Annotated in this window: 47 protein-coding genes (1 of these 47 running past the window's edge); 24 read left to right on the top strand and 23 right to left on the bottom strand. The window is 71.3% G+C overall.

All coding sequences use genetic code 11. From position 1 onward, the window contains the following. Positions 1-623, bottom strand: the 5' portion of a protein-coding gene (locus tag QH270_RS09550) for an ATP-binding cassette domain-containing protein (protein WP_280340229.1). 349 nt of this gene lie to the left of the window's left edge; 623 of the gene's 972 nt are visible here — the first part of the coding sequence; the start codon lies at positions 621-623; its stop codon lies beyond the left edge, outside the window. Then, the gene (locus tag QH270_RS09545) at positions 620-1,339 is read right to left on the bottom strand and encodes a hypothetical protein (protein WP_280340228.1); all 720 of its coding nucleotides are present in this window, start codon (positions 1,337-1,339) and stop codon (positions 620-622) included. Before QH270_RS09545 ends, QH270_RS09550 begins: the two co-directional genes overlap by 4 nt. Positions 1,340-1,481: 142 nt before the next feature. On the opposite strand from QH270_RS09545, the gene QH270_RS09540 reads away from it, so the two are divergent. Both QH270_RS09540 and QH270_RS09535 read left to right on the top strand, forming a co-directional pair. After that, positions 1,482-2,276 (top strand): enoyl-CoA hydratase/isomerase family protein, encoded by a 795-nt coding sequence (locus QH270_RS09540; protein ID WP_280340227.1) that lies wholly within the window; start codon positions 1,482-1,484, stop codon positions 2,274-2,276. 83 nt (positions 2,277-2,359) lie between these two features. Continuing rightward, a complete protein-coding gene (locus tag QH270_RS09535; RefSeq protein ID WP_280340226.1) occupies positions 2,360-3,619 on the top strand; it encodes a class I adenylate-forming enzyme family protein in 1,260 nt (419 codons plus the stop codon). A gap of 1 nt (position 3,620) precedes the next feature. Here the strand turns inward: QH270_RS09535 and QH270_RS09530 are convergent, their stop codons facing one another. Continuing rightward, complete coding sequence (locus QH270_RS09530) at positions 3,621-4,367, bottom strand: tyrosine-protein phosphatase (protein ID WP_280340224.1); 747 nt, start codon at positions 4,365-4,367, stop codon at positions 3,621-3,623. A 396-nt stretch (positions 4,368-4,763) separates the two neighbouring features. On the opposite strand from QH270_RS09530, the gene QH270_RS09525 reads away from it, so the two are divergent. Next, on the top strand, positions 4,764-5,243 hold the full coding sequence (locus QH270_RS09525) for a TetR family transcriptional regulator (protein ID WP_280340222.1): 480 nt from the start codon (positions 4,764-4,766) through the stop codon (positions 5,241-5,243). Positions 5,244-5,291: 48 nt separating this feature from the next. Then, positions 5,292-6,470 (top strand): alanine racemase, encoded by a 1,179-nt coding sequence (locus tag QH270_RS09520; protein ID WP_280340220.1) that lies wholly within the window; start codon positions 5,292-5,294, stop codon positions 6,468-6,470. Here QH270_RS09520 and QH270_RS09515 read toward each other — a convergent pair. Next, positions 6,455-6,967, bottom strand: coding sequence for a MauE/DoxX family redox-associated membrane protein (locus tag QH270_RS09515; RefSeq protein ID WP_280340219.1), 513 nt, complete (start codon positions 6,965-6,967; stop codon positions 6,455-6,457). The genes QH270_RS09520 and QH270_RS09515 overlap by 16 nt on opposite strands. Positions 6,968-7,092: 125 nt before the next feature. Beyond that, complete coding sequence (locus QH270_RS09510; RefSeq protein ID WP_280340217.1) at positions 7,093-7,674, bottom strand: TetR/AcrR family transcriptional regulator; 582 nt, start codon at positions 7,672-7,674, stop codon at positions 7,093-7,095. A 144-nt stretch (positions 7,675-7,818) separates the two neighbouring features. Between QH270_RS09510 and QH270_RS09505 the strand changes: the two genes are divergently transcribed. Beyond that, the gene (locus QH270_RS09505) at positions 7,819-8,760 is read left to right on the top strand and encodes a cupin domain-containing protein (RefSeq protein WP_280340215.1); all 942 of its coding nucleotides are present in this window, start codon (positions 7,819-7,821) and stop codon (positions 8,758-8,760) included. 16 nt (positions 8,761-8,776) lie between these two features. On the opposite strand, the gene QH270_RS09500 is transcribed toward QH270_RS09505, so the two are convergent. Continuing rightward, entirely contained in the window at positions 8,777-9,397 is a 621-nt protein-coding gene (locus tag QH270_RS09500) for a phosphoribosyltransferase (protein ID WP_280340214.1), read from the bottom strand. An 11-nt stretch (positions 9,398-9,408) separates the two neighbouring features. Beyond that, a complete protein-coding gene (locus tag QH270_RS09495) occupies positions 9,409-10,278 on the bottom strand; it encodes a carbon-nitrogen hydrolase family protein (RefSeq protein ID WP_280340213.1) in 870 nt (289 codons plus the stop codon). 62 nt (positions 10,279-10,340) lie between these two features. On the opposite strand from QH270_RS09495, the gene QH270_RS09490 reads away from it, so the two are divergent. After that, positions 10,341-12,149, top strand: coding sequence for a DEAD/DEAH box helicase (locus tag QH270_RS09490; protein ID WP_280340212.1), 1,809 nt, complete (start codon positions 10,341-10,343; stop codon positions 12,147-12,149). 93 nt (positions 12,150-12,242) lie between these two features. After that, entirely contained in the window at positions 12,243-16,163 is a 3,921-nt protein-coding gene (locus QH270_RS09485; RefSeq protein WP_280340210.1) for a bifunctional RecB family nuclease/DEAD/DEAH box helicase, read from the top strand. 7 nt (positions 16,164-16,170) lie between these two features. On the opposite strand, the gene QH270_RS09480 is transcribed toward QH270_RS09485, so the two are convergent. Further along, positions 16,171-17,100, bottom strand: coding sequence for a zinc-binding dehydrogenase (locus tag QH270_RS09480; protein ID WP_280340209.1), 930 nt, complete (start codon positions 17,098-17,100; stop codon positions 16,171-16,173). A 111-nt stretch (positions 17,101-17,211) separates the two neighbouring features. Here QH270_RS09480 and QH270_RS09475 point away from each other — a divergent pair, with 111 nt between their 5' ends. Next, positions 17,212-17,856: a TetR/AcrR family transcriptional regulator gene (locus tag QH270_RS09475; protein WP_280340208.1), complete on the top strand. Its 645-nt coding sequence runs from the start codon at positions 17,212-17,214 to the stop codon at positions 17,854-17,856. A 153-nt stretch (positions 17,857-18,009) separates the two neighbouring features. Here QH270_RS09475 and QH270_RS09470 read toward each other — a convergent pair whose 3' ends face one another. From QH270_RS09470 to QH270_RS09455, 4 genes are read right to left on the bottom strand one after another with little or no spacing between them, the layout of a single operon-like run. After that, positions 18,010-18,714 (bottom strand): ESX secretion-associated protein EspG, encoded by a 705-nt coding sequence (locus tag QH270_RS09470; protein ID WP_280340206.1) that lies wholly within the window; start codon positions 18,712-18,714, stop codon positions 18,010-18,012. After that, positions 18,711-20,099: a WXG100 family type VII secretion target gene (locus QH270_RS09465; protein WP_280340205.1), complete on the bottom strand. Its 1,389-nt coding sequence runs from the start codon at positions 20,097-20,099 to the stop codon at positions 18,711-18,713. The genes QH270_RS09470 and QH270_RS09465 overlap by 4 nt, the downstream gene beginning before the upstream one ends. Beyond that, positions 20,086-20,484 (bottom strand): hypothetical protein, encoded by a 399-nt coding sequence (locus QH270_RS09460; protein ID WP_280340204.1) that lies wholly within the window; start codon positions 20,482-20,484, stop codon positions 20,086-20,088. The genes QH270_RS09465 and QH270_RS09460 overlap by 14 nt, the downstream gene beginning before the upstream one ends. Positions 20,485-20,502: 18 nt before the next feature. Next, on the bottom strand, positions 20,503-21,105 hold the full coding sequence (locus tag QH270_RS09455; protein WP_280340202.1) for an alpha/beta hydrolase: 603 nt from the start codon (positions 21,103-21,105) through the stop codon (positions 20,503-20,505). 172 nt (positions 21,106-21,277) lie between these two features. Here QH270_RS09455 and QH270_RS09450 point away from each other — a divergent pair, with 172 nt between their 5' ends. Next, a complete protein-coding gene (locus QH270_RS09450) occupies positions 21,278-22,192 on the top strand; it encodes a hypothetical protein (RefSeq protein WP_280340201.1) in 915 nt (304 codons plus the stop codon). Between the two features lie 174 nt (positions 22,193-22,366). Here QH270_RS09450 and QH270_RS09445 read toward each other — a convergent pair whose 3' ends face one another. After that, entirely contained in the window at positions 22,367-23,185 is an 819-nt protein-coding gene (locus QH270_RS09445; protein WP_280340200.1) for a hypothetical protein, read from the bottom strand. Between the two features lie 200 nt (positions 23,186-23,385). Here QH270_RS09445 and QH270_RS09440 point away from each other — a divergent pair, with 200 nt between their 5' ends. Both QH270_RS09440 and QH270_RS09435 read left to right on the top strand, forming a co-directional pair. After that, a complete protein-coding gene (locus tag QH270_RS09440) occupies positions 23,386-24,558 on the top strand; it encodes an acyl-CoA dehydrogenase family protein (RefSeq protein WP_233000464.1) in 1,173 nt (390 codons plus the stop codon). A gap of 9 nt (positions 24,559-24,567) precedes the next feature. Beyond that, on the top strand, positions 24,568-25,695 hold the full coding sequence (locus QH270_RS09435; RefSeq protein WP_280340197.1) for an acyl-CoA dehydrogenase family protein: 1,128 nt from the start codon (positions 24,568-24,570) through the stop codon (positions 25,693-25,695). 50 nt (positions 25,696-25,745) lie between these two features. On the opposite strand, the gene QH270_RS09430 is transcribed toward QH270_RS09435, so the two are convergent. Beyond that, positions 25,746-26,345 carry a hypothetical protein gene (locus QH270_RS09430; protein WP_280340196.1) on the bottom strand — a complete coding sequence of 200 codons (600 nt, stop codon included), beginning with the start codon at positions 26,343-26,345 and terminating at the stop codon, positions 25,746-25,748. 254 nt (positions 26,346-26,599) lie between these two features. On the opposite strand from QH270_RS09430, the gene QH270_RS09425 reads away from it, so the two are divergent. Both QH270_RS09425 and QH270_RS09420 read left to right on the top strand, forming a co-directional pair. Next, positions 26,600-26,887: a hypothetical protein gene (locus QH270_RS09425; RefSeq protein WP_280340195.1), complete on the top strand. Its 288-nt coding sequence runs from the start codon at positions 26,600-26,602 to the stop codon at positions 26,885-26,887. A gap of 53 nt (positions 26,888-26,940) precedes the next feature. Beyond that, positions 26,941-27,777: a GNAT family N-acetyltransferase gene (locus QH270_RS09420; protein WP_280340194.1), complete on the top strand. Its 837-nt coding sequence runs from the start codon at positions 26,941-26,943 to the stop codon at positions 27,775-27,777. Here QH270_RS09420 and QH270_RS09415 read toward each other — a convergent pair. The 3 genes from QH270_RS09415 to QH270_RS09405 all read right to left on the bottom strand — a co-directional run bounded on the left by QH270_RS09415 (position 27,774) and on the right by QH270_RS09405 (position 32,937). Further along, positions 27,774-29,819 carry a serine/threonine-protein kinase gene (locus QH270_RS09415; protein WP_280340193.1) on the bottom strand — a complete coding sequence of 682 codons (2,046 nt, stop codon included), beginning with the start codon at positions 29,817-29,819 and terminating at the stop codon, positions 27,774-27,776. The two genes, QH270_RS09420 and QH270_RS09415, sit on opposite strands and share 4 nt — an antisense overlap. 5 nt (positions 29,820-29,824) lie before the next feature. After that, positions 29,825-31,636: a serine/threonine-protein kinase gene (locus tag QH270_RS09410; protein WP_280340192.1), complete on the bottom strand. Its 1,812-nt coding sequence runs from the start codon at positions 31,634-31,636 to the stop codon at positions 29,825-29,827. 161 nt (positions 31,637-31,797) lie between these two features. Next, positions 31,798-32,937: a serine/threonine-protein kinase gene (locus QH270_RS09405; RefSeq protein WP_348537646.1), complete on the bottom strand. Its 1,140-nt coding sequence runs from the start codon at positions 32,935-32,937 to the stop codon at positions 31,798-31,800. Positions 32,938-33,057: 120 nt separating this feature from the next. Between QH270_RS09405 and QH270_RS09400 the strand changes: the two genes are divergently transcribed. The 6 genes from QH270_RS09400 to QH270_RS09375 all read left to right on the top strand — a co-directional run bounded on the left by QH270_RS09400 (position 33,058) and on the right by QH270_RS09375 (position 40,642). Continuing rightward, a complete protein-coding gene (locus QH270_RS09400; protein WP_110036525.1) occupies positions 33,058-33,828 on the top strand; it encodes a deoxyribonuclease IV in 771 nt (256 codons plus the stop codon). 99 nt (positions 33,829-33,927) lie between these two features. Then, positions 33,928-34,860, top strand: coding sequence for a TauD/TfdA dioxygenase family protein (locus QH270_RS09395; protein WP_280340191.1), 933 nt, complete (start codon positions 33,928-33,930; stop codon positions 34,858-34,860). A gap of 63 nt (positions 34,861-34,923) precedes the next feature. After that, positions 34,924-36,129, top strand: coding sequence for a CaiB/BaiF CoA transferase family protein (locus QH270_RS09390; RefSeq protein WP_280340235.1), 1,206 nt, complete (start codon positions 34,924-34,926; stop codon positions 36,127-36,129). Positions 36,130-36,289: 160 nt separating this feature from the next. Beyond that, the gene (locus QH270_RS09385) at positions 36,290-37,210 is read left to right on the top strand and encodes a hydroxymethylglutaryl-CoA lyase (protein WP_280340190.1); all 921 of its coding nucleotides are present in this window, start codon (positions 36,290-36,292) and stop codon (positions 37,208-37,210) included. Positions 37,211-37,337: 127 nt separating this feature from the next. Next, a complete protein-coding gene (locus QH270_RS09380; RefSeq protein ID WP_280340189.1) occupies positions 37,338-38,114 on the top strand; it encodes an ABC transporter ATP-binding protein in 777 nt (258 codons plus the stop codon). Positions 38,115-38,122: 8 nt separating this feature from the next. Next, positions 38,123-40,642, top strand: a complete 2,520-nt coding sequence (locus QH270_RS09375) for an ABC transporter permease (protein ID WP_432420330.1) — start codon at positions 38,123-38,125, stop codon at positions 40,640-40,642. A 107-nt stretch (positions 40,643-40,749) separates the two neighbouring features. On the opposite strand, the gene QH270_RS09370 is transcribed toward QH270_RS09375, so the two are convergent. From QH270_RS09370 to QH270_RS09350, 5 genes are all read right to left on the bottom strand, one after another. Then, on the bottom strand, positions 40,750-43,212 hold the full coding sequence (locus tag QH270_RS09370) for an ADP-ribosylglycohydrolase family protein (RefSeq protein WP_280340187.1): 2,463 nt from the start codon (positions 43,210-43,212) through the stop codon (positions 40,750-40,752). Between the two features lie 55 nt (positions 43,213-43,267). Then, the gene (locus tag QH270_RS09365) at positions 43,268-44,431 is read right to left on the bottom strand and encodes a VWA domain-containing protein (RefSeq protein ID WP_280340186.1); all 1,164 of its coding nucleotides are present in this window, start codon (positions 44,429-44,431) and stop codon (positions 43,268-43,270) included. Positions 44,432-44,618: 187 nt separating this feature from the next. Then, a complete protein-coding gene (locus QH270_RS09360) occupies positions 44,619-46,976 on the bottom strand; it encodes a DUF5682 family protein (protein ID WP_280340185.1) in 2,358 nt (785 codons plus the stop codon). A 260-nt stretch (positions 46,977-47,236) separates the two neighbouring features. After that, positions 47,237-48,337, bottom strand: a complete 1,101-nt coding sequence (locus QH270_RS09355) for an ATP-binding protein (RefSeq protein WP_280340184.1) — start codon at positions 48,335-48,337, stop codon at positions 47,237-47,239. Then, positions 48,334-51,222, bottom strand: coding sequence for an SWIM zinc finger family protein (locus tag QH270_RS09350; protein WP_280340182.1), 2,889 nt, complete (start codon positions 51,220-51,222; stop codon positions 48,334-48,336). Before QH270_RS09350 ends, QH270_RS09355 begins: the two co-directional genes overlap by 4 nt. 425 nt (positions 51,223-51,647) lie before the next feature. Between QH270_RS09350 and QH270_RS09345 the strand changes: the two genes are divergently transcribed. From QH270_RS09345 to QH270_RS09330, 4 genes are read left to right on the top strand one after another with little or no spacing between them, the layout of a single operon-like run. Next, positions 51,648-54,245 carry an AAA family ATPase gene (locus tag QH270_RS09345; protein ID WP_280340181.1) on the top strand — a complete coding sequence of 866 codons (2,598 nt, stop codon included), beginning with the start codon at positions 51,648-51,650 and terminating at the stop codon, positions 54,243-54,245. A gap of 19 nt (positions 54,246-54,264) precedes the next feature. After that, positions 54,265-54,690, top strand: coding sequence for a hypothetical protein (locus QH270_RS09340; protein WP_280340179.1), 426 nt, complete (start codon positions 54,265-54,267; stop codon positions 54,688-54,690). 34 nt (positions 54,691-54,724) lie between these two features. Next, positions 54,725-55,123: a YchJ family protein gene (locus QH270_RS09335; protein ID WP_280340178.1), complete on the top strand. Its 399-nt coding sequence runs from the start codon at positions 54,725-54,727 to the stop codon at positions 55,121-55,123. A gap of 12 nt (positions 55,124-55,135) precedes the next feature. Continuing rightward, complete coding sequence (locus tag QH270_RS09330; RefSeq protein WP_280340176.1) at positions 55,136-55,411, top strand: SelT/SelW/SelH family protein; 276 nt, start codon at positions 55,136-55,138, stop codon at positions 55,409-55,411. Positions 55,412-55,426: 15 nt separating this feature from the next. On the opposite strand, the gene QH270_RS09325 is transcribed toward QH270_RS09330, so the two are convergent. Continuing rightward, on the bottom strand, positions 55,427-55,648 hold the full coding sequence (locus QH270_RS09325; protein WP_280340175.1) for an FmdB family zinc ribbon protein: 222 nt from the start codon (positions 55,646-55,648) through the stop codon (positions 55,427-55,429). Between the two features lie 346 nt (positions 55,649-55,994). On the opposite strand from QH270_RS09325, the gene QH270_RS09320 reads away from it, so the two are divergent. Further along, complete coding sequence (locus QH270_RS09320; protein WP_280340174.1) at positions 55,995-57,572, top strand: carboxylesterase/lipase family protein; 1,578 nt, start codon at positions 55,995-55,997, stop codon at positions 57,570-57,572. Positions 57,573-57,671: the final 99 nt, after the last annotated feature.

Genomic DNA, 57,671 nt, shown 5'->3' with positions numbered 1-57,671 from the left:
ACGACGGTGCCCTCGCTCACTACCACCAGCTGATCCGCGGTCGCCACCACGTCGGCGAGCTTGTCCGAACTCACCAGCACGGTGCCGCCGCGGGCGGTGTGGCGGCGCAGCAGATCGTGCAGCCAGCCGCGTTCGAACGGCTCCGCGTCGACGAACGGGTCGTCGAGCACCAGCAGCGGAGGATCGGCGAGCAGTGCGGTCGCCAGGGCCAGCCGGGTCTGCTGACCGGGCTGCAACCCCGCGATGACGGTGTCGGCGACCGCGGCGAGGCCGGTCTCGCCGAGTACCGCGTCGACGCGCCGCCGCGACACCCCGGCCAGAGGCGCGTAGCAGCGCAGATGGTCGTACACGGTGCGCGCCGGGTGCAGGCCGCGCGGATTGAGCACCGCGCCGATCCGCCGCGGCCCCGAACCGGGCAGGTCGATCTCGACGGCGCCGGTGCTCGGCCGCTGGACGCCGAGGATCATCCGCAGCAGGGTCGACTTGCCCGCGCCGGTCGGGCCGACGAGCGCGGTCACCGTCCCGGCCCGCACCGCGAAATCGACCCCGCGCACGGCGTCGACCAGGTCGAACTGCTTGCCGACGCCACGCACCAGGACGGCGTCGCCGCGGCGCGCGCTCACGGCTTCTTCGCCGGGGCGGCGTCGATCGCGGGCAGCGGGTCGGCGTCGATCACCCGGTGCAGCGGCGTGGGCCAGATCGAGGGGGCGGGCCCGAAGGCCTTGTGCGCGTTGTCGATCGTCACCTTGCCCAGCGCCCGGTTGCCCGCGCCGCCGATGGCCGCGCCGATCCCGGCGGGCAGGATCTTGCCCGCCATCAGCGCGGCCCGCTTGGTGATGAAGCGCTTGATGAACTGTTGCAGCAGCCTGCTGTTGATCGCGGCCATGCCGGGGACCTTGTTGGCGAGCGTGCCCGCCCAGTTCTTGGACGAGGTGCCGAGGCCCTTCTGCACGATCGCCATGCCCGCGTCACCGAGGACGACGGCGAGCACCATCGCGCGCCTGGCCTCCTTGTCCTCCGGCTCGATGCCGTGCACGTAGGCCTGGGCGAGGGTGAACAGGGCCGAGGCCTCCATGAAGAACGCGGTCTCGGCGCCGACCGCGCCGAGCGCGGCCAGGGTGCCGACACCCGGCACGGCCGCGGTCGCGCCGACCGCGGCGCCACTGCCGGTGACGGCGAGCAGGTACTGCTTCTCCAGCCGTTCCACGATCTGGGCCGGGTTCTCACCGGGATGACGTTCACGCAGGAATTCGACATAGCGCCGCACGGCGGGCGCCTGCAGTTTCGAACCGGTGTCGAGTACATCGACCACGGCCTTTTCGATCGCTTTGTTGAACACGGCGTCGTCCTCCTCTTCGCCCCGACGAAACGAACTGTAGGGCACCGTGGTCCCCGACAGCTCATCTTGCCAACGAGTACCGACACCTCGTGGGTTCCGATGTGTGGGCGCGGTCTCCTCCGTCCGGTTCTAGGCTGACCGGATGAGTGAAACGAACCCCACCCGCCTCACCCGCGAGTTCACCGCCGCCGGCGCGGAGATCGCCACGATCACCCTCGCGCACCCGCCGCTGAACCTGTTCGACCGCGCGCTGATGGACTCGCTGATCGCCGATATCGCCGCGGTGAGCAAGCAGCCGCCGCGCGCGGTGCTGATCAAGGCCGAGGGCAAGGTCGTCTCCGGCGGTGTCGACGTCAACGTCTTCGACGGGCTCAGCGTCGAGCAGGGCGCGCAGCTGTGGCGGGACCTGTTCGGCCAGATCATCCACCCGCTCGAGGCGCTGCCGTGCCCGGTGGTGTTCGCCGCGCACGGGCTCACCCTCACCGCGGCCTTCGAGATCTCGCTGGCCTGCGACATCATCCTGGCCGCGCCGAAGGCCAAGTTCGGGCTGGTCGAGACGGTCGTCGGGCTGACGCCGTCGATGGGCGGCCCGCAGCGCCTGGCCGAACGGGCCGGTTCCGGCCGCGCCCGCGAGTTCGTGATGACCGGCGACCTCTACGACGCCGCGACCATGGCCGAGTGGGGCGTGGTCAACGCCGTGCACGAGGACCTCGAGTCCGCCACCACCGCGCTGCTCACCCGCCTGGCCGAGGGCCCGACCCGGGCGCACGCCGCGACCAAGCAGATCATCGAGGCGTGGCGTTCCGGTGGTGTGGCACACGCGGATTCGGTGACGCCCGAGGTCTCCGGCGAGCTGTTCGACACCGCCGACCTGCGCGGCGCCGTGCGCAGTTTCCTCGAGGTCGGGCCCGGTAAGGCGACCTATCGCGGCGAATGACCCGCCCGAGTGACTGACAGCGATGTGATCCACGTCATATAGTCGGTGGTGCGGTGCCGCATCGACGTACGTGGAGGTCGGGGATGGGTCAGAACGAGAACGAGCAGGGCGCGACCATCATCGAGTTCCCCGCCAAGGGTGCGGCCGGGCGGCTGACCAGGGGTTCTGACGGCATCCTGCGCTACGGTGACCTCAATCCGGCCCTCACCGAGCTGCTCGATCTGCGGGTCCACTCGTTCACCGGCCGCGAGGCGGTGGTCGAGGTCGGTGGCCCGCGACTGACCTACCGCGAACTGTGGCACAGCGCCTCGCGCATCGCCGGCGGGCTGCAGGACCACGGCATCGGCTACGGCGATCGGGTCGCGGTGCACATGCCGACGAGCGCGCGCTGGGTCCAGGCCTTCCTCGGCGCGCTGCTCTCCGGCGCCGTGCCGGTGCTGGTGCCCGACACGCTGCCCGCCGCGATCGCCGAGCGCGTGATCGCCGACAGCCGTGCCGATTTCGTGCTCGGCCCCGACGGACCGCTGCCCGACAGCGCCGCCTACATCGACGACGGCGCGGCCCTGGCCGACCCCGCGCTGCTCTGCTACACCGGCACCGCGGCGCGGCAGCCGGTGCCGACCGGGGTGGAGCTGACCAACGAGAACCTGCTCTCGGCGGTGTCGTCGGTGGTCGGCGCGCTCGACCTGCCCGCCGACGGTCTCCGCAATCTGATGCTGCTGCCCTTGGCGCACGCCAGTGGCTGTGTCGATCAGCTGCTGCCGACCTTCGCCGTCGGCGGCACGGTCGTCCTGGCGCCACGCCCACACCGCCTCGCCGATGTGCTCGCCGCCGAGCGGATCGACACCGTCTCGGCCACCCCGCGCATCCTCGCGGGTCTGCTGCCCGAACTCCTCGGCAGCGGCGCCGGGCGCGGTGTCCGGCGGATCAGCAAGGCCTGTCACCGCTCCGAACGCGCCGCCGCGGCGGCGCCCGCGTCGCTCACCGCGGCGCTGCGCGCGCAGTTCCCCGCCGCGCGGCAGTGGTCGGTCTGGGGTGCCACCGAGACCAGCGGCATCGGCCTGATGGTCGACGACACCGACCGCGCCGAATCTGGCTCGACCCTCGGATTCGCCTTCGGCGGTACCGAATTGGCGCTCGCGGGCCCGCAGGCGCCCGCCGGGCGCGGCGAATTGCTGTGTCGCGGGCCGAATGTGAGCAGGCGCTACTGGAACGATCCCGACGCGTCGGCGGTCCGGTTCAGCGGAACGTGGTTCCACACGGGCAATCTGGTGAGCATCGACTCCGACGGACTGGTCAGCGCGGTGCTGCCGGTCCGCCAGCGCCGGGTCAGCGGGCTCTGACTCAGACCAGCCGGGCGCGCAGGGCCGCGCGCAGCGCGCCGGTGAGCCCGATCGCGCGCAGGTAGCCTTCGGCGTCGCCGTAGCTCTCGCGCACCGTGGTGTCGGCGGTGCGCAGGTAGTCGACCCGCACGCCGAGCAGGTCGTCGGACAGCTGCGCGCCCGCCGCGATCTTGGGCTCGAGCATCGTGCGCAGCGGCTCGACGGCGGCGTTGCTGGCCAGGTAGTCGGTGTAGACGTGGTCCTCGGTGACGCCGACCGCGCGCAGCAGGGTGGCCACGGCCCAACCGGTGCGGTCCTTGCCCGCCGCGCAGTGCACCAGCGCGGCGCCGTCACCGTCGACGACGGAGTTCGCGAGCCGGATGATCGCCTCGCTGGCCTCCGGCATCACCGGGAACGCCCGGTACACCTCGATCATGTGGTCGCGCGCGGAGACGGCTTCCTCGGCCTCGTGCGGCGGGGCCTCGCCCATCCGGGAGTCGAACGGGGTGACGTGCAGGCGGACGCCCGCGGGGAGCGAGTCGTGGCCGATGTGGTCGATCTCGGGCAGGCCGCGCAGGTCGTGCACATCGGTGACGCGCAGCGCGCGCAGGGTGTCGTGCCCGTTCGCGTCGAGACCGCTCAGCTGGGCCGAGCGCAACAACACGCCGGATCGGGTAGTCGCGCCGTCGGCGGTACGAAGTCCGCCCACATCGCGGAAATTGAAGGTGCCGCTCAGGGCGAACTGATCGGCGGGAGGCGAGAGAGTCACTCGACCAGGTTATCGGCGCGATTGTCGCCGCCGCGCCCGAGTTCGCTGTTCCGACACGCACTGTGTTGTGTCTGTTTCGTCGGGTGCCACTGTGCCGTCGCCCACAGGAAGTGGCCGGACCTGCGCCGACTTGTAGTATTGACCGGTAGTCCGACTGCGGCCCGGGGCGCCGAAGTCGCTCGAATGACCGAATTCAACCGTATGGTCGGTTTTACACAAGGTCGCATTCGGGTAACAAAACAATCTTTCAGTCTGAAAAGGGCGGCTGAATCAGTTCGTGAATCCAGAAAACCTTCTAAGATCGAGCTTGTTGGATAGGTTGATCCGCATCCGGACGATCTCTCCGCGAAGCTCGCACCGCCGCGGGCAGCGAAATTTGTTGCCGAGGAGTTGTCGTTGAGCGCCAGTCGTGAACTTTCCGAAACCTCGCTGCGACCTGCCGTGTGCCAGGCCGTCGAGGCGGCGGCCGCGAGCTCGGACGCCACCGGCGTACGGGCGCTGCGGGTGCTGCTGCACGCCGGGCTCAGTGCGTATTGGCCGCTGGTGAAGGCCGCGCCCGATCGTCAGGTCGCCGCGTACGAGGCCGCGCTGCAGACCCTGCGTCAGCGGTGGTCGCCCGCGGGTGAGACCGTCGGCGATCCCACCGCGACGTCGATGTTCCAGCGGATGGACGACGAGGCCATCAGCTTCCTCGGTCTCTCGGCCCGGCTCTCCGGCACCGAATGGCTCGAGCCGCTGGATTCCGTTGCCACGTACATGGTTTCGGTGATCCACGGCGCCGTGCTGCGCTGGCTGGCCGACGGCAACGACGAGACCACCCTGGTGGTCATCGACGATCTGGTCGGCTGCCTGACCCTCAAGGCTGTCGAGGCCTGAGCATCGCCAGTGCTGGACGACTGACCAGATAGGTGGTTCAGTAGTCGGGTGACCCACACGACATCGCTGCACGATCTGCACGCGGCGACCGCCGAGCTCGACCCGCCGCTGGCCGCGGTCGACCTCGCCGCGCTCGACGCCAACGCCGCCGACCTGGTCCGCCGCGCGAACGGCGTCGCGGTCCGGGTCGCCAGCAAGTCGGTGCGCTGCCGCGCGGTGCTGGAGCGGGTGCTCGGCACGGGGCTCACGGCGCAGGGTGGCTTCGCCGGCATCATGGCGTACTCGCTGCGCGAGGCCATCTGGCTGGCCCGCCTCGGTGCCCGCGACATCCTGCTCGGCTACCCCGTCCTCGACCGGGCCGCGCTCGCCGAACTCGCGGCCGCGCCGACCCTGCTCAGCGCGATCACCCTGATGATCGACGACGTCGCCCAGCTCGAACTCACCCGCGCGGCCCTCGGGACCGACACCGTCCACCCGCGCGTCTGCCTCGATGTCGACGCCGCCCTGCGCATCGGCCCGCTGCACCTGGGCACCCGCCGTTCGCCCGTGCGCAGCCCCGATCAGGCCGCGGTGCTGGCCACCGAGGCGCGCAGGCGCGGCTTCGAGGTGGTCGGAGTGATGACCTACGAGGCCCAGATCGCGGGCCTGCCCGACAGCAATCCCGCCGTGCGGGTGGTCAAGCGGCTGTCGGCCATCGAGATCGGCCGCAGGCGCACGCAGGTGCTCGACGCGGTCCGCATGGTGACCGGGCCGCTCGAGATCGTCAACAGCGGCGGCACCGGTTCGATCGAGGTCTCGATCACCGATCCGGATGTCACCGAGGTGACCGCGGGCTCGGGCCTGTACGTGCCGACCCTGTTCGACCACTACCGGTCCTTCACCCCGCGCCCCGCGCTGTTCTTCGCCACGCCGGTCCTGCGCAAACCCACCCCGAGCATCGCCACCGTCTTCGCCGGCGGCTACATCGCCTCCGGCCCCGCCGGGCCGAGCCGGGTCCCGCTGCCGGTCTGGCCCGCGGGGCTGAAGCTGCTCGGCGCCGAAGGCGCGGGCGAGGTGCAGACTCCGCTCGCCGGCGGGGCCGAACTCGAGATCGGCGACCGCGTCTGGTTCCGGCACGCCAAGGCGGGCGAACTGTGCGAACGGTTCGCCGAGATCCACCTCGTCGACGAATCGGGTTCGCGCACAACCGTTCCCACCTATCGCGGCGAAGGTCAGTGCTTCGGCTGACCGCCTGCCGTCACCCCGCGCAGCCGGTCGACGGCGAGGACGTGACTGCTCGGCGGTGACAGCGCCAGCAGTGCCGCGGCCGCCGCGGCGCTGAACACCGATGCGTTCAACGGCGCCTCGAAGCCGCTGAAGAAGAACATGGAGCCGCCGAAGGCGACGAGTGTGACCGTGCCGGCGATCGCCGTCCAGCGCAGTACGATGCCCAGTATCAGCGCGATGCCGAGGACGATCTCCACGCCGGTGGCGGCCCAGGCGGTGACGTCGACCAGTGCATCCGGCAGGTAGGGCGCCAAGTCGCCGACGTAGCTGGTGAACGATGTGAAATCGCCCCAGGCGACATTGCCTGTTCCCGGGTCGCCCCACACTCCGAATCGGTCCGCGACGGCGGACAGGAATCCCGCGCCGAGCGCCGCACGGGTGAAAAGAGTTGCCGCGGCCCATGTTCCGCGCTGATCGCCGATCGTCCGCGGCTGTCCGGTGGTGTCGGTGAATGCCATGCGTCTGCCCTGTCTTCCTGGTGGTCGGGTCGTGTTCGACCGGGAAACGGAAGCGGAATCATCTTCCGATAAACAGATACGGCAGGGTCGAAGGGGCTGTCAAGACCCCGCCGCCGTTGGGGTGGTCAGGCGGGGTCGTGCGCGGGGGTTCGTGGCGTGAGGCCGGCGAGGGTGATGTCGACGAAGCGTCGCCAGTCGCCCAGGTTCGCGCGGGCGACGGTCGCCAGGGCGCCCACGACCATGTAGAGGTCGTCGAAGGTGGTGTCCTCGCGCAGGGTCCCGTCGGCTCTGCCCTGGTCGACGAGGGTGGTGCCGAGTTCGCGCAGTGCGAGCGCGACCTCGCCCCGGGGTGCGGTGTCGCCGAGAGCCGACTCGATCAGGCCCGACAGGGTGCGTCCCTCCTCGTGCACCCGGCCGACGCGCGACAGCAGGGCGCGCACGGCTTCCCGGCCGTTGGGTGCCTGCGCGGATTCCGCCCGCGCGAAGTCGAGGATTTCGACGAAGCGCTGTTCGGCGACGGCCGCGATGAGGGCCTGGCGGGTGGGGAAGTGGCGATAGACGGTGCCGACGCCGACGCCTGCGTCGCCCGCGACTTCCGCCATCTGCACCGCGTCGCCGCGCTCGGCGAACAGCCGGACGGCGGCGTCGAGCACGTTGGCGCGGTTGCGGCCGGCGTCGGCGCGGAGGCGGCGCGGTGGAGTCGTCATGGGTCCTCGGCTGATCGGAACGGGATTCCGATTGTGCACAGTACCGGAGTCCGGTCGGGTGATTTCCCGCCGTTGACAGCGCCGGCGGCGAGGTGTCATTCTTTCGGAACCGGAATCCTATTCCCCTTACGAACGAGGTGCGCAATGCCCGATGACCGCTTCTTCCTCCTGGACGCGGACGCTTCCCGCCCGACCCGAGTGCCACTTCCGCCCTGGGCGAGGGTCAAAGCGGGCGTCGACGACACGCAGGGGCGATTCACCCTGATGGAGAACCGCGGCGGTGGTGACATCCCGCCGCACGTGCACGACACCTTCGACGAGTTCGTCTACGTGATCGACGGCGCGCTCGGCCTCGACTACGGCGGGGTGACCCACGAGGTCACCTCGGGCATGTGCTTCCTGGTGCCCAGAGGAGTCACGCACGCCATGCGCAACCTCGGCGAGGCGCCGGTGCATGCGTTGCAACTGTCGGCGCCCGGTGGCTGGGAGCGCTACCTCGAAGACGTCGCCGAGGCGCGCCAGAGCGGTGACTGGACCGGGGAGCGCGACTGGGCCAGGGCCGACGAGCTCGGCAAGCCGCACGGCATGCGCTACCACCTCGGCGAGGGCGATCCCGGTGGATGGGGCGACCGGGACCGCTTCTATCTCCTGGCCAGGGGCCAGGCGCGGCCCGGCCGGATCCCCGTGCCGCCCGCGTTCAGCGTGAAAGCGCGCACCGATGACACCGACGGCCTGTTCTCGGCACTGGAAGTCACTGTCGCCCAGCCGATCCCGCGCCACACCCATCACGTGGCCGACGAGTGCGTCTACGTTCTCGACGGTGTGCTCGAGGTGGAGTTCGACGACCGCGTCCACACCGCGGGCCCGGGGCAGTTCGTGCTGCTGCCGCACGGCGTTCCGCATGCGCTCCGGCCTGGCTCGACACCGCCGCCGCGGGTCGTGCAGATCTCCTCGCCCGGCGGCTGGGAGTGTGTCGTCGAGGCGATCATCGAGCATCGCGCCGAGGTCAGCTCGGGCGGGCGCTTCGATCCCGCCGCCCTCAATCGCTACACACGGCGCTATCACGTGGTCTACGAGGAGAACTGAGCACGGGCGCGCGTGCCTAGGCCAGCAGCTCGGTGACCTCGTCGTCGGAGAGCTGGTGGAAGTCGTTGTAGGCCATGCCGACTCCGCCGAGTTCGGCCGGTGTCCACAGGCAGACGAGTTCGTCGCATTCGCGCCGGACGCGGCGGGCGGCCTCCGGTGACGACACCGGCATCGCCACCACCAGGCGCTCCGGCCGCTGGGCGCGCGCGACGCGGCACGCGGCGACGACGGTCGCGCCGGTCGCCATGCCGTCGTCGACGATCACCACGGTGCGACCGGTCAGCGGGATGGGCTCCGTGGTCCGCAGGACAGCCTGGCGGCGGGCCAATTCGGCGCGTTCGGCCCGCTCGACCGCGTCGAAGGCCTCCTCGGTGACGCCGCCGCGCTCGACGACGTCGCGGTTGAGCACCAGTACGCCGGTCTCGCCGAGTGCCGCCATCGCCAGCTCCGGTTGCCACGGCAGGCCCAATTTCCGCACCAGCAGCACGTCCAGCTCGCCGCCGATCTCGGCGGCCACAGCGGCAGCGACCGGCACACCGCCGCGCGGCAGCCCGAGCACCAGGGGGCGCGTGTCCCGCAGGTGTTCGAGGGCCGTGCCGAGGGCTCGGCCCGCCGCGGCGCGATCCGGATAGACCATCGCCTCGAACGCTACTCCGCCACGGGCTGCTGCGAAACGCGCTCGGTGACCTCGAACCGGCGCAAGGCCAGGCTCGGATTGGCGGTGCGGACCCGTGCCACGTGCGCCGGGTCCACCGTCGCGGTGAGCACGCCCGGCTCGTCGCCGAGTTCGGCGAGCACGCTGCCCGCCGGGTCGACGATCATCGACGCGCCCGCACCGCGCGGCGCGCACTGATCGGCGGCCGCCACATAGATCGTGTTCTCGATCGCGCGGGCACGCAGCAGCGTCGTCCACTGGTCGACCTTGGCCGGGCCGGGAATCCACTGGGCGGGCAGCAGCAACACCTGGGCGCCCGCGGCGGCGACACGCCGACATCCCTCCGGGAAACGAAGATCGAAACAGGTCTGCATGCCGAAGATCACACCGTCGACGGTGAAGGTGGCGGGCGCGACGAGCGGCCCGGCCTCGACCACGTCCGATTCCCGGTGACCGAACGCGTCGTACAGATGGACCTTGCGATAGACCGCCACCCGCGCGCCGTCGGGCCCGTGAGCCACGAGCGTATTGCTGATCCTGCTCGCGCCCGGCGTCGGCTGCTCGACGACGCCGGCCACCAGATACACCCCGAATTCCGCCGCGAGCGCGCTCAGTCCGCTGGTGAACGGGCCGTCGAGGGGTTCGGCGATCGCAACCACCCGCTCGTCGAGGCGGGTCACCGCGTACATCGAGTACTCGGGGGTGAGTACCACCCGCGCGCCCGCCTCGGCGGCCCGGCGGACGTGTTCGCGCAGCGTCGCCAGATTGGCCGCCGGATCGGTCTCCGGAGCGAACTGGACGACCGAGATGGGCACCTCGACGGGTGCCGGTTCCTGATGTGCTGACCCGTTCTGCAGTTGCATAGGTCTCACCGTATTCACCCGGTGGCCGGGACAGCTACCGCCAGGCAGTAAACTGCTGGTCAATGAGTACCAATGAGGTCGACAGCGTTCCTGCCGACGACGACAGGCACGAAGAAGGCCCGACTTTCGCCGATCTCGGGATCGATGACCGCGTCCTCGCGGCCATCGCCGATGTGGGCTATGAGTCGCCGTCCCCGATCCAGGCGGCGACCATCCCTCCGCTGCTGTCCGGCGCCGACGTCGTCGGCCTGGCGCAGACCGGTACCGGCAAGACCGCGGCCTTCGCGATCCCGATCCTGATGGGTCTGGACACCGCGCAGAAGAAGCCGAGCGCGCTGGTGCTCGCGCCGACTCGTGAGCTCGCCATCCAGGTCGCCGAGGCCTTCGGCAAGTACTCCGCGCACATCCCCGGCCTGCACGTGCTGCCGATCTACGGCGGGCAGAGCTACGGCGTGCAGCTGTCCGGCCTGCGGCGCGGCGCGCACGTCGTCGTCGGTACGCCCGGTCGCGTGATCGACCACCTGGAGAAGGGCACGCTCGACCTGTCGCAGCTGCGCTACCTGGTGCTCGACGAGGCCGACGAGATGCTCAAGATGGGCTTCCAGGAAGACGTCGAGCGCATCCTGCGTGACACGCCGAACGACAAGCAGGTCGCGCTGTTCTCCGCGACCATGCCCGGCGCGATCCGCAAGATCTCCAAGCAGTACCTGAACGAGCCGGTCGAGATCACGGTCAAGTCCAAGACCCAGACCAACACCAACATCACCCAGCGCTACGTGCAGGTCTCGCACCAGCGCAAGCTCGACGCCCTGACCCGCGTGCTCGAGGTCGAGGACTTCGAGGCGATGATCATCTTCGTCCGCACCAAGCAGGCCACCGAGGAGCTGGCCGAGAAGCTGCGCTCGCGTGGTTTCTCCGCCGCGGCGATCAACGGTGACATCGCGCAGAACCAGCGCGAGCGCACCATCGGCCAGTTGAAGTCGGGCGCGCTCGACATCCTGGTCGCCACCGACGTGGCCGCGCGCGGTCTCGACGTGGAGCGCATCTCGCATGTCGTGAACTACGACATCCCGCACGACACCGAGTCCTACGTGCACCGCATCGGCCGCACCGGTCGTGCCGGTCGATCGGGCCAGGCCCTGCTGTTCGTCGCGCCGCGTGAGCGGCACCTGCTCAAGTCGATCGAGCGCGCCACCCGGCACCCGCTGATCGAGATGCAGCTGCCCAGTGTGGACGACGTCAACGCCACGCGCGTCACCAAGTTCGGCGACATGATCACCGAGAACCTGTCCTCGGACAATGTGGCGCTGTTCCGCAAGCTGATCGAGGACTACGAGGCCGAGCACAACACCCCGCTGGTCGACATCGCGGCGGCGCTGGCCGTCGGTGGCTTCGACGGCGACAACTTCTTCATGGAGCCCGAGCCGGAGCCCGCGCCGCGGCGTGAGCGCGATCGGGACCGGGACCGGGACCGCGAGCGGGCCCCGCGCCGCTACGACGACGAGGACCGGGGCACTCGCGGCCCGTCGTTCTCCCGGGAGAGCGGCCAGGAGCTGGCGACCTACCGGATCAGCGTCGGCAAGCGGCACCGCGTGGTGCCGGGCGCGATCGTCGGCGCCATCGCCAACGAGGGCGGACTGCGCCGCAGCGACTTCGGCCACATCAGCATCCGGCCCGACTACAGCCTCGTCGAGCTGCCCGCGGACCTGCCGCACGAGACACTGGAAGCGTTGCGCCGCACCAGGATCAGCGGCGTGCTGATCCAGCTGCAGCCCGATCAGGGCCCGCCCGCGCAGCGGCTGAACTCGCGCGCGCCGCGGCGGGACCGTGACTTCCGGCCGCGCACGGAGCGGCGCAAGCCGCGCTCCTGAGCGCGGGTGGCTGCTCGGCGTTTGCTCGACATGTTCGGCGGGCGCGCCCTGGACGCGCGTCGTGCTGGTTAAGGTGTTTGCCGTCGGGTGTGCGTGAACACAGCAGGAGGGCCGCGGTTGTTCGTCTCCGGTGATCGGGTGATCGGTGCCGTCGGCGACCTCGTGCGCGCGGCGGACTGCGAGTTCGCGCTGCTGCGCGCCGTCGACGCCGCCCTCGGCAACCTGCCCGGCGCCGCCGACACCGCTGTGCCCGTCGTCCACGCCGCCGAGGTGTCCCCGGAGGTGGTCCGCCACTTCGGCGACGCCTTGGTCCGCGTCGACGCGGCCGACGCGCCCGGCGCCACCACCGCCGCGCGGATCACGGCCCTCACCGCCGCCGCCGAACAGACACTCGCCGCCGCCCGCGCCGGCGCCGCCGCCATCCACGGCGCGGTGTTCTTCGACGGCCGATTCGCCTGCGGGGTGGATCTTCTGATCCGCGACCGGCACACCGGCCACTACCGCCTGCACGCCGGTGTCGGCACTGGTGTCGCCCTGCCCTTGCCGGACCCGGCCTACGGCGCGCCGTACCCGGAGTGGGCCGGCCGAGCCGAGAATGCCACAGCCCCTACCGCTTCCGCTGACAACGCCTGGATCACGGCCGACGGTGTCGACGGCGGTCCGGCTCCGGTTGGCGATGCTGGATCGGAGTTGGTAGCGGCTGGTGGTGCTGCCGGTGCTGGGCTGGGTCGATCTGTGGCTGACGCTGACGGCTCGGGCCAGGTTGTGGCTGACGGCATAGGGCAGGAGTGGGCATCGGCTGGTGGTGCTGGGTCGGGTCGGGCTGTGGCGGACAGTGCCGGCTCGGGCCTGGTGGCTGAGGGTGCTGGGCAGGGCTGGGCTGCGGCTGACGATGGTGGTCTGATCTCAGAGGCCGGGGCGGGCTCGGCATCGGTGGCGGCGGCTCGGCGGGCCTCGGAGGATCCTCGGGTGCTGCGGCGTGAGCTCGCGGCCGGGCGGACGCCGTTCGAACGGGCGACCGCGTCGGTCGGTGTCCGGGAAGCGGATTCGGCGCGGGCGATGGTGCGGGCGCGGCTCGCTCTCGCGGCGTGCGCGCGGGCGCTCGCCGAGGCCGGGATCGGTGTCGATCCGTTGGCCTCGCTGACGACCACGGCGGGGGAGCGGCGGGCAGTGGCCGCCGAGCTGGCGCCGGTGTATCTCGCGCGGCGGGCGCGGCTGGAGCGCATCATCGAGGAGAAGTCGTCCGAGTTGTTGCCGGTGCAGTGGGGCGATCCGCGGTATCTCGCGTGCGGGCGCTGCGCGAGTTGCCGCGAGGCCGTGCGCACCGCACGGGATCTGCTGCTGGTAGCGGGGATTCGGCCCACCCAGCGGGCCCGGTTGCGCGACGCGGGTGTGCTGACGATCGACCGGCTCGCGACCACCGCGACGCCGGTTTCCGGTCTCACCCCACGCACGGTGACGTCCTTGCGCCGCCAGGCCGAGATCCAGTTGCAGCGGGAGAGCACCGGCGCGCCGGCCTTCGCGCTGCGCGACGCGACCGCCCTCGGCGCCCTGCCCGCACCGTCGGACGGTGACCTCGCCCTGCTCATCGACCTCGACGCGCGCGGCGCCGTCGACACCGTGGAACTGGCCGACGCCCGGTCGACCGTCTACCGCCCGACGCTGTCGGGCGCCGTCGAGGCCGAAGTGCTCGACGAACTCCTCGACATCATCGGCGAACACCGCGCGACCGACCCGAATGTGCGTGTGTACCACTACGGTTCGAGCGTGCGCACCGCCCTGCTGGACTGGGCCGGGCGCCTCGGCACCGGCGCCGACCTGCTCGACGAACTCCTCGCCGGCGGCGCGCTCGTCGACTTGGCCCCGATCACGCGCACCGCGCTGCTGATCGGCGAACAGTCCTACGACCTCGCCGGCCTCACCGCCCTGCTGCCGCCGACCCGCCCCCGATCCACCGACGCCGAGCCGACCGGGCACTTCCGCTCGCACGTCGACGCGATCGAATCGGAGCGAGCCACAGCTTCCGATCCGGCGACGCTCACTCCAGGTGGACCAGTGGGCGCGGGCGGCAGGGCCGGGCAGGTGCTCGCGCTGCGTGATTGGTTGCTCGAGCGGGCGGACGAGGCGGGGGTCGAGGTGCCGGGCAATCGATTCGCGGTGGCGGAGTCCGATGTGCCGCCGTCCCTGCGGACCGGGTCGCTGGAAGCCGCGCTCACCGAATTCGCGGCGGGCGCCACCGGCACGGCCGCGCGCGCCGCCGCGGTGACGGCCGCCGTGCTCGGATACCACCGCCGCGAGCGGCAGCCGCGATGGTGGGCGCACATCGATCGGCTCGGACATCCGGTCGGGGAATGGGCCGACTCGCCGGGTGTGCTCGTCGCCGAATGGGGCACCGTCGACACCAAATGGCATCGCACACCGCAACTTCCGACGATGCGGCGCTATCTCACGCTCACCGGCAGGCTCGGCACCGGCGCCACGCTCACCCCGGGCACCCAGATGGTCACCATCTACGACGGGGCCGCCGCGGCGGGCATGACCCAGGCCCTCGGCCGCCGCGCCACCGCCACCGCAACCGTGCTCGGCTGCGCGGTCGACGCGAACTTCGACGACACCGTCCGCCTCGAAGAGCTGCTGCCCGCGGGCTGCCCGCCCTACGACGACCTGCCCGCCGCCATCGCCCCCGGCCCGCCCGACGGCGAGGCCGAAATCGAAGTGGCGCTGGAACTCACGGCCCAGGACCTCTTGATGACGCTGCCCGGCGTCCCCGAGACCGCGGTCTTCGACCTGCTGCTGCGGCGCGCGCCCCGGCTGCGCGACGGCATGGCGCTACCCGAGGTGCACGGTGACGTGGCGGCCGCGCTCGCCGGCGCGGTCGGCGCGCTCGACGCCTCGTACCTGACGGTGCACGGTCCGCCCGGCACCGGTAAGACCGGCACCACCGGCCGCGCGATCGAACGGCTCGTCACCCGGCACCGGTGGCGGATCGGCGTCGTGGCGCAGTCGCACGCGGTGATCGAGCGGATCTTCGACGCCGTCGTCGACGCCGGGCTCCTGCCCGAGCTGGTCGCCAAGAAGGACGTCGCCTCGGTGGGTCCCGAATGGTCGGCGATCGACGCCGAACGGTACCCACGCTTCCTCGACAACGCCGTCAACGGCTGCGTGATCGGCGGTACCACCGCCGATTTCGTCGACGAGAACCTCATCGCGCCCGGCGCGCTCGATCTGCTGGTGGTCGCCGACGCGGGCGCGAGTTCGCTGGCCGATACCGTCGCCGTCGCGGTGAGCGCCCGCAATCTGCTGCTGATCGGCGATCCGGTTCCGGCGCGTGCGCAGGCCGCGCATCCCGAGCCCGTCCAGATGTCGGCGCTGGAGTGGCTGTGCGACGGCGCCGCCACCCTGCCCGAGGAGCGCGGCTACTTCCTCGACCGCACCTGGCGCATGCACCCCGCGCTGTGCGATCCGGTGTCGGCGAGCTGCTACGACGGCCGTCTGCGGTCCAGCGAAACCATCACGCTCGCCCGAGATCTGGCCGGTATCGCGCCCGGCGTGAGCACCGTGCTGGTCGAGCATCGGGGCAGCGCCACCGAGTCCGACGCCGAGGCGCGGGAGGTGGTGCGCCGGGTGCGGGCCCTGCTCGGGGAGACCTGGACCTCCGGCGGCCAGGCCAGGCGGCTGCACCCGCACGACGTGTTCGTCGTCGCGCCCTACGCCGCCCAGGTCGCCCGCATCCGAACCCTGCTGGCGCGCGCCAAGATCGAGGACGTGCTCGTCGGCACTCCCGACCGCTTCCGTGGACGCGAGGCGGCCGTCGTCGTCCTGTCGATGACCACCTCCACCCCCGCCGACGCCCCCTTCGGCATGCGAACCCTGCTGTCGCGCACCATGATCCACGCGACCCTGTGCCGCGCCATGTGGAAGGCCATCGTCATCCGCTCGCCCCTGCTCACCGAATACCTCCCGGACACACCGGAAGAACTCGACGCGTTGGCCGCATTCCTCCGCTTGAGCTAGCCGGCCCTCATCGGAGGTCAAGCACGGCCTTGCCGTCCAGGCCGCCCGCCAGCAGCGCCTCGATCGCCTGATCCGCGCGGGTCCAGTCGCCGCGCCAGGCGATGCTCGGGTCGAGATCCCCCGTGGCGACCCGGTCGGCCAGCCAGCTCAGATCGGGGCCGAGCTGCGCGCAGGAGAGCAGGAAGAACGTGGTGAGCGTGCGGTCGTGGCGGCCCTGGTCGCCGAACAGCGCGCCGTACGGGAAGGTCTCACCCGCCGCGGCCGCGTGCCCGACCGCGACCAGCGTGCCGCCCTGCCTGAGGCGCGTGTACCCCTCGACCAGGGCGGAACCGCCCACCATGTCGATGATTCCGTCTACCTCGGCGGCCAGGTCGGCCGGACCGGCGACAACCTCGTCGGCGCCCAGCGCGCGCAGCGCCGCGCCGCGACCCGCGGGGTCCGAGCTCGTCGCGATGACGTGGGCGCCGCCGCGCGCGGCCAGCTGCACCGCGTAGCGCCCGACGCCGCCACTCGCGCCGACGATCAGCACGCGCCGTCCCAGGATCGGGCCGAGCCGGTGCAGTGCGCGGAGCGCGGTCGCACCGGCCACCGGGATCGTGCTGATGGCGCCGGGGTCGGCGCCCGCGGGCACCACGCCGAGCAGCTCGGTGTCCACCGCGCGCAACCGCGCCCACCCGCCGGTCTCGCCGAGGGTGACCACCGGGGTGCCGACCGGGGGTCCTGACCCGTCGGCGGCCGCCCGCACCACGGTGCCGGCGGCGTCCCAGCCGAGGACCGCGCCGTCGGGGGCGGCGGCCAGGCCGAAGCGCACCTCGCCACTGTTGAGCGAGGTCGCCGACACCTCGACGAGGGCTTGATGTGGAGCCGGGACGGGGTCCGGTACCTCGCCGAGCCGCAGCCCGGTCGGGGTGGAGTGGTCGACTATCAGTGCGCGCATGGCACAGCGCCTTTCATGGGAGCGGGATCTCAGGCCAACATGCCACTCAGTGGCAAAAGCTGTCAAGGGGCAAAGGCTGCCAAGGCGCAATGGTCGGTTAGACTGGCGTCCATGGCTGATGTCGCGGCGCACCGCCTGCCGCTGCGCGAACGCAAGAAGCAGCGGACCAGGCAAGCGCTGGTCGACACCGCGCTCGAACTGTTCACCGCGCGCGGAGTCGACCACACGACCCTCGACGAACTCTGCGATGCGGTCGAGGTCTCCAAGCGCACGTTCTTCCGCACCTTCGCCAGCAAGGAAGATGTGGCCATGGCACCGCTACAGGACCTGTGGACGGCCTTCCTCGACGAACTCGCCACCGCCGATCCCGGCACGGGTACCCTCCTGGCCACGTTGCAGGACGCCGTGCTCACGGTCGTGGCGCGCATGCCCGCCGACGGCTGGGCCGAACGCGCCGTGCTGAGTCACCGTCTCGCGCACGTCACTCCGTCGATGAGCGCGCACAATCTGCAGTTCTGTGACCGCACGGTCCGCGCCGCCCTCGAGCTGCTGCGCGATCGCTACGGCCTCGATCCCGCCACGGACCCGCGCCCGCGGCTGGCACTCGACATCCTGATCGCCGCGTTCCATTGTGGCCTCGAAACATGGAGCGTGCGAGGCACTCCCGTCGACACCGCGATGCTCGCCGCGGATGTGCGCGATGCCTTCGCCGCGATCCCGGCGGCGCTCACACTGGTCCCGCGGGCGGCTCAGTGATCGGTTGGCGGAATTCGGGAGTGTGTTCGGCCCGGGCTGCCACCGAAACCGCGATGCTCCCTGCCATCGCCCGCTGGGACGTTCGCACTCTGCGGTGTGGCGTGGCCGTTTTCGCGGGGCGAGGCCGAGGCGTGGTACACGCGTCCGCGGTGGTCAGACGTTGCGCAGCAGTCTGCGTAGCCAGTCGGTCGAGCATTCGGAAGTGGCGGGGGCGATGTCCACCCGGTGGGCCGCGTGTACGAGGTACCGGCCGTCGCCGGTGACATCGATCCAGGACAGGACGCCGGTGGGCGTTTCCGTGTTGCCCGCGGCGACGAGGATCTGGCCGATGCCGGTGCGTGCCCGCTGGAGCAGGCGCCGGATGCGGGCGGCATCGGACGGCCCGGCGACCGGCGCGGTGACGAGGTCGCGGCTGTCCTCACGGACCCTGGCCGCGAGAGCGGAGAGCCGGCCGCCGGTGCCCGGCGGCTGGGCGGGAAGGCGCGAGAACACCTGGGCGGCGAAGCGTTTCGTGCTGCCGACCTGGACGTGCACGGTGCCGCCCCGATCCTCGGCGCTGCCAGGTTCCTGGACGGCGAGCACCGCCACGTCGCCGGTGACGGCGCCGAGAATCCGGACCGGCGCGGCGGCCTGCCCGCTCACCTCCACGCGGATCTCCGGCTTGGCGAGCACCCGCAGCGCTGCCGACAGGTCGGCGTCGAGCACCTGTGCGCACCAGGCGTCGAGCGCGGGTTGCTGGGCGGCGCGTTCGGCGGTGTCGCGGGCCGAGGCGCGCACCGCGAGCGGATACGGGATCCGGTCGCCGTCGGTGCGCGCCCAGGCCAGGGCGAACTGATCCGGGGTGAGGTGCCAGTTCACTCCCGGCCGGTCCACTCACCGAGCACGGCGGGGCTGGTCGGCTCCATCTTGCCGATCAGCGCGTTCACTTCGTCGGCGGGCTCGAGGTACGTCGGTTCCTCGTCGAGGTAGCGCAGGAAGTCGTCCTCGTCGTCTTCGTCGTCCTCGTCCTGCCTGGGCTGGGGACGCGGTCCACCGGGTGGCCGCGTGTGATCGGCGGCCACCATCGCGCCGCCCATCAAGCCGCCGATCGCGCCGGCGCTCATCCCCGCCGCCGCGTCCCCGCTCGCCCCGACCGCGTCCTGCCGTCCCTCGGCGGAGGCCTGCGCGGTATCCGTTCCGCCGGAGTTCGCGCTGCTCGTCTGCGGTGCGCCGACCGTTCCCGAAGACGACCCGGCTGCCGCGGAGTGCGTTGTCGCGGCGGAAATCGGTGTCGCACCGCCGGTTCCGGTGGACGTCCGGTCGGTGGACGGCCGGACGCGGCGGGCGCGTGGGTCGGTCGCGGGGAGGTGGCCCACCGGAGCGATCGAGGAGGCGGCCGCCGGTCCGCCGGTCTGCGCTACCGGAGCGGCGGCGCTCAGCGTCGCGCCGGTGGACTGGACCTGCGCGGCCGCCGCGACGGTACTGCCCGGAGGCGCGTAAACCGTTGCCGCGGTAGTGGCTCCGCTGGTCTGCGCGCCCGCCGCTGCCGTCGCGTCGGCACTGATGTCCTCGGACGCGGTAGCGGCTGGGTTTCCCGCGACCGGAACGCCGTTGTCGGACGCGGACGCGACCGCCGCGGCACCAGGGCCGCCCGCCGTCACACCGAGGCCCGCGGCCGGCGCGGCCGCACCCCCTACCTCCGTGGGAATGTCCGGAAACGCCGGAACCCCCGACCCCGTCGGCACGAATGCCCCGGCGTAGATCGTCTCCATCGCCTGCACCGCGTCCAACCGCGCGTTCTCGGCCTGCCGCACGATCGCGGCATTGTTCCCCGCCTGCTCGGAATCGATCAGCGCGGCAGTCGGATCGGGTTGTGCCGCCGTAGGTTCGGCGACGGCGGCGCGAACGGATTCGGCCGCGTCACCCGCCTGGCTCAGCCGCACACCGACCGCGGTCAGCACATCCGCGATCTTGCGGCCCGCCTGCTCGAAGTCGCGGATCGCGTCGACGGCCTGCTGGGCGGCCGCGCCGCGCCAGCCGTCGGCGATGGCGGCCCTGATCTCGCCGTGCGCGTTCTCCACCTCGTCGCCGAGCCCGGTGGAGGCGGCGAGGAACAGCTGGCCCGCGTTGCTGAGCGCCGCCGGATCGAGCTGGCGGACGGCCTGATAGATCTCGGCGTGCGAGAGATTGTCGAAGACCTCGACGGCGGGCACGTAGTCGGGATCGGTGCCGGGCGCGCGGCCGGAGATGCTACGCATGGCCATCACCCGGCACCTGGAGCTGGGCGACCGCGTCGGACAGTGCGCGGTCACCCTCCTGATAGGCCGCGCCCGCCGCGCGGAACACCGCGGCCAGCTCGCGCGCGGTGCTCGCGTAGGTGCGCAGCTGGGTCAGCGCGTCGGCCGCCTTGTCTTCGAAGCCGGTGCGCAGCGCGGTGCCCGACGGGAGCCCGCCGAAGCCCGGAATCACCTCGGTGGCGCCGAGCGCGAGCAGCTGGGCTTCCACCGCGTCGGCGAGGCGCTCGTAGCGCTGGGCGCAGCGTTCCGGCGCGCCGTCGGCGACCAGCAGGCCGTCGATCCACAGCCCGCCCTCGTCCACGGCCTGGCCGAGCGCCGCCGTATTCGGCAGTCCTGTTCGATTCGGTTGCACCGGTTCCCCCTTCATCGTTCATCGCACCGTGGCGACGACCCACTCCGCGATATCGGCCGCCACCCGCTGCTGCACCGGTTCGTGCAACAGGTCGTGCCCGGCGTCGGCGTACTCGCGCAAATCTACCGATCCGTGCCGCGCTGTCCATAGCCGGATCACATCGATGGGCGCCCGGCGATCGTCGACGCCGTGCACCGCGAGCACCGGTAGCCGTGGGTCGGGCGCGATCTCGGCGGCGCGGCGCGGCGTCCCGCAGACGACGAGTCCGCCCAGGTCAGCGGGGTGGGCGGCGGCGACGGTGAGTGCGGTGACCGCGCCGAGCGAATGGCCCATCAGCACCGGCCGCGTCCCGGCGTCGAGCTCGGCCAGCAGTCCACGCGTGTCGGCGGCGAGCTCCTCGATGGTCCCCGGCGCGTCCGGGTCGCCCTCGCTCAGCCCCTGCCCTGCCGTGTCGAGGGCCCACAGCTCGATCCGCGCTGTCCGCTCCAGCGCGGCGGCGAAGCGGTGATAGTGGCCGCTGTGCTGGCCGGTGCCCGGCAGCAGGACGACGGTCGCGGCGGGGGCATCGACCGACCAGCACCGGTAATGCAGCCGTCCACGGGTGCTGTCGAAGTAGGGCACCCTCCGATTATTACCGCTGGTCGAATCGTCCTGCGCGACAAGGGCACGACCCCGGGTGATCGTTGTGGCCGCCGCCGGCCGGGACGGGGCGCGCTTTCGGACAAACCACTACCCGGCGGTAGCCGTTAGACTTTCGCGCGTCGAGCCGGGTCAATAAGAGTCGAGGTCTTCCATGTCGTCGTTCCGCCGTTGCGTCGCCCACGTTGCCGTCGGCGCGGCCCTCGTCACCACCGCCTCCCTCGGCACCGGCACCGCGAACGCCGCCCCGGCCACGAATTGTGGGCGGGCGAGCCAGGATGTGGCGATCCGTTCCACCGTCCCGCTGCTGGACTGGTCGGAGAACTTCGGTATCGACGGCAACGGCGATCTCTGGGTCTCGCGGGTCCTGCGCGGCGAGATACAACGGTATGACCGCGACGGCCGCCTGACCGCCACGGTGGAGGTGGCCGCCCCCGGCGCGGTCCGGCTCGGGCCCGACGGGCTGCTCTATGTCGTCACCGGTAATTCGCCGCTGGCCGGCTCGGGCGGCATCGTCCGCTTCGACCCCGCCGCCGCGAACCCCACGCCGACGCCGTTCGCCACCGGCTTCCCCCAGCCCAACGGCGCCGCCTTCGACGACGACGGCAACCTCTACGTGACCACCGCCAACGGGGTGCATCGCCTGCGCCGCGACGGCAGCGAGGACATGGACTGGTGGGCGGCGGTCTCCGTCGACGGCCCCAATGGTGTTGTCGTTTCCGGTGATTCGGTCTACGTGACCGCCAACTACGTCCCCGCCGGCGGAGCCCCCGTCGGCCGGGTGCTGCGCCTGTCGCGCACGAATCCGGCCGAGGCCACCCCGATCGCCGACCTGACCTCGTTCGGTGCCCTGTCCGATTTCGTCGACGACCTCGTGGTGCGCGACGGGGATCTGTACGTCACCACGCTGGCCGGGCACCTCGTGCGCGTCGACCCGAAGACCGGCGCCACCTGCACGGTGCTCGCGACCCAGCCGCTGACCGCGGTCGTCGCCGATCCCACCGATTCCTCGGCGCTGCTGGCGGGTTCGGAGGAGGGCACCGTCCTGCGTATCCGGCCGAGCAGCTGATCCTGGGGCGCCCAGCGGACTTCGCGTGGGCGCCGTGGCATCGGGCTGGGCACGGAGTACGCGTGTCGGCGGCCGTTCCCGCTGCGCACACGGCGGGTCGGGGCATCCGGTCCGCCGATGCTGCCGGGGCCGGACAGCGGCGCGCGGCCGTTATCGGTGCGCCGTGACGGTGCGTCAGCCGCCGACGGTGACCGCGGACGGCGCCGGTGGGGGAGCCGGCTGCGAGGTCTGCGCGGGCGCGGGTGCCGGAGCCGGTGCGGGAGCGGGGGTTTCGGGTGCGGCCGCCTTGGGCGCGCCACCGTTCGCCTCACCCGAGCCGGGGTTGGCGGCCTGCGGTTCGGGCGCGGGCGGAGCCGCCGGGGCCGGCGTGGCCTCGACGGGCAGGTCGGGGACGATGAAAGTACCGACGGTCGGCGTCATCACGCAGCGCGCGCCGGGGTAGTCGATCGTGCCCCACATCGAGGCGACCACGGTGCCCGCGCCGCTGTGCACGGTCTTCGACAGCGAGGGCGACCCGAACTCGGTCAGGTCGTCGAGCGGAACGATGCCGCTCTGCCCGGTGTTCACGTTCACCCAGGCCACGTTCAGGCCGGACGACAGCGCGAAACCGGTGTGCCGCGGGCTGGCGCTGAACCGGATGTCACCGGGGGTCAGGCTCGTCTCGGTGCGCGGGCCGGGACCTTCGAAGGTGGCGGCGGCGATGATCGTGGTGATCGGGCCGTTGCTGCCGCAGCCGAACGTGGGCGCGGCGTAGGAGAACGGGATGAACTGTGCCGAGATGTCGCGCAGGGTGTCGGCGCCGACCATCGTGGTGAAGCTGTCGAGCGCGCCGACGCCCGCCTTGGCGGCGGTGTCCTCGCCGGCGACGTGCGTCAGGTGGGTGATGGCGTCATCGATCGGGGCCGCGCTCGCGGACGGCGCGAGCAGTGCCAGCGCGCCCATGCTCGCCGCGGCGACCGCCGCTGCCCTGCCTGCGATGGATCTGCCGTTCACCCGTAACTCCTCGGTGGCTGCTCTCACGCCGGTGCCCCGGCCCGTCTGGGAAGGTACCAGGTCCGTGTCCGGGTCGCCGTGTCACCGGCTGGCGTGCCGCCGCGAGCGCCGACCGGCGCACGAGTGTGATGTAGTCGACACTGCGGCTTACCCGGGGGTAAGTTTTTCTCGACGGCTACCAACCACGCTGGGAGACCCGGATGAAGATAGCCCTTTCCCCTGAAGAGGTCGCCTTCCGCGACGAGCTCCGGCATTTCTACACGACCGAGATCCCGGTCGAGATCCGTGACCGCGTGAAGTACGGACACGAGCTGTCCCGTGACGACATCGTCACCGCCAACAAGATCCTCAACGACCACGGCCTCGCCGTGCCCAACTGGCCGGTGGCCTGGGGCGGCAAGGACTGGACGCCGATGCAGCGCCACCTGTGGCTCGACGAGATGCAGCTGGCCTCGGTGCCCGAGCCGCTCACCTTCAACGCCTCCATGGTCGGCCCGGTGATCGCCCAGTTCGGTTCCGAGGAACTCAAACAGCGCTTCCTGCCGCCGACGGCCGCGCTCGACATCTGGTGGTGCCAGGGCTTCTCCGAGCCCGACGCCGGCTCCGACCTCGCCTCGCTGCGCACCACCGCGGTCCGCGACGGCGACTCCTACATCGTCAACGGCCAGAAGATCTGGACCACCCTCGGCCAGTACGCCGACTGGATCTTCTGCCTGGTGCGCACCGACCCGAACGCGCCCAAGAAGCAGGCGGGCATCTCCTTCCTGCTGTTCGACGTGAAGTCGCCCGGTGTCACCATGCGCCCGATCAAGCTGATCGACGGCAGCTACGAGGTGAACGAGGTGTTCTTCGAGAACGTCCGGGTGCCCGCCGACCAGCTCGTCGGCGAGGAGAACCAGGGCTGGACCTACGCCAAGTTCCTGCTGGGCAACGAGCGCACCTCGATCACCGGCGTCGGCAAGACCAAGGTCAAGATCGGGCTCGCCAAGGACTACGCGCGCCAGACCAGGACGGGCCACGGCACCCTGATGGAGGACCCGGTGTTCGCCGCCAGGGTCGCCGAGCTGGAGAACGAACTGCTCGCGCTGGAACTGACCCAGCTGCGCGTGGTCTCCAATTCCGCCGACGGCAAACCGAATCCGGCCTCCTCGGTGCTCAAGCTCAAGGGCACCGAACTGCAGCAGGCGGCCACCGAACTGCTGCTCGAGATCGCCGGCGCCGACGCGCTCCCGGTCGAGGCCGACGGCATCGCTTCGCCCGGCTGGGCCCAGCACGCCGGACCCGGTTATCTGAACTATCGCAAGGTCACCATCTACGGAGGCTCGAGCGAGGTCCAGCGCTCGATCATTTCCTCCACGATCCTCGGATTGTGAGGCGCTGACATGGATCTCCAACTCACCGAAGAACAGACGATGCTGCGCGACACGGTGCGCGAACTGCTGCACCGGTCCTACGACAGCGAAGCGCTGACCAAGATCGGCGACACCGACCTCGGCTGGAACCGCACCGTCTGGAAGCAGCTGGCCGACCTCGGCGTGCTCGGCCTGACCATCGACGAGGACGACGGCGGGGTCGGCGCCGGCCCGGTCGAGGCGATGCTGGTGCAGGAGGAACTCGGCCGCGCGCTCGCCCCGGAACCGGTGCTGGACGCGGTCGTCGTCCCGGCCGAACTGCTGCGGCTGACCGGCAGCGCGGAGCAGCGGTCCCGGCTGCTGCCCGCCCTGGCCGCCGGCGAGACGCTGCTGGCCTTCGCGCACGACGAGCCGGGGCAGCGCTGGCCGTCCACCGAGCTCACCACAGCCGCGAACGCCCAGGGCGACGCCTACACACTGAGCGGGGTGAAGAACCCGGTGCTGCGTGGCGACTGCGCCGACGAGCTGATCGTCAGCGCGGTGCTGCCCGGCGGCGGGGTCGGCCTGCTGCTGGTCGATCCGAACGGCGCGGGCGTGCGCAAGACCGCGTACCGCACCTTCGACGGCAGGCGGGCCGCCCAGTTCGAGTTCGACGGTGCCCCCGGCGAACTGCTCGGCGACACCGTCGACGCGGCCGAACAGATCGCGCTGGCCCAGGGGCACGCGCAGGTGGCGCTGTGCGCGGAGGCGGTGGGCGCGATGGAGATCGCGCTGACCCTGACCGCCGAATACCTGAGGACCCGCAAGCAGTTCGGGGTCACGCTGTCGAAGTTCCAGACGCTCACCCAGCGCGCGGCCGACTGCTACGTCTCACTCGAACTGGCCCGCAGCATGAGCCTTTTCGCGACGGCGGCGCTGGCCGACGGCGGCAACGATCCGGTGGTGGCCTCCCGCGCCCGGCTGCAGGTCGGGCGATCGGCCGAGCACATCGGGCGCGAGGCGATCCAGATGCACGGCGGTATCGGCGTCACCGCGGAGTATCCGGTGAGCCACTACGTCGCCCGGCTGACCGCGATCGGGCAGACGCTCGGCGGTGCGCTGGAACATCGGCGGGTGCTGGCCGACCGCGTCGGCGATTACGACCTGCCGGAGCTGTAGGGCCGACCGGTGATGGTGCGTGCCCCGCGGGGGTGCGCACCATCGCTGTGTCAGCCCGCGTCGACGGTGGTCGGTGTCTCCGTGGCCGTGGGCTCGACCGAGGTGGTGGTGGTCGGGGCGGCGCGATCGTGGAATTGCGTCGTCGGCAGGTCGGGCTCGGTGGTCTCGGTGGTTTCCTCGACCTCGGGGTCGACCGTGGGACGGGTGGTGCGCGGCGGGGTGGTGTAGGTCGGCCGCGGCCGGGTGGTGGTGGTCCGCGGCGCGGTGGTCGTCGAGTGGTCCTCGGTGGTCGTCTCGGGCGGGCGCGATTCGGTGGTCGCGGCCTCGGGCGGCGCGGACTCGGTGGACTCGCCCTCCGGCGGCTGCTCCGACGGGGAGGTCTCGGTGGAGCTGAGGCTGAACGGTTTCCGTGGCGACATGTAGGGCGCGATCCGCCAGGTGGGTGACGGCGGGATCGGAACCCGGGTCGTGGTCGATGTCGTCTCGTCGGCGACCGGGCTCGGCGCGGCGGCGAGATTCGCCCGCAGGGGCGGTGGCGGGACGTAGACATCCTGCTGTCCCACACCGCAGGCGCCGATGACGATCAGACCGAGCGACACCGCGCCAACAGCGATTGCCGGACCCACGATCTTGGCCCTGCTGTCATCCATCGCGTGCACTCCTCGTCGACTTCGAGTCGCCTCACAGTAGTGCAGGAGTGGCGAAAGATAGCATTTTAAATGCTCATGAGTCAGATATCGGATTGATTTCGTCAGCGTGTCGCGGGGACGTGTCGCGCGCGATCGGCGTCGGCGAGTCGTAGCGTGTGTGAGCAAAGTTACGCATGAGACGCCCGGAACGAGACCCCTGACGCGCGAAGTTTGCGCGACGCAAGAATCTGATCGGCGTCACCGAGGAGAATCTGATGGGAGCATACTCGACACCCCGGCTGGAACCCGCAGCGGCGAACGGTGATTCGGCCGCAGCGGCAAATGTTCAGCACGCACTGTCGAACCCGCCGGGAAATCGCGCTGTCGCGGTGGTCGCGCGGGTCATGGGCTGGTTGTTCTTCGTCGGCGGACTCGTCGGCGCCGGGCTCGGTATCGCGGGCCTGCACGTGGAGGTCACTGTCGCGGGCCTGATCCTGGCCTGCACCGCGGGACTGATCCTGCTGAAGCTGCGCACCGACCGTGAGGCGCTCGCGAAGAGCTGAACCGCAGCACAATTCGAGTGCGATCCGCCCGTTCCGGGCCTACCGTCGACGCCATGCGGATCGACATCACCGGAGACGCGGCCGAGTTCATGACCGCCGCCGAGGCATTCCTGTGCCGTGACCCGTTGCGGCACACGGTGATCGCGACCGGCGTCGCCAACATGCTCGCCGGTCGGGCCGCCGGGATCAGGTACCTGACGGTGCGCGACGACGCCGACGCGGTGGTCGGCGTCGCGACCAGCGCCAACGGTGGCCGGGTCTACCTCGGCGAACTGCCCGCGGACAGCGTCGCCGCCGTGGCCGACGCCTTCTCGGCCGAGGGGACACCATCGACCGGTGTCGAAGGCGAGCAGCCCGATGCGGCGACCTTCGCGCGCCATTGGTCGAGCAGCACAGGCGGTTCCGCGTCGCCGTTGTATTCGGCACGGTTGTTCCGGCTGGGCACCCTCACGGTGCCACCCGCCGTGGGGAAACCGCGGCTCGCCACCGTCGACGACCTGGCGCTGTGCTGGTCCTTCGCCCAGGAGTTCTATCGCGAGATCGGCGACCCGCCACACCTGGGCGAGGACGCCATCCGCCAGCGGATCGAGGCCGGGTTCTGGTGGCTGTGGGAGCACGGCGGCGACGTGGTGGCCCTGGTCGCCCGGCAGGCGCAGGTGCTCGGCTGGGCCAGGATCGGGCCCGTCTACACGCCTCCGCAACACCGTGGCAACGGCTTCGCGAGCGCGCTGACCGCGGCAGTCTCCGGCGTCATCCGGGCCGAGGGCGGCGACGCCTGCCTGTTCACCGACCTGGCGAATCCGACCTCGAACAAGATCTACCAGGCCATCGGGTACGAGCCGGTTCGCGACTTCACCTACTTCACCCTGACGCCGGCCCGCACCGGTTAGCCGAGCGGCGCGCGCTGCCACCATTCGAGCATCTGCGCCTCGTCGGCGATGAAGCCGCGGCTGTACATGAGCACGGCAGCGCGGTCCGGATCGGCGTCGAAGCGGGTGACCATGCGTGGCGACAGCGGCCGGCTGTCGTGTAACACGAAATTCGTGTAGCCGCGGCCGGTGTGGGTCGCCGCGCGGGCGTCGTTGGCGGGCAGGGCGTCGACGGCCCGCGTCGCCTCGGCCGCCGAAGGGTAGAGGAAGAACTCGTAGATCGCTTTGTTGCCGCCGCCGAAGCAGTGCCACATGACCAGCCAGTCGCCCATGTCGGCGTCGTCGGTGTCGCGGTTGGCGGTGGTGCGGTCGTAGGCGAAGCAGCCCGCGCCGTCCAGGCCCGAACCCGCGTGCACGAGGGTGCTCGCGGTCGTGGCGGGCAGCATGGCCGGGAACTCGGCGCTGAGGGTGGCCGCGTTGGCGCCGATGATCTGGCGATCGGTCGTCGGCTTGCTGGTGGTCGTGGGACGCTGGGCCGAGGTGGTTGTCGGCGTGGGCGATTCGCTCGAGGGCGCTGCGGCGCTCGACGTGTCCTCCGGCCCGGTCAGTAGTCCGAAGATCAGCCAGCCGACCAACCCGAACAGCGCCAGTGTCGCCACCCAGCCCACCGGCGTGGCCCGCCACCGCGAGTGCCGGTTGCGCCCGAGATAGTCGTCGGCCACGCTCGACGGCCGCTCACCCCGGTCCGACGCGTCCCGCGGCCGTCCCGGCCCGCTACCCGGACTCGGCTGCGGCACACCACTCCACGGCACCGGCGAGGGCTCGCCCCACGGATGCCGCGGCTCCCCGGGGACGAACGGCTGGGCGCCACCCCACGCGGCCGCCGGTGCGTTGCCGCGCGGGGCCTGCGGCATTTCGGGCGCTGCCGGCTGACCCCAGGCGGCCTGGGGTAGACCCGGTGCCGACGGCTGACCCGAAGTGGCCTGCGGTATCCCTGGCGCCGACGGCTGACCCCATGCGGCCTGCGGTATCCCCGGCGTCGACGGCTGACCCGAAGTGGCCTGGGGTACGCCCGGTGCCGACGGTGATCCGGTGGCGGGCCAAGGGTTCGACGTTCGCTGGTCCGGGCCGGTGAAGGGCGTTCCGGCGAGCGGGAAGCCGGGGGCCGGGGTGTAGGGGGAGTCGGCCGGGTAGGTCCTGGTGGGCGAGGACGGTGGGAAGGGTTGCGCGGCAGTGGGGTCCGTCAGAGCCAGCGCGGCGGCCGTGGCGAACTCGGCGCAGGTGGCGAAGCGTTCGGCCGGTCGCTTGGCCATGCCGCGTGCGATCACGGCGTCGAGGGCGGGCGGCAGGTCGGGGCGCAGGGCGCTCGCGCGGGGCGGCGGCTGCTGGAGGTGGCCCTGGATGACCGCGACCGGGTTGCCCGCCTCGAACGGGGTGGTGCCGGTGAGGAGCCGGAACAGGGTGCAGGCCAGCGAGTACTGGTCGGCGCGGCCGTCGAGGGCGATCCCGGACAGCTGCTCGGGCGAGGCGAAAGCCAGGGTGGCCGTGAAGGTTCCGGTCTGGGTGAGTTTGGCGGCATTGTCATTGTGCAGCCGGGCGATACCGAAATCGGTGAGATACACCCGTTCGCCGCCGTCGACCGGTTCGAGCAGGATGTTGGCCGGTTTCACATCGCGGTGCAGCACGCCCCTGCTGTGCGCGAAGTCCAGTGCCGCCGCCGTCTCGGCGACGATGCGCACCGCCCTGGCCGCGTCGACGGGGGCCCGCAGCGAGGCCGCGTCCGAGCCGTCGATGTAGCGCATCGAGATCCACAGCTGCTCGTCCTCGACGCCGCGGTCGTACACGGTGACGATGTTCGGATGCTCGAGCTGCGCGACGAGGTCGGCCTCGCGCTCGAACCTGGCCCTGATCTCGGTGTCGAAGAACAGTTCCCGGTTCAGCAGCTTCATCGCCGTGCGTCGCGGCAGCCGGGGGTGCCGGGCCAGATACACCGAGCCCATGCCGCCGCGGCCGAGCAGCCGCTCGATGGTGTATCCGGCGAAGACGCCGCTCTCGTCGATCATCCAGGTCAGTTCAACGGCGCGGAACGCCACCAGCGCAACAACTCGTCGGCTTCGCCGTAGCCGTCGGTGAACATCAGGAACTGGGCGCGGTCGGGATCACCGGTGAACTGCGTGATGATCTTGTTGCCGTTGTCGGTGAACTTGTAGTTGGTGTACTGCTTGCCACCGTTGGTGTCGAGCGACTTGGTGTTGGTGGGCAGCCCGTTGATCACCGCCTGCACATCGGCGGCCGAGTTGTAGACGTAGATCCGGTAGAACGGGTCGTTGCCGTTGCTGCCGCCGCCGTCGTAGCAGCGCCACTGCCAGGCCCACGCCCCGAAGTCGGGGTCGCCCTCGTTGGCCGAGGGCGTGTAGCTGGAATCGGTCTCCCAGCAGGAGGCGCCGTTGTAGCCGATGTCGCCGTCGGTGTTGGCGGGCACCATGCGGCTGAACTCGGCGCTTATCGCGTCGGCGTTCGGGGTGACGTGCTTGCCCGCGGCCGTCGACGTCGTCGTGGTTGTCCCGCCGCTACCGGAATCACCGCCACTGAGCGCGACCCCGACGACCACGAGCAGCACCACCACGACCACCGCGACGACGATGCCGACGATCAGCCCGGTGTTGGACTTCGACGGCGGACGTGGCCCCTGCGGATACTGCGCGAAGTTGCTCGACGGCGGACGCGGCGGCGACGGCGGTGTCGGGTACTGCGGGCGCGACTGCTGGGTGTACGGGTGCTGTGTCGCCGCGCCGCCGGTGTGCTGGTTCGGCATCGGACCAGCCGTCCGCGGGCCCGCGGTCAGCGGCCCCTGGGTGTTCATCGGCCCACCGGTCATCGGGCCCTGCGTGGCGGTGTTCATCGGGCCGCCGGTCATCGGGTTCTGGGTGGCGACGGGGTAGGGCGCACCGGTCTGCGGGATCGCGCCACCGGTCGTCGGCCGCTGACCACCACCGGTGATCGGCATCGCGCCGCCGGTGCCGACGATCGGCATCGCGGGCGCGCTGGGGTTGTTCAGTGCCGCCAGCGCGGCGGCCGCGAAGTCCGAACAGGAGTCGAACCGGTCGTCGGGCCGCTTGGCCATGGCCTTGGCGAGCACACTGTCCAGCGCGTAGGGCAGGCCGGGCCGCACGCTGCTCAGCGGCGGCGGCGGTTGCTGCAGATGCCCCTGGATGACGGCGGCGGGATTGGTCGCGGTGAACGGTCCCGACCCGGTGAACAGCCAGAACAGCGTGCACGCCAGCGAGTACTGGTCGGAACGGTGGTCCAGCGACGCGCCGGTGAGCTGCTCGGGGGAGGCGTAGGCGAGGGTCGCGGTGAAGGTGCCGGTCTGGGTCAGGTGCCCGGTGTCGTCGCGCAGGCGGGCGATGCCGAAGTCGGTGAGGTAGACGCGTTCGCCCCGGCCCGCGCCGGAGCGGGCGAGCAGGATGTTGGCCGGTTTCACGTCGCGGTGCAGCACGCCCATGCCGTGCGCGTAGTCGAGCGCGTCGGCGGTCTCCTTCACGATCTGCAGCGCGCGGGCGGGCGGCAGCGTCTGCGGGTCCACCGAGGCGGCGTCGACGCCGTCGATGAACTGCATGGAGATCCACAGCTGTTCGTCGTCGAGACCGCGGTCGTACACGGTGACGATGTTCGGGTGGTCCAGACGCGAGACCAGGTCGGCCTCCCGTTCGAACCGCGCGCGCACCTCCGCGTCGAAGAACATCTCCCGGTTGAGCAACTTCAGCGCGGTCATCCGCGGCAACCGAGGATGCTTGGCGAGGTAGACCGATCCCATGCCACCACGGCCGAGTTGCCGTTCGATGACGTAGCCGGCGAAGACATCTCCGTTGGCCAGCATTGTCTGCTCCACTTCCCGCCGTGCGCCGGGACCCACCAGCGCACGCGCGTACAGCAAGAAAGCCGCGGCCGGGTGGCCCGCCACGGGAAAATCAACGAAACCTTAGCAGTCGCCGACCGGGCGGATGGTTGCTCGCGCGGGGGCCGACGTGACGCCACCGATCACGGTGGCCGACGCTGCTGGGGCGGCACGATGTACCCGGGATGGTTACGGCCGCCGGGCAAGTCGATCGTGCCGCGGCGTTGGCTGCCGCGGCGGGGCGGTATGGCGGTGTTGCCCGTCGACGGCCGCGGCGGCGCCGGTTGCGGATGCGGCTGCGCGGGGGTGACGTGGGTGGGCGGCGGGGCCTGCGGATACGGCTGCGGTGGCGTGGCCGGGTGCGAATACCGGTGCGGCGGATACGGTTCGCGGGCACGCAGGACCACACCGGTCGAGGTGGGCTGCATCATCTGCTGCCACGGGCCCGGCACCGCGAACAACGCCGCCTTGGCCGCCTCGGCGAATTCGGCGCAGCTGTCGTAGCGCAGGTCGGCGCGCTTGGCGGTGCCCCTGGCCAGCACGGCGTCCAGGGTGGGCGGCAGATCGGGGCGCAGGCTGCGCAGCGGCGGCACCGGCCTGCTCAGGTGCGCCTGGATCACCGCGGCCGGATTGGGCCCGGCGAAGGGCACCGAACCGGTGAGCATCCAGAACAGCGTGCAGGCCAGCGAGTACTGGTCGGCACGGTGATCGAGCGGGGCGCCGGCCAGATGCTCCGGCGCGGCGTAGGCCAGGGTGGCGGTGATGCTGCCCGAGGAGGACAGCGTCGTCTCGCTGTCGCGCACGGCCGCGATCCCGAAGTCGGTGAGCACCACCCGTTCCGGCCGCCCGATCGGCGGCTTCGCGAGCAGGATGTTGGCCGGTTTCACATCCCGGTGCAGGACACCGCTGGCGTGCGCGAAGTCGAGCGCGGTCGCGGTCTCGGCCACGATCTGCACGGCCCGGCCCGGCGTGAGCACGTTGACATCGGCCGTCGCCACGTCGGTGCCCGCCACGAACTGCATCGAGATCCAGAGCTGGTCGTCCTCGGTGCCCCGGTCGTAGACGTTGACGATGTTCGGATGCTCGAGCTGGGCGACCAGGTCGGCCTCGCGTTCGAAGCGGTGCCGGATCTCCTCGTCGGCGGACAGGTCGCGACTGAGCAGCTTGAGCGCGGTGAGCCGGGGCAATCGGGGATGACGGGCCAGGTAGACCACCCCCATCCCGCCGTGGCCGAGCACGCGCCGGATCGTGTACCCGGCGAACACGTCGCCTTTGCGCAACACCGCGAAGTCACCCCCTCCAGGGCAAGAGCACCCGTCGAAATTCTACCGATGTATCTCCCGAAGCCCCCGGTCCGCAACATCTGCCCGAGAGCTGTCGGTGCCGCGGATTAGGGTGGCGTCATGCGCATTGGAGCACACGTTCGTGACGAGAGCGATCCGATCGGCTTCGGTGAGAAGCTCGGCGCCGAGGTCATCCAGATGTTCGTGGTCGATCCACAGAGCTGGGACAAACCCCAGCCGCATCCGAAGACCGCCGAGATCCTGGCCAGTCCGATCGATGTCGTCGTGCACTCGTCGTATCAGATCAATGTGGCCAGCCTCAACAACCGGTTGCGGATGCCCTCGCGCAACGCCGTGGCCCAGCAGGCGAAGGCCGCCGCCGAGCTCGGCGCGTTCGGCCTCGTCGTGCACGGCGGGCACGTGCGCTCCGACGCCGAGCTCGACACCGGAATCGACAACTGGCGCAAGCTGTTCGAACGTCAGCAGGACAAGGGCGGCTTCGCGGTGCCGATCCTGATCGAGAACACCGCGGGCGGCAATCACGCCATGGCGCGGCACTTCGACACCATCGCCCGGCTGTGGGACGCGGTCGGCGACTACGGCGCCGGGTTCTGCCTCGACACCTGTCACGCGTGGGCCGGTGGGGAGGATCTGGTCGGCATCGTCGAGCGGATCAAGGGAATCACCGGCCGCATCGACCTGGTGCACCTGAACTCCTCGCGCGACGAGTTCGATTCCGGCGCCGACCGGCACGCAAACTTCGCCGAGGGCACCATCGATCCGCAACTGCTGGCCGAGGTGTGCCGCACCGCGGGCGCGCCCGTCATCCTGGAGACGCCCGTCGACGGTGTCGCCGACGACCTGGCCTACCTGCGGGAGAACCTCGGCTGAGCCGTTCCGATCATCCCGAGAGAAAACCTGTCAGTGGAACGGCTTTCGCGGTGTGCTTGACGCGCATCAACCGTTCCACAACGACAGAGGTGATCCCCCATGACGGTCGACCACGCCACCCCAGCCACCGTGACGGTGACCAAGCTCGGCGCGCACATCGGCGCGCGGGTCGAGGGCGTCCGCCTCGGCGGTGATCTCGACGCGGCGACCGTCGCCACGATCCGGCGCGCGCTCAACGAGCACAAGGTGATCTTCTTCCGCGGCCAGCAGCACCTCACCGAGGACGGCCAGCACGAGTTCGCCCAGCTGCTCGGCAGCCCGACCACCCCGCACCCGACGGTGACGTCGCAGGGCGTGAAGAGCCTGGCCATCGACTCCGAGAACGGGCGCGCCAATTCCTGGCACACCGATGTCACCTTCGTCGACCGGGTGCCGAAGGCCTCGATCCTGCGCGCCGAGTACCTGCCGACCTACGGCGGTTCGACCACCTGGGCCTCGACCGTCGCCGCGTACAACTCACTGCCCGAGCCGCTCAAACTGCTCGCCGACAACCTGCGCGCGGTGCACACCAACGTCTACGACTACGCCGCCCGCAATGTCGAGCCGTTGCGCCCGAAGTCCGAGGAGTACCGAGCGGAGTTCCAGTCCACCTACTACGAGACCGAGCACCCGGTGGTGCGCGTGCATCCGGAGACGGGCGAGCGCGCGCTGCTGCTCGGGCACTTCGTGAAGAATTTCGTCGGCCTGTCCACCAGCGAGTCCCAGGCGTTGTTCCGGCTGTTCCAGGACCGCGTGACGCGCCTGGAGAACACGACCCGCTGGACCTGGGCCGACGGCGATGTCGCCATCTGGGACAACCGCGCCACCCAGCACTACGCGGTCGACGACTACGACGACCAGCCCCGCCGCCTGACCCGCATCACCCTCGCGGGCGACGTCCCGGTCGGCGTCGACGGCCGCGCGAGCACCGTCATCGCGGGTGACGCCGAGCACTACTCCATCGTCGAGGAGCCGCAGCTGCTGGCCGGCTGAGACATCCCGCTGAACCCCGCGGCGGCGGGGAGGCGCTAAGGTCGCGGGGTGGCGGACAAGTCTATTCGGCCGTTGGACGGAGTACGCGTCCTCGAACTCGGCAACTATGTGGCCGCTCCCACCGCCGGACGTATTCTGGGCGATTTCGGCGCCGAGGTGATCAAGGTCGAACGACCAGGAACAGGCGATGAGCTGCGCAATTGGCGGCTCTACGGCGGCGACACGTCCATGCTGTATCGCACCGTGAACCGCAACAAGAAGTCGATCGTGCTCGACCTGCGCACCGACGCGGGCCGGGCGATCGTGCTCGATCTGGTGCGGCACTGCGATGTGCTGCTGGAGAATTTCCGGCCCGGCATGCTCGAGAAGTGGGGGCTGGGCCCCGAGGTGCTCGAGGAAGCGAACCCGAAGCTGGTCATCACCCGCATCTCCGCCTACGGCCAGACCGGCCCGATGGCCGCGCGTCCCGGTTTCGCCGCGGTCGCGGAGGCGGTGGGCGGCCTGCGGGAGCTGGTCGGCGACCCGGACCGGCCGCCGGTGCGCGTCGGTGTCTCGATCGGTGACTCGATCGCGGGCATCTACGCGGCCTTCGGCACCGTGATGGCGCTGTTCCAGCGGGAACGGGTCAGCGGGCCGGTGCCGCAGGTGGAGCGAATCATCGACGTGGCCCTCAACGAGTCGATCCTGTCGGTGATGGAATCGCTGGTGCCCGACCACCTCGCCTACGGGATCACGCGGGAGCGGGTCGGCGGCCGGATGGAGGGCATCGCGCCCAGCAACGCCTACCCGACCAGCGACGGCTACAGCATCATCATCGGCGGCAACGGGGACGCCATCTTCCAGCGGTACATGCGGCTCATCGGCCGCCCCGACCTGGCGGCCGATCCGGAGCTGGCCGACAACGCGGGACGCTGGCGCCACCGCGAGCGGCTCGACGCCTCGATCGCCGAATGGACGATCCGGCACACCCGCGACGAGGCGCTGAAACTGCTCGACGACGCGGCCATCCCGTGCGGCCCGATCTACACCGCCGCCGACATCGTGGCCGACGAGCAGTACCGGGCACGGAATATGATCCAGACGTTCCCCGTCGACGTGGGCGAGCCCGAACCCAAGCAGGTGGGGTTCCCCGGCATCGTCCCGGTGATCGGGGAACAGTCGCTGCCGATCCGGAACGTCGGCCCCGACCTCGGCGAGCACACCAGGGAAGTGCTCGGCGAACTGCTCGGGATGAGTGACGACCAGATCGACGCGCTGGAGGCGAAGTGAGCAGGCGAGTACACGGCAGACGCCGCCCACCGGTGCGCAGCAAGTGGGAACAGCGCGGTCCGGGCCATGTGCGCCCGACCGTCCATCCGACCCCGGCCAGCGTCGGCGACAAGCCGTGCGGCGGGGTGATGTGTGTGCCGGCGCGGGAATCGGATCCGCGATGACGGCCCCGCTGCTGCGGGATGTGACGCTGCGCGACGGTCTCCAGCTCACCGGCAAAATGCTCGACACCGAGCGCAAGGTCGACATCGTGCGGCGGCTACTCGCCGCCGGGGTGCCCGCGCTGGAGATCGGCTCGATGGCCAGGCCGGATCTCGTGCCGCCGATGGCCAACTCGCTCGACCTGATCGCCGCGCTGACGCCCGATGAGCTGGCGAAATGCTGGGTGTGGGTGGCCACGCCGCGCCATGTCGAGAAGGCCGCGGCGGCCGGGGCGCGCAATTTCCAGTACTGCTTCTCGGTGTCCGACGCGCACAACAGGGCCAATATCGGGCGCGACACGGAGGCCTCGGTCGCCGCGATGCCCGACGCGATCCGGTTGGCGCGCGAGGCGGGCGGCGAGATCCAGCTGTGCCTGGCCACCGCCTTCACCTGTCCGTTCGACGGCCGGGTCGACCCGGTCAGGGTGCTCGCCATCGCGAACGACCCGCGCACCGAGGGTGCCGTCGACATCGTCCTCGCCGACACCCTCGGTCAGGCCCATCCCGGCCAGGTGAGCGCGCTGGTCTCGGCGGTGCGCGAGGGCACACCCCCTCGCCGGATCGTCTTCCACGGCCACGACACCTGGGGCATGGGCGTCGCGAACACCCTCGCCGCCGTCGCGGCGGGCGCCGGCATGGTCGACGGCGCGCTGGGCGGCCTCGGTGGTTGTCCGTTCGCGCCGGGGGCCAGCGGCAACACCGCCGCCGAGGACATCCTGTTCGCCACCCGCCCGGACTGGTTCACCCCGGAGACGCTGGCGAGCCTGGTCGGCCTCACCGAGGAACTGCTCGCCGAACTGGGTGAACCGAACCGGTCCCGCACCGCCGAAGGGGCGCGCTCGAAAGCGGCCGCCTTCGAATGGGTTGTTCCGGGGGACTGAGCGCCGATCCCGGCGGGCCCGGAGGCGGTAGCGGAGCGTGACCACGCAGGGCCCTCGGGGTCGGCGCCGTTGAGCTCAGGGGAATTCCGGATGGCGCGGTGCGCGGTGGGCAGACAGACTGGACACCATGACTTCGCACGCCATGGGCACCGAGGCCGCCGACGCGGCTGCCGCCACGGAGATCGCGGCCGCCGCGCACGATCTGGTCAAGCTGTACGGCTCGGGAGATACCCAGGTCAAGGCCCTGGACGGAGTGTCAGCCGACTTCGCCAGGGGTGAGTTCACCGCGATCATGGGCCCCTCCGGCTCCGGCAAGTCGACCCTGATGCACTGCCTGGCCGGTCTCGACAGCGCGAGCGCGGGCTCGGTCCGCATCGGTGACACCGCGCTGACCGGGCTGTCCGACAAGCAGATGACCGCCCTGCGCCGCGACCGGATCGGATTCGTCTTCCAGGCGTTCAACCTGGTCCCGACGCTGACCGCGCTGGAGAACATCACCCTGCCGCTCGACATCGCGGGCCGCAAGCCCGACCAGGAGTGGCTCGACACGGTGGTCAAGCGGCTCGGCCTCGGCGACCGGCTCGAGCATCGGCCCAGCGAGCTGTCGGGTGGTCAGCAGCAGCGCGTCGCGTGTGCCCGCGCGCTGGTCGGCAAGCCGGAGATCATCTTCGGTGACGAGCCGACCGGCAACCTGGACTCGCATTCCTCCGGCGAGGTGCTGTCGATCCTGCGCGCCTCGGTCGACGAGTTCGGGCAGACCGTGGTCATCGTGACGCACGACCCGCGGGCCGCCGCGTACGCCGATCGGGTGGTCTTCCTGGCCGACGGCCGGATCGTGGACGAACTGCGCGATCCGACCCAGGATTCGATCCTCGACCGGATGAAGGCGCTGGAGACCCGATGACCAACCCCATGCGCAAGGTGGCCTTGCGCAATCTCGCCGCGCACAAGGTGCGGCTGGCTCTCACGCTGCTGTCGGTGGTGCTCGGCACCGCCTTCATCTCGGGGTCGTTCGTCTTCACCGACACCCTGCAGCGCACCTTCGACGGCATCTTCGAAGGCCAGGCCCAGGGCGTCGACGTGCGTGTCGGCCCCAAGGAGCGGCAGTCGCTCGGTGTGCCGACCAATATCGTCGACGCGCTGGCCAAGGCCGACGGTGTCGACCGGGTCGCGCCTGCCGTGAACGGGCCGGTCGTCCTGCTCGACCCCGACGGCAAGAAGGCCGTGCAGACCGGTGGCGCACCGAGTTTCGGCCTGTCCTACCTGCCGCCGGAGCAGGCGGTCGAGGATCCGGAGACCTTCGTCGCCGGTCGTCCGCCCGCCGAGGCGGGCGAGATCGCGCTCAACAGCAGCGGCGCCGAGAAGGCGGGCCTGCAGGTCGGGCAGCGGACGAAGGTGCTCATCCCGTCCAAGGGCGACCCGTTCGACGTCACGCTCACCGGCATCTACGAGATGCCGGGCGCCGAGAGCAGCGGTGTGGTCGCGGTGATGTTCACCGAGCAGCAGGGCCGCAAGCTGTTCACCGACGGCTCGCACGTCGCCTACGCCGATCTCGCCGCGAAGCCGGGCGTCGACCCCGACGACCTGCGCGATCAGCTGGCCGCCGGACTGCCGAACTACAAGGTGCAGAACGCCGACGAGGTCCGCGAGGACATGAAGAAGGAGATCTCCGAGGCGCTCACCTTCATCAACTACTTCCTGCTCGCCTTCGGCGCGATCGCGCTGATCGTCGGCACCTTCATCATCTACAACACCTTCTCGATGATCGTGGCCCAGCGCCTGCGCGAACTGGCGCTGCTGCGCGCGATCGGGGCGAGCCGGGAGCAGGTCGGGCGGTCGGTCGTCAGCGAGGCGATCGTGATCGGCCTGATCGGCAGCGCGATCGGTCTCGCCGCGGGCATCGGGTTGGCCTTCGGTTTGTCGGCGCTGCTCAACGCCTTCGATCTGGGACTGCCGACCGGATCGCTGACGGTGCTGCCGCGCACCGCGATCGTCGCGTTGCTGGTCGGCCTGATCGTCACCGTGGCCAGTGCCTACGCGCCGGCGCGCCGGGCGGCCAAGGTGCCGCCGGTCGAGGCGATGCGTTCCGAATTCGCCAGCGCGGGTGACTCGTTGCGGCTCCGCACCGTGACCGGCGCGGTCATGGCGGTGGTCGGTGGCGTGCTGGTGTACGTCGGCGCGCAGGGCACCGGCAAGAGCGCGGCGGTGACCGTCGGCATCGGCGCGCTGGGCTTGATCCTGGCCGTGCTGCTGGCCGCGCCCGCGCTGTCGCGGCCGATGGTGCTGGTGCTCGGCGTGCTCACCCGGCCGTTCGGGCCGATCGGGCAGATGGCGCGCAACAACGCGGTGCGCAATCCGCGGCGCACCGCGGCCACCGCGTTCGCCCTGACCCTCGGCCTGATGCTGGTCTCGGCGATCGGCATTCTCGGCGCCTCGGCCAAGACCAGTGTCGGCGTGCTCATCGACAAGGGCGTGAAGGCCGAATACGTGCTGGCGGGGCCGCAGATGATCGGCGCCCCGATCGGCGCCGTCGACGCCGTGCGCTCGGAGGTGCCCGGAGTCAGCGATGTCACCGGGATCAGGGTCGTCGCGTTCAAGGTCGACGGCGAGCAGATCGGCGCCACCTCACCCGACGGGCCGATCGATCCGGTCATGGACATCGACGTGATCAGTGGTTCCACCACGATCGCGGCGAACGGGCTGCTCGTCGACGAGACAGCGGCCACCGAGCGCGGCTGGAAGGTCGGCGACAAGGTGCCCGTGACCAGCCTCGACAACCAGAAGCTCGAGCTCACCGTCGGTGGCATCTACGCCAATTCGCCGCTGCTCGGGCCCATGGTCGTCGACCCCGGCGTCTACGAGAAGCTGATGCCGCAGAGCCTGCGCACCAACATCTTCGTGCTGGTGAAGGCGGAACCGGGCACCGATCTCGCCGCCATGCGGACGAATCTGGAGAAGGCCACCGAACCGTTCGTGGTGGTGCAGGTGCAAGACCACGAGCAGTTCAAGGGCGCGCAGGGCCAGCAGATCAACACCCTGCTCGCCATCCTCTACGGCCTGCTCGCGCTGGCGGTGGTGATCGCCGTGCTCGGCATCATCAACACCCTGGCCCTGTCTGTGGTGGAACGGCGCCGCGAGATCGGCATGCTGCGCGCGGTCGGCACCCAGCGATCCCAGGTGCGCCGCACCATCTACCTGGAATCCATGCTGATCGCGATCTTCGGCGCCATCGTCGGCCTCATCCTCGGCATCGCGCTCGGCGTCGGCTTCCTGCGCACCCTGCGTGACCTGGGCATCGACCAGATCACCATCCCGTGGTCGCAGCTGGTGGCGGTACTGATCGCCTCCGGTGTGGTGGGTGTGCTCGCGGCCGTGTGGCCCGGTGTGCGGGCAGCGCGGACGCCACCGTTGGCGGCGATCGCGGACCTGTAAGGCGCGGGTCGCGTCCTCGGGCCCCGGTGGAATCGTCCACCGGGGCCCGAGTGCTTGCGTGTACCGGACGTGATCGCCGATCGGCGCTGGTGATTCGTGACGGCGGGTCAGGCGGGGTAGCGGTCGAACCAGTCGCGGGTGGGCTGGCCGTGTTCGTCGCGAGGCGGCGTGAGGCCGAATTCGGTGCAGTAGTCGGTGGCGAGGCGGTCGAGGGCGGAGCGGGCGTCGACCGTGCGGGCCCAGCGGTGGGGGAGGGCGGTGTGGCCGTAGCGGGCACCGAGGAGGCTGCCCGCGAGGGAGCCGGTGGCGTCGCTGTCGCCGGAGTGGTTGACCGAGAGCAGGAGTCCGGCGCGGACGATGTCGTGGGGTGCGCCGCCGCGGTTTTCGGCGGCGAGCACGGCGAAAACGGCGATGGCCAGGGCTTCTGGTCCGATCCAGCCCGCGCCGAGGGTTTCGATGTCTTCCGGTTCCGGCGCGCGCCGTTCGCGCTCGAGTCGGCCGGCCAGTGTGGCCGCCGCCGCGAGCGCCGCCGAGGTTTCCTCGTGGTCCGGGTAGCTCCCCAGTTCGGTGCGTGCGTGGGCCAGCGCCGTCGCGGTGTCGTCGCCGCGGGCGAGCCGGTAGATCAGCGCGGCCAGCGTGCCCGCGGGCAGCCAGCCGCTCGGGTGCCCGTGCGTGAGCGCGGCGGCGTCGCAACCCAATTCGAAGATGGTGCCCGTCGCGGCGCCGGAGCGGTCCGCGGCGTAGCCGAATCCGCAGGGCGCGGCGCGCATCACCGCGCCGCTGCCCTTGGAGTTGTTGATGGGCCGCTCGCGGGTACCGAGCGGGCTGGTCGGTGCCTGTCGCGCGGCCGCCTGCCGCAGCGCTGTGTACACCGAATTCGCCACGCCGCGTTGCTCGATCAGTTCCGGGTGGCCGCTGAGCGAACTGAACAGCGTGACCGGCTGGTCGGCCACCTCGGCGACCTGCCCCCGCAACCACACCAGCATGCCTTGCTGCAGCAACCCCATGGTCGCACCGCCGATGCCCTTGGCCCTGGCCCGCACCGAGCCGCGGATCAACGCCTCCACCGTGAAGGCGGTCAGCTGTGTCTCCTCGGAAATGCGCAGCTGGTCGACATCGGTGACACCGTCGCGGCCGTGGATCTCCCGGATCCGGTGCAGCGACAGCGCTTCCACCGGCGCGCCGAGCGCGTCCCCGAGCGCGCCGCCGAGCAGGCAGCCGTGCACGGCGTTGAGCCATCCCGATGCCGCGGTGGGTACCGCGTCACGGCTCCGATGCTCGTGTTCGGAATGCAGTGTCGCAGCGTGGCGCTGGTGTCGCTCGCGTTCGGAGACCGACGCCGCCGCGGGTGCCTCAGCGCCCGCGTGGGTACCGCCGTGGCGAAGGCCGGACGATGGTCCGCCCGCGGACGGTCCGCTGGGGCTTACGGGCGGCTCCGCCACCGTGCCGGGGTGGCGGTCCGGGTGCCGGGTGTCGATCCGGGGTCGGCCGTCGGCCGGGGTGGCCGGGCCCGGGGTTGTCGGGTCGAGGCGGCGGGCGAGATCATGCGCCGGCGTTCGAGGGGCATCCGCCCTGGCCGTGTCCGACCGGTGGCCGGGGCCCGGCGGGCCGCTCGTGGCGTGGGGGCGGCGGCGGTCGTCCGGGGGCGAGCCGGGGCGCGTCGCCGGTGCCGCGCCGGTTCTGGGCTGGTCGCGGGTCAGTGGGACTCCGCCCGTCGACGGGTGGGAGCGGCGACGCAGGGCCTCTGTGAGGGCGAGCGCGAAATCGGTGCAGGTGGCGAAGCGGTGCGCCGGGTCCTTGGCCATCGCCTTGGCGAGGACGGTGTCGACGGCGGGCGGCAGGGTGCCGCGCAGCGAGCTGGCCTGCGGCGGCGAGGCGTTGAGGTGGCCGAGCATCACGGTGGCGGGATTGGGCGCGTCGAACGGCCCGGTGCCGGTGAGCAGGCGGAAGACGGTGCAGGCCAGGGAGTACTGGTCGCAGCGGTGATCCAGCGGCGAGCTGGTGAGTTGTTCGGGGGAGGCGTAGGCGATGGTGGCGGTGAACTGGCCGGTGCGGGTCAGGCCGCCGGTGTCGTCGAGCAGTTTCGCGATGCCGAAGTCGGTGAGCACGACCCGCTCGTCGAATCCGGCGCCGACACCCGCCGTCTGGGAGAGCAGGATGTTGGCCGGCTTCACATCGCGGTGCAGCACCCCGCGCCGATGCGCGTAGTCCAGCGCGCTCGCCGTCTGGGTGACGATCTGCGCGATCCGCTCCACCCCGAATCGCGCGGCCGGAACCGCCGCCGCGTCGACACCGTCGACGAACTGCATCGCGATCCACAGCCGGTCCTCGTCGAGGCCGCGGTCGTAGACGGTGATGATGTTCGGGTGGTCGAGCTGGGCGACCAGGTCGGCTTCCCGCTCGAAGCGGGCGCGGACCTCGCGGTCGGTGAACAGCTCCCGGTGCATCAGTTTGAGCGCGGTCAGCCGCGGCAGCCTGCGGTCGCGGGCGGCGTACACCGCGCCCATGCCACCGCGACCCAGCTCGCGTTCGATGACGAACCCGGCGAACACCTCCCCGCGCCGCAACATCGCCTGCCCCCGTTCACCGAAACCGATCGTTCGCAGCCTAGCGAACCTCGCGCCGTCACACGGCGGGAGCGTTGCGGTCGGCCCAGTGGGTGATATCGCCGCGATCGAGCGCCGTGGCCAGCAGGTCGGGGAACTTGTCCGGGGTGCACGCGAAGGCGGGGATGCCGAGTGCGGCGAGCGCGGCGGCATTGTCGTGGTCGTAGGCGGGCGCTCCCTCGTCGGACAGCGCCAGCAACACCACCACCTGCACGCCCGCCTCCTTCATCGCGTGGCAGCGCCGCAGCATCTCCTCGCGCACCCCGCCCTCGTACAGGTCGGAGATCAGCACGAACAGGCTGTCGGTGGGCCGGGTGATCAGCGACTGCGAGTACGCGATGGCGCGATTGATGTCGGTGCCGCCGCCCAGCTGAGTGCCGAACAGCACGTCGACGGGGTCGCTGAGCTGCTCGGTGAGATCGACGACCTCGGTGTCGAACACCACCAGCGAGGTCTTCAGCGACCGCATCGACGCCAGCACCGCGCCGAAGACCGAGGCGTAGACGACACTGGCCGCCATCGATCCGGACTGGTCGATCGCCAGTACCACGTCGCGCTGGATCGACTGCGCCTTGCGCCCGTATCCGACGAGGCGTTCGGGCACGACGGTGCGGTGTTCGGGCAGATAGTTGGCCAGGTTCTTGCGGATGGTCCGGTCGAAGTCGATGTCGCGCAGCTTCGGCCGGTGGGTGCGGGCGGCACGATTGATGGCACCGCTCACCGCCGCCACGGTCTTGGCGGCGATGCGGCGCTCGATCTCGCGCACCACCTTCTCGACCACCATCCGCGCGGTCGCCTTGGTGGTCTCCGGCATCACCCGATTGAGCCCGAGCAGCGTGCCGACCAGGTGCACATCGGGTTCCACCGATTCCAGCAGCTCCGGCTCGAGCAGCAGCTGGGTGAGGTTCAACCGCTGCACGGCATCGCGCTGCATCACCTCCACGACGGTCGCCGGGAAGTAGGTGCGGATGTCGCCGAGCCAGCGCGCCACCCGCGGCGCCGAACCGCCCAGTCCGCCGGACCTTTTCGTGGAGCCACTGGACTCGCCGGTGTTGTACAGCGCGGCCAGCGCCTGGTCCATCGCCTGATCGGGCCCGCCGGACAGCCCGCCGAGCTGTTCCTCGGCGGCGGTGCCGAGCACGAGTCGCCAACGGCGCGCGTGGGATTCGTCGATCTCGGTCATCGGAGCTCCTGGGGAACGAACGGTGTGGCAGTCGAGTGAGAGGGCACGCGTCTGGTAACCCTCGGAAGTCCTGCGGGGTGGGTCCCGCGCTCCGGCGACCAACCCTCCGATAGCGCGACGTGGCCCGGACTCCGGCGGCACTCCGACGGCCCGGTGCCGGTACCACGTGGTGTCGGTGCGGCCGGGTTCATCCCGTCGCTCCAAGGATCGCGGCGGCCGCCCGCAGCGCCACCTGCCCACGGGCCGGATCGACAGCGACGGCGGCGGCCGTCGTCGACCTGGTCGGACCCGTATCGCGCAGTGCCTGCCCGATGGCGCGGCGTTCACCGGATTCGAAGGAGCCGAAGGTGCGGCGCAGCAGCGGGAGGGTGGCGACGAACTGGTCTTCGGTGAGTTCGCGCAGCCATTCGTCGATGCGGCGCAACAACTCCCGATCGTGCACGAGTAGCAGGCCGCGGCCGCCGAGGAAGCCGTCGATCCAGGCGGCCTTGCCGGCGGGAGTGTTGCCGATGGACAGCGCGGCGGCCAGCCGGCGGGCCGAGTCGGCGTCGTCGATGCGCTCGGCATCGCAGAGCAGCCGCACCGCGCGGCCGGCGATCGCGCCGTGCACGTCGTCGCGATCGGCGATGCGCTGCAGGGTTGCGAGCCATTCGGTGCTGGCGTGCTCGTCGTCGCGGGTGCTGATGGCGGTGTGCGCGGCGTCGATCTGGGTGCGCAGCGCCTCGGCCGCGTCGGTGTCGAGGCCGGTGACGGCGCCGGGCAGGCCGGCACAGATCCGCACCAGCAGGCCGTCGGCGACGTGGCCGAGCGCCTTGGTGTCGGTGCCGCGGACGTCGCCGTAGCGCAGGGTGCGGGTCAGCCCGGGGAGTGCGCCGAGCAGGTGGGTGACGTCGTGGTCCAGTGCGGCGGCCGCTTCGAGCCGCGTGATCAGGCCATCGGTGGCCCCGCCGAGATCGGCGAGCAACGCCGTCTCGAGCGCGTCGGCGAGCGCGGTGACGGAGACGCCGTCCCGGCTCGCCGTGTCCAGGATCTTGGCCTCGGCGGCGGTGCGCAGCGTGGTTCCCCAGACCGCGGCCTCGACGATGCGCACCGCGAATTCCGGTTCCCAGCGCAGCGCCCACGTCTCGCGGAAGGTGCCGGTATTGCGGACCTCGCCCACCGTCGGTGTACCCCAGTCGATGCCGAGCAGGCGCAACCGGTGCAGCAGGTGCGACCGTTCGACGTCGCGGTCCTTGCGCAGGTCCAGGTCGACGGTGCGGACGAGGGCCTCCTGCTTGAGTCGCAGGGTCTTGATCCTGGCCCGCAGGTCGGCAGCGAGCGGAACGGTGGGAGTGTCCTCGGGCACGCTGCCGAGGGTCTCGCCGACCACCAGTTCGTCGACCACCAGCCGCAGCATCGTCTCGTCGCCGCCGCACATCACCGACCGCACGGCCTCGGTGACCTCGGACAGCCCGGGCAGCGGCCGGTTCCGCAGCGCCGCGAGAGTGTCGGCCAGCCGCACGGATTCGATGATGTGCGCGCTCGACACGGGCAGATCGTGGGCCCGCAGCACTCCCGCCACCTTGGTCAGCCAGCGCGCCACCGGTCGCTCGGTCTCGGTGAACAGGTGGTGGTACCAGCCCGGCGAGGTGACTCCGGCCCCGTAACCGGAACTGGCGGCCAGCCGCGAATGCGTCCACGGCACCCAGGTCAGCGCCGCCTTGATCTTCGGCATCCCTTTGAGCAGCCGGGCATCCGGCGCCGCGGGTCCGAGCGGACCGGTCAGCGCGGGCGCGTGCCATGCCCCACACACCACCGCGACCCGCTTGGCCCCGTCCTTGAGCGTCTGCCGCAGCACCTGCCGCATGTAGGCCTCACGCCGCAACGTCTGCTCGTCGACCACCAACGGTGCCCACCTGTCCCGCGGTGAATCACCTTGTCCAGGGGGCGAATCCGATCCCGGCGACAACGGCTCCGTCGACGCACCCGCCCGCGGGTCATCGGTCTCGAGCGTGGTGGCCGACGAGCCGGCGGCTGGCGCGTTCGCGTCCTGGTCGGGGGTGGCGCTGCGGGGCGCGTGGTCGGGGGCGTCCTCGCGCAGGGCGGCCATGGCCTCGGTGATGGCGTCGAAAGCCGCGCTGTCGGGGACGGATTCGACGACCGAGTCCCACCAGCGTTCCGCGTCGTCGTAGCCCGCGGCCGCGGCGAGGGTGCCGAGCGGGTCGGTGCGATCACCGCGGGTGTCCTCGTCGGCGGCGAGAACGTGGGTGGCCGGCAGGTCGCAGAACCGCACCGGCACCGCGTGCTCCACGCCGTAGCGCATGGCCTGCCACTCCGGGGAGAACACGGCGAACGGCCAGAAGGCGGCGCGGGCAGGGGAATCCGGCACATAGGCCAGCAACGCCACCGGCGGGTGCATGGAGTCCGCCGCCACGTATCCGACCAGCGGGTCGGCGTCGGCGGGTCCCTCGATGAGGATGGCATCCGGCGCGAATTCCGCCAGCGCCTGCCGCAGGGACCGCGCCGACCCGGGACCGTGGTGCCGGATCCCGAAGACCCTGGTCACGGCACCCTCATCGGTGCTCTGTCGCCGTGGCGAACTCGCTGCGCCCGCTGTCGGTGCCGCCTCGACGTTCGCGGGGCCGGGGGAGGACAGCACCGCGCCGTTTCCGATTCCGGTCGCGCTGACGGAAGACGCGGCGGAGCGGACGGCATGCGCGACGGCCGTACCTGTGTATCTTCCGGTCCGTGTTCCGTGGCCGCTGTGTTCACTCATCGAAAGCCCCCTGTGCGCTGGGTGATTCGTTTCCCTCGTCCGTCGCGGGTTCAGTCGCCGATTTCGCGGCAGGCGCGGTAGAAATCAGCCCAGTCCGGGCGTTCGCGGACGACGGCCTCCAGGTACTCGGTCCAGATGACCGAATCGGCGACCGGGTCCTTGATGACGGAACCGAGCACCGCGCCCGCGATATCGGAGGCGCGCAGCACGCCGTCGCCGAAGTGGGCCGACAGGGCCAGCCCGTTGGTGATCACCGAGATCGCCTCGGCGGTGGACAGCGTGCCCGACGGCGTCTTGAGCTTGGTCCGACCGTCGGCGGTGATGCCCGAGCGCAGCTCGCGGAACACGCGCACCACCCGGCGCACCTCCTCGGCGGCCGCGGGGACGGTCGGCAGTTCCAGTGCGGCGCCGAGCTGTTCGACCCGCCTGCTCACGATGGCCACCTCGGAGTCCTCGTCGGCGGGCAGCGGCAGCACCACGGTGTTGAAGCGGCGGCGCAGCGCCGAGGACAGATCGTTGACGCCACGGTCGCGATCGTTGGCCGTGGCGATCACATTGAAGCCCTTGGCCGCCTGCACCTCCGCGCCCAGCTCGGGCACGGGCAGCGTCTTCTCCGACAGGATTGTGATCAGGGCGTCCTGCACATCGGAGGGGATGCGGGTGAGTTCCTCGATCCGCGCGATCGCGCCCGTGCGCATCGCGGTCATCACCGGCGAGGCCACCAGGGCCGCGTCGCTCGGGCCCTCGGCGAGCAGCCGGGCGTAGTTCCACCCGTACCGGATCGCCTCCTCGGCGGTCCCGGAGGTGCCCTGCACCAGTAGCGTCGACTCGCCGCTGATGGCCGCCGAAAGATGTTCCGACACCCAGGTTTTGGCGGTACCGGGCACGCCGAGCAGCAGCAGCGCCCGATCGGTGGCCAGGGTCGCGACCGCCACCTCCATCAGCCGCCGCGGGCCCACGTACTTGGGCGTGATCACCGTGCCGTCATCGAGCGTGCCGCCCAGCACATAGGTGACCACCGCCCACGGCGACAGCCGCCAGGACGGAGGCCGCGGCCGATCGTCGACGCGGGCCAGCGCGGCCAGCTCGTCGGCGAAGGCCTGTTCGGCATGCGGACGCAGCAGGGTGGTTGCCGGTTCGGTGGTGGTCATCGCAGCTCCTCGAGCATGGTCGCGCGGTCGGTGAGATCGTGGGCGAGTCGGTGGAAGGCCTGTTGCCAGGCGGGGTCCTCGGTGGTGTCGGCGAGCGCGGTGACGCGCGCGGCCAGGTCGACGGGCAGGTGCACGCCCGCCGCGGTGAGCAGTGCGCGGTCGGTGTAGACCCCGGCGCCGGCGTGGGGTTGACGGCCCGTGGTGCGAGCACGTTCGGCCAGCAGCCGCAGTACATGGTCGGCGACCGGGGCGGGCCACGGATGGTCGAGGCCGGGCAGGATCGCGTGCAGTTCGGTGAGCTGGTGGGCGTCGAGATCGAGGACGTGCTCGATCCGGTCGGCGGCGGTGAGCAAACCGAACAGTTCGCGGCGGCGCAGCACGGCCTGCTCGGTCGGGGTGGCGTTCGCGAAGAGCGCGCGCGCCCAGGTGGTCTCGCGCTGGGCGATGGCCGCGTCGACCCAGCCGTCGACGATCGCCTTGGCATAGCGCGGCGGCAAGGTGAGCCGCATGGCCGCCTCGGCGGTCGCCGAGCCGGCGGCGCCGACCAACGGAGCCCACGCCGTCAGCGGCGCCGCCGACACGGCCTGATGCAGGGTCGTCACCGTCGAATCGGGTGTGTCCCAGCGCAATCTGGCCTGGTCGGTACCGTCGGTGATGCCGTCGCGCCGGGCCTGCGCGTCGACCTCGGTCGGCACGCTGACCTCGACGCCGCCGTCCGCGTCCACCCGCACCCACGCGGCCACCAGGGCGGCCATCCGCTGCCCGTACGCGGAGCCGGGCAGCCGGGCCAGCAGGTTCGCCGCCGTGCGCCGGACATCGCCGCGGCGATCGTCGAGTGCCCGTTCGAGCAGGGGCTCGTCGGCGGTGTTCAGTCCGTCGTCGAGCAGCGCGAGCAGCTCGGCCTTGATCGGGCCGGACTCCTTCGCCCACGCGACACTCAAGACCTCCAGCGCGGCGGCCGGATCGGTGCGTCGCAGCTGGGCCAGCCAGTCCTTGCGTTCGCCGGGCGCGCCGAACAGCCAGACATCCTGGGTGACGACCGAAGTCTCGTCGTCGGTGACCGAGTCGGCTCGGTCGACCGGGAACGAATCGAGCAACGTCGACCACGCGGGATTGCGCGCGGCGAGCCAACGCCCACGGCGACCCGCCAGCCGTAACAGCGGACCGCGCAACTGCGTGTCGGAGGCAGCGGTGAGCGCCTGTACGCACAGCACATCCGGCAGCCGGAAGTCGAAGGGCGCCGCGGCGGCGAACCACTCGGGCAGGAAGGCCGATTTGTCCGCGAGCATGCGGCGCAGCCGTTCCGCGGCCTTGCGCGGGAGCAGCGGACGCGGATCATCCGCGGCGGCTTCGGGTTTGGGCGCGGTGCCCGGTAGCCTGCCGCCACGCAGGTACAGATCCTGGAGCGCGGCGGTATCGAGCAGCCGGACGGCCGGTTCGCCCGAGTGGCGCGGTACCGCGCTCGCGACCGCCGCCGCGACCTCGACACCGTCGGCGTTGCGCCGCGCCGTACCGAGCAGCGCGACCGAAACCAGTTCGGCCAGTTCGGGAGACGGACCGGACCCGCTCGGGAACTCGGTCTCCAGATCGTTCACCATGCCCGCGCTGAGCACCGAGATCGGATCGAAACCGTCGGCGCGCCACTCGCCGGTGACCGTCACCGGATGACCACCCGACACCGCGATCAACCGCCACGGCCGCACCCCCGGGGGCAGCGGCAGAGCCGTGCCCTCGGCGTCGACCAGCTGCCAGCCGTGCTCGTCGAGCACCGGGACGACCTCGGCCAGCACGGCGGGCCAGGCCCGCAACCAGGGATCGGCGCCCAGCGCGGCGGCGTAGGCGTCGAGCGCGTCACCGATCGTGTTCCCGCCGATCGCGGGCACGGTGGTGAAGGGCTCCGGGACACCGTGGCGGGCGCCCCACTGCACGCGCAGCGGTGCCGCACCGGGATAGAAGTGCAGGTCTGCGTCCACCTCGTGGCCGGGCGCAGGCACCTCGCCGGTGAAATTGGGGGAGCCGAAGGAATGCTCGACCAGCACCGCCCAGCGCCCGCCGCCGCGGCCGCGCAGCCAGGTGCGCCGGGTGTGCAGCCGCTCCTCCTCGCTGACCCGCATGCCGAGGACCTGCCAGCGATCACGCACCGCGGGCTCGGCCAGCACGGTCTCGGCGTGGGTCGGATAGCCGACATGGGTGCGCACGCCGGCCCGCAACGGCTCCGGCAGCGCGTCGATGCCGCGATGGGCCAGCACCAGCAGGTGCAGCCGGGCGTATTCGCGGAGCAGCAGCTCCGGCCAGTGCTCGGTCGACATCATCGCGGCGGGCAGCCTGCGCAGGGTGGCGGCGACCCCGGGCGCTTGCGCGTCGACCATGCGGGCCGCGATCGCCTCATAGGCGGCGAACGACCTATCGGTCTGGGCCAGGCCGGTGCGGATCTGGTCGGTGAGCCACACCTCCAGTTCGGTCAGCCCCGCGGACACCCGCGCGCGGCGTTGCTCGACGGTCGCCTGCGACGGCGTCGTAGACGGCTTGGCCTTCGCCGGCGCGGCGGCCTTGGCCGCGCGGCCCGCCAGCCATTCGGCCGCGAAATCGGCCGGTGCCTCCCGGTCCGGCACCGCGCCGCCCGACCAGGCGAGCAGCAGCGACAGTGCGTGCTTGCAGGGGAATTTCCGGCTGGGACACGAGCATTTGTACGCGGGCCCGGCCAGATCGACGACGGTCTGATACGGCTTGGCGCCACTGCCCTGGCACAGCCCCCACACGGCGCTCCCGTCCGCGCCGGTCTCCCGCCAGCGACCGGCCAGCTTGCGCGCGGCAGCCAGTGAGCTCGCGTCCGGCGCGAGTGCGCGGACCTGTTCCTCGGTCCACGGCGCCTGTCGGTCGGTCATCGCCTTCCCCCGTTCTGTGTCGCCGCAATATCTACCGGAGCGCACCGACAACTGCCGCTCACGTCGGTGAACCACCTGGAAAACGCTGGTGCTGTGGTGGATTCACCTTTTCCCTCTTGCTGCCTGCGGCAAAGTCTGGCATTCTGACCTGTTCGGCTCGCCCGGACCGCTCGCGCCGCTCACCGGAGCGTATCGCGGGTGTGAACACCTCATCGAGCTGCCCGCCGGGGTGGACGAGGGGTGGACATCGATGGGCCCGCCGTGGCTCAACGATGGCCATTCCACTCCCGCGGGCAGATTCGCTGGGGCACTGCGCATCCCCTGGGCGAACGCACCGCGATCGGGTAGCGTTTCCCGCGAGGATCTGGTCGGCCCGTACGTCGGCCGTCGCGGTGCGCACGGGGCGCGAAGGGGGATGTCGCAGGGTGTGCTCGGATCGGATCGCCGAGGTGGTCGCGCGCGAGCTCGCGGCCGACCCGGCCGTGGAAGCGCCGGTCGCCGCCTGCGTGATGGCCGCGCTCGCCGAGGCCGACGACGACAGGGCCGAACCGGACACCGGTGACACCGGCGTCTTCCTGCGCGCCATCTCGGTGCACGGCTTCCGCGGCATCGGACCGACGGCGACGCTGCGGCTCGACCCGGGACCCGGACTCACGCTGGTAGTCGGCCGCAACGGCAGCGGCAAGTCGAGTTTCGCCGAGGCCGCCGAATTCGCGCTGACCGGAGGCAACCGGCGCTGGGACGGCCGGTCCACCGCGTGGCGGGAGGGGTGGCGCAACCTGCACGAGCCCGACCTCGCCCGGATCGAGGTCGACCTGCTCACCGCCGGCGCCGAGACCGAACTCACGGTCGCCGCGCACTGGGCGCCCGGCGGCGACCTCGCCGACGCGCAGTGGACCGAGCGTCGCGGTGCCGCGCCGTCGACCCCGGTGGATCCCCGCAGCAGCCGTCAGCGCCTGGATCTGTACCGCCCGTTCCTGTCCTACAGCGAACTCGGCGCCCTCGTCGACGGCAAGCCGAGCGACCTGTTCGACGCCCTGCATCGCCTGCTCGGTCTCGACGAACTCGCCGCCGCCGCCGAACGCATCCGGCTGCGCAAGCTGGAACTCGAACGGGCCGTGAAGGATTCGCGCCAGTCTCGCGTCGACCTGCTGGCCGAACTGGTCGAGGTCGACGACGACCGCGCCCGTCGTGTCGCGGAGCTGCTGCGAGCGCCCGAACCCGATCTCGACGCCGTGGCGGCGGCCGTCGCCGGTTCGGTACTCGATGTCGACGGTCCCGATGGACTCCGCGCCCTCCTGCGCCTCACCCTCCCCAGCGCCGCCGAGGTCGAGGCGGCGGCGGATCGGCTCGCCGACGCGGCGACGGAACTGTCGCGACACGCCACCACCGACGCCGAGGCCGACCTGCGCGTCCTCGAATTGCTCACGCGTGCCCGGGAACACGTGACCGTCGGCGGCGGGTGTCCCTGCCCGGTGTGCGGCCGCGGCGACCTCGACGAGGCCTGGCTCACCGCCGCGGATACCGAGATCGCCCAGCGCGGTGCCCACCTCGCCGCCTTACGTGCGGCACGCACCGAGTTCGACGCCGCGCTGGCGGCCGCGCGCGCCCTGGTGTCCCGGGTGCCGGTCGAACTGTCGGCGCCACAGGCCGAGATGTCATGGCGCCCGGACACTTCCGGTGATGTTTCGCCGACCACGTCGCCTGCGGTCGGAGCCCGGAACGCGAGTGTCGTCCGCGATTCCGCAGAAGTCGGCGCAGCTCACGTGCCCGCTGACGACGGCGCCGCCGCGGGCGGTCTCGTGACCGGCGCCGGCGGGGCGTCCGAACTCGGCGCTCGGCTGGCGGTCGTGCGGCGCCGCTGGGCGGCGTGGGCGGCACTGCGCGAGGCCGACTTCGACGAGGCGATGCCGAAGCGGATCCGCGCCACCCACGCCGAACTCGCGACGGAGCTCGCCGCCCTGCACCGCGAGACCGACGCCGAACTCGAACGGCTCGACTCGGTGTGGTCGCCGCTGGTACCGCGCATTCTCGACTGGCTCCGCCCGGCCCGCACCGTCTCCGCCGACGCGGGCGAACTGCGCGTCGTGAAGAAGGCCGCCGACTGGCTCAAGTCCGCCACCGCGACGATCCGTGGCGAGCGGATGCGCCCGTTGGAGAGCACCGCCCGCTGGGTGTGGAGCACCCTGCGCCAGCAGAGCAATGTCGAACTCGGGGCGATCCGGTTGCAGGGCAGCGCGGGCACGGCCCGGCGGGTGCTGCTCGACGTCACGGTCGACGAGGTCGACGGCGCCGCACTGGGGGTGATGAGCCAGGGCGAGCTGCACGCACTCGGACTGTCCCTGTTCCTGCCGCGAGCAACCATGGCGCACAGTCCCTTCCGCTTCGTCATGATCGACGACCCGGTGCAGGCGATGGATCCGGCGAAGGTGGACGGGCTGGCCAGGGTGCTGGCCGAGGTGGCGCACACCCGGCAGGTGGTGGTGTTCACCCACGACGAGCGCCTGGCCGAGGCGGTGCGGCGGATGCAGCTCGACGCCACGGTGCTCGAGGTCCAGCGCCGCGAACGCTCCGTCGTCGAGGTGCGGGTGACCGGCGATCCGGTCCGCCGCTACCTCGACGACGCGCGCTCCCTGCTGCGCACGCCGCAGCTGCCGCCCGCCATCGCCGACGAACTCGTCGCCACCTGCTGCCGCTCCGCGATCGAGGCCGCCGGGCTCGCCAAGGCCCGCCACGAACTGCTCGCCACCGGCCTCGACCACGCCGAAGTGGAACGACGCGTGCGCAAGGCCCACACCACGCGCGCCATGCTCACCCTCGCGATCATGGGCACCGGCGCCCGCGTCGACGACCTCAACAAGCACCTCACCGCGGTCGGCGGCCGCTGGCTGGTCGGTGTGCTGCGCGACGCCACCGCGGGCGCGCACGTCCCGATCGACCGTCCGATGCGCGAATTGATCAGCGACACCGAACGATTCATCGCCTGGCTGCGGGCGCACGAGCCCGCTGCGGTGCGGTCGTGAGCGGCACGCGGGTGCTCCGGTGAACCGCCGAAACCGCCCACGCCGGACGTCGTACACACCGCGCCCCTCGGTCGCCGAGCGGCTCGAGGCGGCCGAGCATCTGCTGTCCGGTGCCGTGTCGGACGCGGGCGGGGTGTGGTCGCGGGCGGTCGCCTGGATCCTGCGCCTTGCCTTGGAACAGGCTGTCGACGAACTGTGGGCGCAGATCGCGCCGGAGCTCATGCGCTGCCCGATGCGCGCCCAGCTGCTGGCCCTGCGCGTGTACGCGGGGCCGGAGACCGCGGGGCAGGTGGGCGCGGTGTGGGCGGCGTTGTCGCGGGCCGCGCACCACCTCGACTACGAGATGGCGCCGAGTGTGACCGATCTGCGGCGCTGGCGGGATCAGACCGCCGAGCTGGCGCGGGCGCTGGAGCTGGTCCCGCTGGCCCACCAACCCTTCGCCTGACCACCTGCCCGCTCGCACCGGCCGACCGGGCAGGATGACCGGCATGGGTGACGCGAAACCATGTCCGTGCCGGCGCGGCGAACCGTTCGACGCCTGCTGCGGCCCGATCCTGGCGGGCGCCAAGCCGGCGCCGACCGCCGAGACCCTGATGCGTTCGCGCTACACCGCCTACGTCGTCGGTGACGTGGACTACCTGATGCGCTCCTGGCACCCGAACACCCGCCCCGCCGAATTGGAGCTCGATCCGGCGCAGCGATGGCTGTTCCTGGAGATCGTCGGCACCCAGCGCGGCGGCCCGTTCGACGACAACGGCACCGTCGAGTTCATCGCGCACTACAAGCTCGACGGCGTCCGCGACGCGATGCACGAGCTGAGCACGTTCGTGCGGGTCGACGGCGCGTGGGTGTATCTCGACGGCACCTTCCAGGCCTGACACACTGACCTCGTGCCCCGGATCGCGATCGAGTACTGCACCCAGTGCCGCTGGCTTCTGCGCGCTGGCTGGATGGCGCAGGAACTGCTCACCACCTTCGCCACCGACCTGGACGAAGTTGCCCTCGTGCCCGGCCAGGGCGGCGTCTTCCGCATCACCCTCGACGACGAACAGCTGTGGGAACGCAAGGCGGACGGCGGTTTCCCCGACATCGCGCTGCTCAAACAGCGCGTCCGCGACCGCATCGACCCCGACCGCGACCTGGGCCACAGCGACCGCAGGGACTGAGCGCCCCGAAGGGGTTCAGCAGCAGCCGCCGCCACCGCAGCAGCCGCCGCCCGTGGGGCGGGGTGCCGCGACCGGGGCGGGAGCCACGCCGCGGCCGGTGGTCGCGAAGGTCGTCAGCAGTTTGACGGTGTCGTCGTGGCCCGCGGGGCAGGCGGCCGGATCCGCGGCCTGGGCCATCGGGCGGTTCACGTCGAACGTGTCGCCGCAGGAGCGACACCGGAAGCTGTAGTTCGGCATCGGCACAGTGTATGCAGTGCGTGCCGCGCCGACGACGACAATGTCAGCGTATTCTCAGCTACCGATCCGGTGGCCGGATCGAAGCGAGCGGGCGGCGGGGTGGGCGAGCGCGCGCGGCCGGTCCCGATGGCGGTTCTCGTCGCCGAAAGCGCGGTGTGACCGTCCCGGCCGGTGCCGGAGCGCGGCTGTCATCTGTGTCCTTGGAGTAACCGTTACCTGCGGGAATGGTGCGTTGGAGGGCCGCCCGTGGCGGGTCGACGTACTCTCGTAGTGAGTCACCAGGTGCTGCGGCCTGCGGGAGCAAATACACAGGCACCCGTGGGTCGCGCCGGCTAGGAGGTGTGCGATGAGCATTCAGTCCGATCTCGACCCCGACCTGCGGACGCACGAGGCCGAGCCGCTGGCGCGCACGGAATACGGAATGGTCAGCGGAATCTGGGACGGGCCGGTCGCCGTCTGGCGCAGCGTCCCCTACGCCGCCGCACCCGCCGGACCAGCGCGTTTCTCCCTGCCGAAGCCCCCGCGACCGTGGGAGGGCGTGCGCGACTGCGCCGTCTTCGGCGATATCGCCCCGCAAGCCATGGGCGCGATGGTCCCCGTCGACTCCGATCTGGCGATGGGCGAGGACTGCCTGTGGGTCAACGTCTGGTCCCCGCGCCCCGAACCCGCCGACGACGAACCGCGACCGGTGATGGTGTGGCTGCACGGCGGCGCCTACTGTCTCGGCACGGCCGCCCAGAGCATCTACGACGGCCGCAAGCTGGCCGAGGCGGGCGACGTGGTGGTCGTCTCGGTGAACTACCGGCTCGGCGTGCTCGGCTTCCTCGACCTGTCCTCCTTCGGCGACCGGTTCGCCGCCAACCTCGGCCTGCACGACCAGCTGGCCGCGCTGGCCTGGGTGCGCGACAACATCGCCGCCTTCGGCGGGGACCCCGGCAATGTCACCGTCTTCGGCGAATCCTCGGGCGCGGGCTGCGTCACCGCGCTGCTCACCTCGCCCGCCGCGACCGGGCTGTTCCACAAGGCGATCGCCCAGAGCCCGCCCGCCACCACGGTTTTCGGGCAGGAGCGGGCCGCCGTCGTGGCCCAGCGTTACCTCGAGCTGCTCGAGCTCGGGCCGGGGGAGGCACAGCGGTTGCTCGAACTGCCGATCGAACAACTCGTCGAGGTCGGCGCCGTGCTGCTGGACGAGGTGCCGATCAAGGAGCCGGGCAGGCTCGCCGCGGCCCCCGTGGTCGACGGTGACCTGCTGCCCGGCTATCCGATCGACCGTTTCCAGCAGGGCCGTTCCCAGCGGGTGCCACTGCTGATCGGCACCAATCGCGACGAGGCGTCCCTGTTCCGCGTGCTGCGCTCGCCGATCATGCCGGTGACGCCCGACGCGGTGAACGCCATGCTGCGCGATGTCGCCGCCTCGCATCCGGAGATGTCGCCCGAGCGGATCGCCGAGATCACCTCCGCCTACCCGGACCTGACGAAAACCCGTGGCGCGCTGGCGATGTCCACCGACGCGGCGTTCCGGATGCCCGCCGCCTGGGTGGCCGAGGGCCACGCCCAGCACTCACCGACCTGGATGTATCGCTTCGACTACGCGACGCCGATGTTGAAGGCGGCCAGGGTAGGCGCGGGCCACGCCACCGAATTGCCCTATGTCTTCGGCAATTTCGGCACCCTCAATCACGACCCCACCTTCTGGCTCGGCGGACGCAAGGCCTCGATCGCGGTCTCGGGCCGCATGCAGCGCCGCTGGCTGGCCTTCGCCGAACACGGCGTCCCCGCCGCCCTCGACGGTTCCAAGCACTGGCCGCACTACAAGCCATCGGCCCGCACCACCCTGCTCATCGACACCATCGACCACGTCGTCGACAACCCCGACGCCGACCTGCACACCGCCTGGGGCAACCAGGCCGTCGGCTTCGGCTAGCCGAAACGCCGCGGGGGGGGCCCCCCCGGAGGGGGGGGGGGGGCCCCGCCCGGGCGCGCGCCCCCCGGCGGGGGGTGGGGGGGGGGCCGGGGGGGGGGG

The sequence above is a fragment of the Nocardia neocaledoniensis genome, assembly GCF_029868625.1.
Taxonomy (GTDB): Bacteria; Actinomycetota; Actinomycetes; order Mycobacteriales; family Mycobacteriaceae; genus Nocardia; species Nocardia neocaledoniensis_A.
This window is presented reverse-complemented; position numbering and strand designations above follow the sequence as displayed.

Coding starts and splice junctions, on each gene's coding strand:
- QH270_RS09540 (WP_280340227.1), top strand. CDS start 1,482: ATGAGTGAAACGAACCCCACCCGCCTCACCCGCGAGTTCACCGCCGCC.
- QH270_RS09535 (WP_280340226.1), top strand. CDS start 2,360: ATGGGTCAGAACGAGAACGAGCAGGGCGCGACCATCATCGAGTTCCCC.
- QH270_RS09515 (WP_280340219.1), bottom strand. CDS start 6,967: ATGGCATTCACCGACACCACCGGACAGCCGCGGACGATCGGCGATCAG.
- QH270_RS09510 (WP_280340217.1), bottom strand. CDS start 7,674: ATGACGACTCCACCGCGCCGCCTCCGCGCCGACGCCGGCCGCAACCGC.
- QH270_RS09505 (WP_280340215.1), top strand. CDS start 7,819: ATGCCCGATGACCGCTTCTTCCTCCTGGACGCGGACGCTTCCCGCCCG.
- QH270_RS09500 (WP_280340214.1), bottom strand. CDS start 9,397: ATGGTCTATCCGGATCGCGCCGCGGCGGGCCGAGCCCTCGGCACGGCC.
- QH270_RS09495 (WP_280340213.1), bottom strand. CDS start 10,278: ATGCAACTGCAGAACGGGTCAGCACATCAGGAACCGGCACCCGTCGAG.
- QH270_RS09490 (WP_280340212.1), top strand. CDS start 10,341: ATGAGTACCAATGAGGTCGACAGCGTTCCTGCCGACGACGACAGGCAC.
- QH270_RS09480 (WP_280340209.1), bottom strand. CDS start 17,100: ATGCGCGCACTGATAGTCGACCACTCCACCCCGACCGGGCTGCGGCTC.
- QH270_RS09475 (WP_280340208.1), top strand. CDS start 17,212: ATGGCTGATGTCGCGGCGCACCGCCTGCCGCTGCGCGAACGCAAGAAG.
- QH270_RS09465 (WP_280340205.1), bottom strand. CDS start 20,099: ATGGCCATGCGTAGCATCTCCGGCCGCGCGCCCGGCACCGATCCCGAC.
- QH270_RS09450 (WP_280340201.1), top strand. CDS start 21,278: ATGTCGTCGTTCCGCCGTTGCGTCGCCCACGTTGCCGTCGGCGCGGCC.
- QH270_RS09440 (WP_233000464.1), top strand. CDS start 23,386: ATGAAGATAGCCCTTTCCCCTGAAGAGGTCGCCTTCCGCGACGAGCTC.
- QH270_RS09435 (WP_280340197.1), top strand. CDS start 24,568: ATGGATCTCCAACTCACCGAAGAACAGACGATGCTGCGCGACACGGTG.
- QH270_RS09430 (WP_280340196.1), bottom strand. CDS start 26,345: ATGGATGACAGCAGGGCCAAGATCGTGGGTCCGGCAATCGCTGTTGGC.
- QH270_RS09425 (WP_280340195.1), top strand. CDS start 26,600: ATGGGAGCATACTCGACACCCCGGCTGGAACCCGCAGCGGCGAACGGT.
- QH270_RS09420 (WP_280340194.1), top strand. CDS start 26,941: ATGCGGATCGACATCACCGGAGACGCGGCCGAGTTCATGACCGCCGCC.
- QH270_RS09415 (WP_280340193.1), bottom strand. CDS start 29,819: ATGATCGACGAGAGCGGCGTCTTCGCCGGATACACCATCGAGCGGCTG.
- QH270_RS09410 (WP_280340192.1), bottom strand. CDS start 31,636: ATGCTGGCCAACGGAGATGTCTTCGCCGGCTACGTCATCGAACGGCAA.
- QH270_RS09400 (WP_110036525.1), top strand. CDS start 33,058: ATGCGCATTGGAGCACACGTTCGTGACGAGAGCGATCCGATCGGCTTC.
- QH270_RS09395 (WP_280340191.1), top strand. CDS start 33,928: ATGACGGTCGACCACGCCACCCCAGCCACCGTGACGGTGACCAAGCTC.
- QH270_RS09385 (WP_280340190.1), top strand. CDS start 36,290: ATGACGGCCCCGCTGCTGCGGGATGTGACGCTGCGCGACGGTCTCCAG.
- QH270_RS09380 (WP_280340189.1), top strand. CDS start 37,338: ATGACTTCGCACGCCATGGGCACCGAGGCCGCCGACGCGGCTGCCGCC.
- QH270_RS09375 (WP_432420330.1), top strand. CDS start 38,123: ATGCGCAAGGTGGCCTTGCGCAATCTCGCCGCGCACAAGGTGCGGCTG.
- QH270_RS09370 (WP_280340187.1), bottom strand. CDS start 43,212: ATGTTGCGGCGCGGGGAGGTGTTCGCCGGGTTCGTCATCGAACGCGAG.
- QH270_RS09365 (WP_280340186.1), bottom strand. CDS start 44,431: ATGACCGAGATCGACGAATCCCACGCGCGCCGTTGGCGACTCGTGCTC.
- QH270_RS09355 (WP_280340184.1), bottom strand. CDS start 48,337: ATGACCACCACCGAACCGGCAACCACCCTGCTGCGTCCGCATGCCGAA.
- QH270_RS09350 (WP_280340182.1), bottom strand. CDS start 51,222: ATGACCGACCGACAGGCGCCGTGGACCGAGGAACAGGTCCGCGCACTC.
- QH270_RS09335 (WP_280340178.1), top strand. CDS start 54,725: ATGACCGGCATGGGTGACGCGAAACCATGTCCGTGCCGGCGCGGCGAA.
- QH270_RS09325 (WP_280340175.1), bottom strand. CDS start 55,648: ATGCCGAACTACAGCTTCCGGTGTCGCTCCTGCGGCGACACGTTCGAC.
- QH270_RS09320 (WP_280340174.1), top strand. CDS start 55,995: ATGAGCATTCAGTCCGATCTCGACCCCGACCTGCGGACGCACGAGGCC.